At 73.2% G+C, this 42,925-nt stretch carries 29 protein-coding genes and 1 pseudogene; 19 read left to right on the plus strand and 11 right to left on the minus strand.

Annotated features, from left to right (window positions below; translation table 11 throughout):
* The first annotated feature begins 315 nt into the window (after positions 1-315).
* The 3 genes from ABZX11_RS44340 to ABZX11_RS44350 all read left to right on the plus strand — a co-directional run bounded on the left by ABZX11_RS44340 (position 316) and on the right by ABZX11_RS44350 (position 5,537).
* The gene (locus ABZX11_RS44340) at positions 316-510 is read left to right on the plus strand and encodes a hypothetical protein (RefSeq protein WP_354924703.1); all 195 of its coding nucleotides are present in this window, start codon (positions 316-318) and stop codon (positions 508-510) included.
* Positions 511-780: 270 nt separating this feature from the next.
* A complete protein-coding gene (locus ABZX11_RS44345; protein ID WP_354924705.1) occupies positions 781-2,361 on the plus strand; it encodes an RICIN domain-containing protein in 1,581 nt (526 codons plus the stop codon).
* Between the two features lie 98 nt (positions 2,362-2,459).
* Positions 2,460-5,537 carry a BTAD domain-containing putative transcriptional regulator gene (locus ABZX11_RS44350; protein ID WP_354924709.1) on the plus strand — a complete coding sequence of 1,026 codons (3,078 nt, stop codon included), beginning with the start codon at positions 2,460-2,462 and terminating at the stop codon, positions 5,535-5,537.
* A gap of 3 nt (positions 5,538-5,540) precedes the next feature.
* On the opposite strand, the pseudogene ABZX11_RS44355 reads toward ABZX11_RS44350, so the two are convergent.
* Positions 5,541-6,210, minus strand: a pseudogene (locus tag ABZX11_RS44355) (IS5 family transposase).
* A 326-nt stretch (positions 6,211-6,536) separates the two neighbouring features.
* Here ABZX11_RS44355 and ABZX11_RS44360 point away from each other — a divergent pair.
* From ABZX11_RS44360 to ABZX11_RS44375, 4 genes are read left to right on the plus strand one after another with little or no spacing between them, the layout of a single operon-like run.
* Positions 6,537-7,463: a 3-oxoacyl-[acyl-carrier-protein] synthase III C-terminal domain-containing protein gene (locus ABZX11_RS44360; protein ID WP_354924711.1), complete on the plus strand. Its 927-nt coding sequence runs from the start codon at positions 6,537-6,539 to the stop codon at positions 7,461-7,463.
* 11 nt (positions 7,464-7,474) lie between these two features.
* Complete coding sequence (gene lysA, locus ABZX11_RS44365; RefSeq protein ID WP_354924713.1) at positions 7,475-8,770, plus strand: diaminopimelate decarboxylase; 1,296 nt, start codon at positions 7,475-7,477, stop codon at positions 8,768-8,770.
* Between the two features lie 4 nt (positions 8,771-8,774).
* Complete coding sequence (locus tag ABZX11_RS44370) at positions 8,775-9,584, plus strand: hypothetical protein (RefSeq protein WP_176176689.1); 810 nt, start codon at positions 8,775-8,777, stop codon at positions 9,582-9,584.
* 57 nt (positions 9,585-9,641) lie between these two features.
* Complete coding sequence (locus ABZX11_RS44375; RefSeq protein WP_176176690.1) at positions 9,642-10,286, plus strand: response regulator transcription factor; 645 nt, start codon at positions 9,642-9,644, stop codon at positions 10,284-10,286.
* On the opposite strand, the gene ABZX11_RS44380 is transcribed toward ABZX11_RS44375, so the two are convergent.
* Positions 10,287-11,564 carry a sensor domain-containing protein gene (locus ABZX11_RS44380; RefSeq protein WP_354924716.1) on the minus strand — a complete coding sequence of 426 codons (1,278 nt, stop codon included), beginning with the start codon at positions 11,562-11,564 and terminating at the stop codon, positions 10,287-10,289.
* A gap of 154 nt (positions 11,565-11,718) precedes the next feature.
* Here ABZX11_RS44380 and ABZX11_RS44385 point away from each other — a divergent pair, with 154 nt between their 5' ends.
* The 11 genes from ABZX11_RS44385 to ABZX11_RS44435 all read left to right on the plus strand — a co-directional run bounded on the left by ABZX11_RS44385 (position 11,719) and on the right by ABZX11_RS44435 (position 32,145).
* Entirely contained in the window at positions 11,719-12,516 is a 798-nt protein-coding gene (locus tag ABZX11_RS44385; protein WP_176176691.1) for an ABC transporter ATP-binding protein, read from the plus strand.
* Positions 12,516-15,086: an FtsX-like permease family protein gene (locus ABZX11_RS44390; protein ID WP_354924718.1), complete on the plus strand. Its 2,571-nt coding sequence runs from the start codon at positions 12,516-12,518 to the stop codon at positions 15,084-15,086. Before ABZX11_RS44385 ends, ABZX11_RS44390 begins: the two co-directional genes overlap by 1 nt.
* A gap of 106 nt (positions 15,087-15,192) precedes the next feature.
* Positions 15,193-16,869, plus strand: coding sequence for an NAD(P)/FAD-dependent oxidoreductase (locus ABZX11_RS44395; protein WP_176176693.1), 1,677 nt, complete (start codon positions 15,193-15,195; stop codon positions 16,867-16,869).
* A 91-nt stretch (positions 16,870-16,960) separates the two neighbouring features.
* The gene (locus ABZX11_RS44400) at positions 16,961-17,239 is read left to right on the plus strand and encodes an acyl carrier protein (protein WP_254897293.1); all 279 of its coding nucleotides are present in this window, start codon (positions 16,961-16,963) and stop codon (positions 17,237-17,239) included.
* 3 nt (positions 17,240-17,242) lie between these two features.
* Positions 17,243-17,866: a DUF2786 domain-containing protein gene (locus ABZX11_RS44405; RefSeq protein ID WP_176176695.1), complete on the plus strand. Its 624-nt coding sequence runs from the start codon at positions 17,243-17,245 to the stop codon at positions 17,864-17,866.
* On the plus strand, positions 17,863-19,083 hold the full coding sequence (locus ABZX11_RS44410) for an acyl-CoA dehydrogenase family protein (protein WP_354924721.1): 1,221 nt from the start codon (positions 17,863-17,865) through the stop codon (positions 19,081-19,083). Before ABZX11_RS44405 ends, ABZX11_RS44410 begins: the two co-directional genes overlap by 4 nt.
* Positions 19,074-20,039 carry a pyridoxal-phosphate dependent enzyme gene (locus tag ABZX11_RS44415; RefSeq protein WP_354924723.1) on the plus strand — a complete coding sequence of 322 codons (966 nt, stop codon included), beginning with the start codon at positions 19,074-19,076 and terminating at the stop codon, positions 20,037-20,039. The genes ABZX11_RS44410 and ABZX11_RS44415 overlap by 10 nt, the downstream gene beginning before the upstream one ends.
* Positions 20,039-30,091 (plus strand): amino acid adenylation domain-containing protein, encoded by a 10,053-nt coding sequence (locus ABZX11_RS44420; protein WP_354924725.1) that lies wholly within the window; start codon positions 20,039-20,041, stop codon positions 30,089-30,091. Before ABZX11_RS44415 ends, ABZX11_RS44420 begins: the two co-directional genes overlap by 1 nt.
* A complete protein-coding gene (locus tag ABZX11_RS44425; protein ID WP_354924727.1) occupies positions 30,088-30,900 on the plus strand; it encodes an ABC transporter permease in 813 nt (270 codons plus the stop codon). Before ABZX11_RS44420 ends, ABZX11_RS44425 begins: the two co-directional genes overlap by 4 nt.
* Positions 30,901-30,976: 76 nt before the next feature.
* A complete protein-coding gene (locus tag ABZX11_RS44430; RefSeq protein WP_254897297.1) occupies positions 30,977-31,180 on the plus strand; it encodes an MbtH family protein in 204 nt (67 codons plus the stop codon).
* Positions 31,180-32,145, plus strand: coding sequence for an ATP-binding cassette domain-containing protein (locus ABZX11_RS44435; RefSeq protein ID WP_354924729.1), 966 nt, complete (start codon positions 31,180-31,182; stop codon positions 32,143-32,145). Before ABZX11_RS44430 ends, ABZX11_RS44435 begins: the two co-directional genes overlap by 1 nt.
* A 175-nt stretch (positions 32,146-32,320) precedes the next feature.
* Here ABZX11_RS44435 and ABZX11_RS44440 read toward each other — a convergent pair whose 3' ends face one another.
* The 9 genes from ABZX11_RS44440 to ABZX11_RS44480 form a co-directional block, all read right to left on the minus strand.
* Positions 32,321-33,640 (minus strand): MMPL family transporter, encoded by a 1,320-nt coding sequence (locus tag ABZX11_RS44440; protein ID WP_354924731.1) that lies wholly within the window; start codon positions 33,638-33,640, stop codon positions 32,321-32,323.
* A gap of 143 nt (positions 33,641-33,783) precedes the next feature.
* On the minus strand, positions 33,784-34,764 hold the full coding sequence (sbnA, locus tag ABZX11_RS44445) for a 2,3-diaminopropionate biosynthesis protein SbnA (RefSeq protein WP_354924733.1): 981 nt from the start codon (positions 34,762-34,764) through the stop codon (positions 33,784-33,786).
* A 13-nt stretch (positions 34,765-34,777) separates the two neighbouring features.
* Positions 34,778-35,815, minus strand: coding sequence for a 2,3-diaminopropionate biosynthesis protein SbnB (gene sbnB / locus ABZX11_RS44450; RefSeq protein ID WP_354924735.1), 1,038 nt, complete (start codon positions 35,813-35,815; stop codon positions 34,778-34,780).
* 32 nt (positions 35,816-35,847) lie between these two features.
* Positions 35,848-37,236: an ATP-grasp domain-containing protein gene (locus tag ABZX11_RS44455; protein WP_354924737.1), complete on the minus strand. Its 1,389-nt coding sequence runs from the start codon at positions 37,234-37,236 to the stop codon at positions 35,848-35,850.
* 14 nt (positions 37,237-37,250) lie between these two features.
* Positions 37,251-37,991 (minus strand): 3-oxoacyl-[acyl-carrier-protein] reductase, encoded by a 741-nt coding sequence (fabG, locus tag ABZX11_RS44460; RefSeq protein ID WP_176176703.1) that lies wholly within the window; start codon positions 37,989-37,991, stop codon positions 37,251-37,253.
* The gene (locus tag ABZX11_RS44465) at positions 37,988-39,097 is read right to left on the minus strand and encodes a beta-ketoacyl synthase N-terminal-like domain-containing protein (RefSeq protein WP_354924739.1); all 1,110 of its coding nucleotides are present in this window, start codon (positions 39,095-39,097) and stop codon (positions 37,988-37,990) included. Before ABZX11_RS44465 ends, fabG begins: the two co-directional genes overlap by 4 nt.
* Positions 39,094-40,347: a beta-ketoacyl-[acyl-carrier-protein] synthase family protein gene (locus tag ABZX11_RS44470; RefSeq protein WP_354924741.1), complete on the minus strand. Its 1,254-nt coding sequence runs from the start codon at positions 40,345-40,347 to the stop codon at positions 39,094-39,096. Before ABZX11_RS44470 ends, ABZX11_RS44465 begins: the two co-directional genes overlap by 4 nt.
* Before the next feature lie 5 nt (positions 40,348-40,352).
* Entirely contained in the window at positions 40,353-40,604 is a 252-nt protein-coding gene (locus ABZX11_RS44475) for an acyl carrier protein (protein WP_033262382.1), read from the minus strand.
* Between the two features lie 258 nt (positions 40,605-40,862).
* Positions 40,863-41,549: an AfsR/SARP family transcriptional regulator gene (locus ABZX11_RS44480; RefSeq protein ID WP_254897298.1), complete on the minus strand. Its 687-nt coding sequence runs from the start codon at positions 41,547-41,549 to the stop codon at positions 40,863-40,865.
* A gap of 1,041 nt (positions 41,550-42,590) precedes the next feature.
* On the opposite strand from ABZX11_RS44480, the gene ABZX11_RS44485 reads away from it, so the two are divergent.
* A complete protein-coding gene (locus ABZX11_RS44485; protein ID WP_176176706.1) occupies positions 42,591-42,836 on the plus strand; it encodes an ATP F0F1 synthase subunit C in 246 nt (81 codons plus the stop codon).
* Positions 42,837-42,925 lie beyond the last annotated feature (89 nt).

Below are 42,925 nucleotides of genomic sequence, written 5' to 3' on the forward strand. Positions count from 1 at the left end.
CGGGGGGGGGGGGCCGGGGGGCTTTCGGCTCGCGCCCCGGCGGGTGTGGGCCGCTATCGGGGGGGGGGGGCGCCGGGGGTGGGGGGCGCGGGGCCGGCGCGCGCCGCCCCACGGTCCTGTCCGGGCTCGCCGCGATATCCGGTTCCCCGCCGAGGCGGCCCCGGGCCCTGCTGCGCCGGCCCACCTACCTGCTGGGTCGGCTGCACCGCAGCGGCCTCGGCCGGACCGACACCGCGCCGGCTGTCCACGCGCGTCGCCGGCGGGCTCGGCCTGGACCGCAGTGAACTGCTCGAACGGCTGGAAGCCGCGGGCCGGGTGTCGCGGGAGCGCGACACCCGGGACCGCCGCCGGCACGTCCTCACCCTCACCGAGGCCGGCCGCGCCCACGGTGGCACGGTCGACGAGGTCTCGAGCGCGCTGACCGGCGACCTGCTCGCCCGGCTGAGTCCCGCTGAGCGGGAGACCCTGCGCCGGCTGCTGCTGAAGGCCCTCGGCGAGGACCCCGCCTGACGCGCCGCGGCGGCAGGATTGCCGCTCCCCGGCCCGGCCCGGCGGCATCCGCGCTGGTCGGACGGCGTGGCCGGATCCGTGGCGGATATGGGTGGTTTCTCCGGTGGATCTTGGCTAGCGTGGGTCCTGCGAATCTGCACGCTGGGGGGAGCAGTGCCGGGTTTTCGACCTGCCGTGGGTCCGGCCGGTGCGGGTGCGGGCGAGGCCGCCACCCGACCGGGGGCCGCGCCGCGCCCCTCGTCACCATTCCGCACTACAGCAGGGAAACCCATGCGAAGATCCCGCGTCCCGTTCGTCGCCGCCGTCGTCTGCGCCGGTGCCGTCCTCGTCCCCGCCTCGGCCGAGGCCCTCGCCGGCGGGCAGCCGGTCGCCGACGGGGCCGACCGGTTCGCCGTCAAGGTCAGCACCGAAGGCGCCGCCTGTTCCGGCGCCCTGATCGCTCCACAGTGGATCGTCACGGCGGCGGCCTGCCTGCCCGGCGCCACCGCGCAGCCGGCCGCGCCCGCGAAGCCGGTCACCGTCTACGCCGGGCAGCCCGACCTGCGCTCGGCCAGCGGGCAGGTCCTCCGGGTGTCCACTGTGGTCGCTCGCGCGGACCGGGACATCGCGCTGGCCAAGCTGACCCACCCGGTCGCCGACGTCACGCCGCTGAAGGTCGGGAGCCGTCCGCCCGCCGCGGAAACCGTGCGCGCGGTCGGGTTCGGCCGCACGGCCACCGAATGGGTGCCGAACCGGCTGACGACCGCGTCCTTCACCCTCGGCGCCGCCACGGCGACGACGGTCGCGGTGACCAGCCCGGCCGGCCAGGACCCCTGCCTCGGCGACGCCGGCGGGCCGCTGCTGCGGCCGGACGGCGGTGGCGGGCTCGAACTCGCCGGCGTGCTGAGCCGGTCGTGGCAGCACGGCTGCCTCGCCGTGACCGAGACGCGCCAGGGCGCGGTCGCGGCCCGCACCGACGACCTCGCGGGCTGGATCGCCGACCAGGTCGCGCCGCGGTCGCTCCGGTTCGTCAACCACAACTCGAAGCGCTGCCTGGCCGTCCAGGGCGCGAACAACGTCGACGACGCGCCGGCGTTCCAGTTCGACTGCCCCGGCGCCTACGCCGATCAGGCGTGGGACCTCGAGCCGCAGGCCACCGGCGGGCTGCTGCTGCGCAACCAGGCCACCAAGAGGTGCCTGATCGTGCACGCGGCGGGCAGCGGCAACGGGACGCCGCTGCAGCAGTACGAGTGCCTGCCGCAGTTCACCGACCAGCTGTGGGACATCGTCGGCGTCGACGGCGGCGTCCAGCTCAAGAACCGCGCGACCGGCCGCTGCGCGGTCGTGTTCGGGGCGAACAACACCAACGGGGCAGGCGCCGCGCAGTACGACTGCCTGCCGCAGTTCTCCGACCAGGTCTGGGAGACCGCTCCGGTGCCGGACCCGGTCCAGGTGGTCAACCGCGCCTCCGGCCGTTGCCTGATCGTGCACGGCGCGAACAACGCCGACGACGCACCCGTGTTCCAGTACGACTGCCTCCCGCAGTTCTCCGACCAGGCGTGGGAGATCGACCCGCAGGCAGGCGGCGGCGTGCTGGTGCGCAACCACTACACGAAGAAGTGCCTGATCGTGCACGGCGCGAACAACGTCAACGGGGCGCAGCTGCTGCAGTACGAGTGCCTGCCGCAGTTCACCGACCAGCTGTGGGACGTCGTCGCGGCCGACGGGCACGCCCAGTTGAAGAACCGCGCCACCGGCCGGTGCGCGGGCGCGGCGGGCACGGGCAACGACGTCACCGCCGCGCAGTACGACTGCACCCCGCAGTCCGGCGACCGGGTCTGGGACGTCCTCCCGTACCCCGCGGGGCACTGACCGCCCCGGGGACGCCGGCGGGGACCCCCGCCGGCGTCCCCGGCCGGTCATGAGCAGTGCTTCGGCACGGGTGCCCCGGCGCTGGCAGAATCGGCGGGGTGGACACAGGCAGGGGAGGCCTTCCGCACACCGAGACCACCACCGCCGCGGCGGGGGAGCCGTTCCCGGCGCTGCTCCGGCGGCGCCGGGCCGAGCTCGGGCTCACCCAGGCCGAGCTCGCGCGGCGGGCCGGCGTCAGCGTCCGCGCCGTGCGCTACCTCGAGCAGGGCCGGACGCGGAACCCGCGGACGGCGTCGGTCCGCCAGCTGATCGCCGCCCTCGAACCGGAGCCGGGGACGCCGGCCGGGAGCACCACCCGGGTCGGCGTCCTCGGGCCGTTGCTGGTCGAGGTCCGGGGCGAGCAGCAGCACCTCGGCGACACCCGGGGGGCCCGGCTGCTCGGCCTGCTGGCCCTGCAGCCGAACCGGCCGGTCGCGGTGGCCGACATCGTCGAGGTCCTCTGGGGCGCCCGGCCGCCCCGCTCGCACGGGGACCTCGTCGGCAGCGCGGTCCGCCGGTTGCGAGCGCTGCTGGGCCCGCAGCTGCGGCCGGCCACCACCGGACGCGGCGGCTACCGGCTCGAAGGCACGCCCGAGCAGCTCGACGTCCTGCGGTTCGAAGCCCGGCTCGGCGAAGCCAAAGCCGCGGGCGACCGCGAAAGCGCCTTCCGCGCCCTCGACGAAGCGATGGCCTGCTGGCGCGGCCCGGTGCTCGCCGGTCACCCCGCGCTGCACCAGCACCCCGCGGTGGCCGCCCTCTCCCGGCAGCGGCTGTCCGCCGCGCTCGCCTACGCCGACGCCGGGATCGCCCTCGGCCGGCACGCCGAGGTCGTCGACCGGCTGGAGGCCATGCGTGACGACGAACCACTGCACGAGGGCCTGCACGCCCGGCTGATGCTCGCGCTCGCGGGCAGCGGGCGGCAGGCCGCCGCGCTCGCGCTGTTCGACGACCTGCACACGCGGCTGGCGACCGAACTCGGCATCGAGCCCGGGCCGGAGGTCCGGGCCGCCCAGCTGCACGTCCTGCGCCAGGAGGTCCCGCCCGCCGGCCGGGTGTTCGGCAGCAGCAACTACCTCCCGCGCGACGCCGACCACTTCGTCGGCCGCGTGGCCGAGACGGTCCGGCTGACCGGAGGCACCGCGGTGTACGGCATCTGCGGGATGGCCGGCGTCGGCAAGACGGCGCTCGCGGTCCACCTCGGGCACCGGTTCGCCGACCGGTTCCCGGACGGGCAGCTGTTCGCCGACCTGCACGCACACGGCCCGGACGGCCCGCTCGCTCCCGCGGCCGCGCTCGACTCGCTGCTGCGCCAGCTCGGCGTGGACGGCGCCCGGATCCCCGAGCGGCTGGACCAGCGCGCCGCGCTCTGGCGGTCGCTGCTCGTCGGCCGCAACGCGCTGGTGGTGCTCGACGACGCCGCGGGCGCCGCCCAGGTGCGCCCGCTGCTGCCCGGCGGCACCGGCTCGCTCGTGCTGGTCACCAGCCGGACCCGGCTGACCAGCCTCGACGCCGTGACGACGCTGTCATTGGACGTCCTCGCCCCGGCCGAAGCCGCGCAGCTGCTCACCCGGGTCGCCGGCCCGGACCGCACCGGCGGCGATCCCGCGGTCGCCGAGATCGCCCGGCTGTGCGGCTACCTGCCGCTCGCGCTGCGGATCGCCGCCGCGCGCCTGCGCGACCGTCCGTTGTGGACGGTGGCGCACCTGGCCGGCCTGCTGCGCGACGAGCACCGGCGGCTGGCCGAGCTGAGCACCGGCGACCGCGGCGTCGGGGCGGCGTTCACCCTTTCCTACCGCCAGCTCGCCGAGCCGCAGCAACGGCTGTTCCGGCTGCTCGGCGGGTTCCCCGGCACCGACATCGACGCCTGGGCGGCCGCGGCGATCGCCGGGTGCGGGCCCCGGGAGGCCGAACGGCTGCTCGAGGAGCTCGTCGACGTCCACCTGCTGGTCCAGCCCGCGCTCGGGCGCTACCGGTTCCACGACCTGATCCGCGACCACGCCCGCGCGACCGGCCTGGCCGGCCCGGCCGCGCCCCGGGACGCGGCGGCGAGCCGGGTGTTCGACTACTACCTGCACGTGGCGGCGCGGGCGGCCGACGTGCTGGAGCCGACGCGGAAACGATTCCCGCCGGCCGGGTCCCCGCCGGCGCACGCGCCGGAGTTCGGCACCGAGGCGGAGGCGCTCGCCTGGCTGGAGGCCGAGCGGCCGAACCTGGCGGCGATCGCCGCGGCGGCCGGCCGGGACCGGCCCGGCCACTGCTGGCGGCTCGTGCAGACGCTGTGGCGGTTCTACTTCGTCCGCGGGCACGTGGACGACTGGCTCCGCACGCACCGGCTCGCGCTCGAGGTGGTCCGGGATCCGGTGGCGGAGGCCGAGCTGCGCAAGAACCTGGGGCTCGGCCACTGGCGCAGCGGCAACTTCGCGGAGGCGGTCGGCCAGCACCGCCGGGCACTGGCGCTCGACCGCGCGAACGACGACGTCTGGGGCCAGGCCAAAACCCACAACCACCTGGGGTTCATCCACGCCCGCGGCGGCAGCCACGACGAGGCGCTGGACCACCACCGCACGGCGACCGAGCTGTACCGCGCGGCGGGCGACCGCTGCGGCGAAGCCCGCGCGCTGGTCGGCCTGGGCGACCTGCACTACCACGCCGGCCGCCGGGCGGAGAGCGCGGCGGACTTCCGGCGCGGCTTGGACCTGGCCCACGAGGTGGGCGACCGCTGGGGCGAAGCACTGGCGGCGATCGGCCTGGGCTTCACGGCGGCGCCCCGTGACGCCCGCCGCCACCTGGAGCGAGGCCTGGAGTACGCCAGGGAGGCGGGCGACCGCTGGGGCGAGAGCATGGCGTTGACGGGCTTGGGCATGGTCCGCCACGCCGAGGGCGGGTCGGCGGCCGCGGCGAATGTGTTGCGCCAGGCGGTGACGTTGACCCAGGAGGTCGGCGACCGCTGGTGGGAGCGCATGGCGACGACCGCGCTGGGGCGGGTGCAGGCGGCGCTGGGAAGGGACGCGGAGGCCGTGGTGCTCCACGAGCGCGCGGTGCGGCTGGCGCGTGAGGCGGGTGACGAGGCGGGGGAGGCCGAGGCTTCGGCGGCGTTGGCGGAAATGCCGGTGGTGCGGTCGAAGAGGGGCGCTTAGAAGTCAGTTCAGAATGAGTTTGTGGAGGCAGATGACCGAGCAGGCCAGGGTGAGGATGGCTTGATGCCCGTCGGCCCGTCGTTCGGTGCGGATGCGCAGTCGGCGGAAATTCTTCAGCCGAGCGAAGGTGCGTTCCACCGGCCATCGGATTTGCCCAGGCCGGAGCCGTGTTCGACACCGCGGCGGGCGACGAGCGGGGTGAGGCCGCGGGCTCGGACCAGGCGGCGGTACTTGTCGTGGTCGTAGCCGCGATCAGCGTAGAGCCGCCGCGGCCGGCGACGGGGCTTGCCGACCGCACCGCGGATCGGTGGGATCGCGTCGAGCAGTGGGATTAGCTGGGCGACGTCATTGCGGTGTCCGCCGGTCAGGGTGACTGCCAGCGGGGTGCCGTGGGCGTCGGTGATCAGGTGGTGCTTCGAGCCAAGCTTGCGCCGGTCGACCGGGCTGGGCCCGGTGTGGTCCCCCCTTTGAGGGCACGCGGATGGGTCGAGTCGACCAGCGCGGTGGGCAGGCGGTTCCAGCCGATGCCGGTGCGGATGACGTACAGGATGCCTTCGAGTGCGGCGCGGTCATCGGCACGCTTGCGGCCCGGGTAGCGCAACCGCCGCGGGTGCACTGGAAGCAGCGGTTCGAGCCGCTCCCAGAGCTGGTCGGTCAGAACCTCCTCACGCATACGAGAATTCTGGAAAGCCCCGCAGCTCCTGCGAGGACGACACGCCGACTCATTCTGAACTGACTTCTTAGGCCGGGTCGGCATGCTTCGCCACTCCCGAGGCGCCCCCCCCGCAGGCGGGGGAACGCACGCGCCGGGCGGTGGCGTTGCCCGCGAGGCCGGGGACCGCTGGGAGCGCTTGGCGACCACCGCGCGGCCGGAAACGCCGGTGCCACGACCCGCAACGCGCACTCGACCCCGGGTCAGCAAGCCGTCAGTGGGACGTCAGCGGTCGCCGGGATTCTGGGTTCATCCGAGAAGCGGACCCGATGGGAGTTGACGGCGCGATGACTTCGCTGGTTGCGGTGTCCACCTACGTGCCGACCACCGTCCCGATCGAAGCGCTGCAGGACGAGCTCGGCCTCGACTCCGGGCAGGTGCGCCGGTTCCGGCGGATGTACGGGCTCGACCGGGTCTGCCGGTCCGACGAGTCCGAAGCGGACATGGTGCTCGGTGCGGCCAGCAAGCTCGCCGCCCTGCGGGGCCGGGAAGAGCGCGTCCGCTACGTCGTGCGGGCCAAGACCATGCCGGCCGCGAACCCCTACCCCGTCGATCCCATGGTCGACGTGCGGGCCGCGCTCGGGCTGACCCACGCCACCCTCTTCACCCTCACCGATCACGCCTGCGCCTCCGGCCTGCTCGCCGTCGACCTCTGCGGCACGCTGCTGGCCGCCGACGGGGATCCCGATGCGCTGGCCCTCGTCCTCACCGGCGAAAAGGCGTTCACCCACTCCGCGCAGGTCATCCCCGACACCGCGATCATGGGCGAGGCCACCGCCGCGGTGCTCGTCGGGGCCGGCGACGACCAGGACACCCTGCTCGGCTACGCCACCACCACGCTCGGCGGCCCCGGCGGCGAAGTCATCCTCGACGACGAGCAGGCCGCCGAGTTCCGGCAGATCTACCCCGGCGCGGTCGCCGAGGTCGCGCGGGAAGCCGTGGCCGCCGCCGGGCTGAGCGTCGACGACATCGATCTCGTGCTGCCGCACAACGTCAACAAGATCTCCTGGGTGCGCGCGAGTGCCGCGCTCGGCATCCCGCGCTCGAAGATCTTCCTGCAGAACGTCGGGGTCACCGGGCACTGCTTCTGCGCCGACCCCTTCCTCAACCACCGCGCCGCCGACGGCCTCGGGCTCATTCCGCCCGGTGCCCATTATCTGATGATTTCCGTCGGCCTGGGGTCGACGTTCTCCGCCATGGTCTTCCGGAAATGAGGAGCGCAGCAATGAGTGTCGAATTCGAGATCTCCGGCGTCGGGATCGCCGAGCTCGCGGAACGCTACGGCACCCCGCTCTTCGTCTACGACGGCGACGAACTGGGTGGCAGGCTGCTGGGCCTGCGCGAACGGCTGCACCCGCGGCTGGAGATCTTCTACTCGCTGAAGTCCAATCCGAACATCTCGGTGTGCGCGCTGCTGCACGCCCACGGCGCCCGGGCCGAAGTGTCCTCGATGGCCGAGCTGATCACCGCGCGCCGCGCCGGGGTCGCCGGCGAGGACATCATCTTCCTCGGACCCGGCAAGAGCGCCTCGGAACTGGCCGCCTGCCTGGACGAAGGCGTCTACACCGTCGTCTGCGAATCGTTCGGCGAACTGGCGATGCTCGACGACCTCGCGCGGGAACGCGGCATCGAAGCGCGGGTCGCGCTGCGGGTGAACCCGAGCTTCGCGGTCAAGGGTTCCGGCCTCACCATGGGCGGCAAGCCGCGCCAGTTCGGCATCGACGAAGAGCAGCTGCTGGCCGCGACCGACCTGGTGGACCGGCACCCGCACCTGCGGCTGATGGGCGTGCAGGTCTACATGGGCACCCGGATCCTCGACGAGGAGCCGATCGTCGAGAACACCCGGCGCATCTTCGAGCTGGCCGAACGGGTTTCGCGGCAGCTGGGCTTCCCGCTGGAGATGGTCGACGTCGGCGGCGGCCTCGGTGTCGCCTACTTCGACGGCGAGAAGGACCTGGACCGCGACCTGCTCGCCTCGATGCTCAACCCGGTGATCGACGAGTTCGCGCAGCGGCACCCGGCCACGCGGCTGGTCATGGAGCTCGGCCGGTACCTGGCCGCGACGGCCGGCACCTACGTCGTGCGGGTCCGCTACACCAAGACCTCGCTGGGCCAGAACTTCGCCGTCGCCGACGGTGGCACGAACCACCACATGGCCGCCGTCGGGATCGGCTCCTACGTCAAGCGCGATTTCCCGATCCGGCTGCTCAACCGCATCGACGAGCCCGCCACCGAAACCTGGCAGATCACCGGGCCGCTGTGCACGCCCAACGACGTGCTGGCCAAGAAGGCCGCGCTGCCGCCCGTGCGCCCCGGCGACCTGATCGGCGTCACGCGCTCCGGCGCCTACGGCCCGACGGCGTCCCCGGTCCTGTTCCTCAGCCACGGCTACCCGGCCGAGGTGATCGTCCACAACGGACAGCACTACCTGGTCAGCGAGCGGGACGAGCCCGCGGACCTGTTGCGGCGCCAGCACCTGCACGAGTTCGCCGCGCCGGTCGCCGTGGGCGCGGAGCGCTAGGCAGATGTACCGCGCGTCCGCGACCACCCTGTCCGCCCCGCCCGCGCCGGGCCTGCGGCCGTTGCCGCTGCGCCTGGCGCTGGCGACCCGGCGCGAGTTCGCCCCCGGCGACCGCGAGATCGACGTCCCCGCGCTGCACCGGTACTTCGCCGACCTCAGCCGCGGGCACGAGATCGGCTTCCGGCCCGGCCGGGTGACGCGGGCGCGCGGCAACCCCTTCCTCGCGATGGCCCGCGAACTGCTCGCCGGGCAGCTGTCCGGCGAGCGGATCGACCTCGCGATCGTCGCGCACGCGGCACCCGAGTTCGACCCGCGGCTGTCGGCGCCGGTGAACCTGACCGCCGTGCTCCCCGGCAACCCGCTGGTGTTTTCCGTTTCCGGGCAGGGCAGTCTGGCCCCGTTCACCGCCCTGCGGATCGCGGGCACCTACGCCCGGCGCCACGGCTACGGGCGGGTGCTGGTGCTGATCACGGACCAGGGCGTCACGCCGTACGACCTGCCCGAGCCGATCGGTGACGCGGCCACCGCGCTGCTGTTCGAGACCGGCGGCCGCCGGACGGTCCGCGTCGGCTACGAACCCGAAGCCGCACCGGAGGCGCTGGGAGCGTTCGAACCGGCGGACACCGTCGTCGTCGGCCCCGGGCTGGCCGCGCTGGGTTCCCCGCCGGGCGCGATCGTCGCGCCGGCCGGGTTCCCGTGCACCGGGCTCTGGGCGCCGCTCGCCGACGGCACGGCCACCGGTTCCGTGCTGCTGGCCGACCACGACCCGCGCCGCGGTGCGCTGGGGGTCTGCGTGGTGGCCGAGTCCGATTGACGCGGCCCTAAGATGGGCGTGGTCGGCAGCCGGGTTCGGAAAGCGGGGGACGGACGAGTGCGCGTGGTCATCGGAGAAGACCAGTTCCTGCTCCGGGACGGTCTGGTGCGGCTGCTCGAGGCGCACGAATTCGAGGTCAGCGCGGCCGTCGACAACGGGCCGGACCTGCTGGAGGCGATGCTGCGCGAACGGCCGGACATCGCCATCGTCGACATCCGGCTGCCGCCGTCGTTCACCGACGAGGGCCTGCGCGCCGCGATCGAAGCGCGGCGGCGCATCCAGGGGTTCCCGGTGCTCGTCCTTTCGCAGTACGTGGAACGGCTGTACGCCGACGAACTCCTCGCCGACGGCGAGGGTTCGGTCGGCTACCTGCTCAAGGACCGCGTGTTCCACGGCGACCAGTTCGTGGACGCCGTCCGCCAGGTCGCACTCGGAGGCACGGTGATGGACCCGGACGTGGTGACCCGGCTGCTGACGCACAACACCCGCGACGACCGCCTGGAACGGCTGACCGCGCGGGAGCGCGAAGTCCTCAAGCTGATGGCCGAAGGCCGCTCCAACAGCAACATCGCCGGCGTGCTGGTCGTCTCGGAGAAGGCCGTTTCCAAGCACATCAACAACATCCTCGCCAAGCTGAACCTGCCGCAGTCGGAAGACGCGAACCGGCGGGTGCTCGCCGTGCTCGCGTACCTGAAGCACTGATCAGGGCGCCAGGCCGCAGGGGATCTCGATCGTCACCATGGTCGGGCCGCCGAGCGGGCTGAGGATCGTGATGAAGCCGTCGAGCGGGGCGAGCCGCTTCTCGATGCCGCGCAGGCCCGAACCGCCCTCGGTGTTCGCGCCACCGCGGCCGTTGTCGCTGACGTTGATCACCAGCCGGCCGAACTCGTAGTGGACGTTGATCGAGCCGCTCTGCGCGCCCGAGTGCTTCATCGCGTTGTTCAGCAGTTCGGACACCGAGAAGTACGCGGCGGTCTCGACCGCCAGCGACGGACGGCCGGGCAGGTCGATCGTCGTCTCGATGTGCAGCGGGTTTTCGATGGCCAGGGTGCGGATCGCGTCGGCGATGCCCCGGTCGACCAGCACCGGCGGCTGGATCCCGCGGACGAGGTCGCGCAGCTGCTGCAACGCCTTCGCGGAGCTGTTCTTCGCTTCGTCCATCAGGGATCGCGCGGCTTCGGGGTGGGAGTCGAGCACGCGCATGGCGGCGTCGAGCGTCATCCCCATCGCGACGAGGTGGGTCTGCGCGCCGTCGTGCAGGTCGCGCTCGATGCGGCGCAGCTCGGTCGCCTGCGAGCCCACGGCGTCGTCCCGGCTTTCCGACAGGTGCTGCACGCGGTGGGTCAACCGGGTCACTTCGGTCGGGGACAGCAGCGTGGCCGCGAGCCGCGCGTGCAGCCGCAGCAGGTGCGGGGCGCACCACAGCGCGAGCGGGAAGTGGGCCAGGCCGAGGATGGCGGCGAACCAGGCCGTCGGCTGGTCGTCCACCGGGATCACGACGTACCAGCTGCCGAGCCACTCGGCGGCCTCGGTGCCGACCAGGAACGGCATGGTGAGCCCGCGGATCCCGTGCAGCACCAGCAGGAGCGGGGTGAGGGTCAGCAGGATGCCGAGGGAGCTGTCCACCAGCAGCCACAGCGCGTCACGCCAGTTCGCGCGGTCGCCGAGCAGGTGGTGGCAGCGGCGCAGCGGGGTGCTCCCGGCCGGCTCCGGCAGGTACGGCGACGGGATCCGCACGCCGGACCACGCCTCGGCCGACGCCCGGACCCGGTCGGTCAGCGACCGCATCAGCAGCACGGCCGGGGGCAGCATGAACAGCCCCACGCCGACGCCGATCAGCGAGCCGGCGGTGACCACGACGACGAACATCACGAGTTCGGTCACCGCGAGCACGGCCAGCGCGCCGCCGCGCAGGGTGGCCGGCCCGCCGTCGCGCAGCAGCGACCGCGTCATGGTGGCGACCGGGCTTCCGCTAGTCATGGCGCCCATTATGCGCAGGCGGAAGCCGTCTTCGCGGTAGTGCTAACCCCCGCAAACTTCCGCTCCCTAGCACCCTCGGAATCGGGCCACCGGCTTCGTACCGTGGTCCCGGTAAGGAAAACGCGAAAGCGAAGCCACGGTAGGGGAGCCGCAGATGTACCAGCAAGGCGACACGGCCGAAGTCGTGCGGCTGCTGTCCGTGCGCAAGGCGTACGGCAAGGACCGGGCCCAGGTGCTGGCCCTCGACAACGTGACGGCGGGCTTCGCCGGTGGCACGTTCACCGCCGTGATGGGACCGTCCGGTTCGGGCAAGAGCACGCTGCTGCACTGCGCGGCCGGCCTGGACAAGCCGACGTCCGGCTCGGTCGTGCTGGGCGGCACCGACCTCAGCGCGATGCGCGAGGTCGAGCTGACCCGGCTGCGGCGGGACCGGATCGGGTTCGTGTTCCAGGCCTTCAACCTGCTGCCCGCGCTGGACGTCGAGCAGAACGTGACGCTGCCGCTGCGGCTGGCGGGACGGCGGGCCGACCCGGCCTGGGTGCACCGGGTCATCGACCAGGTCGGCCTCGGCAAGCGGCGCAACCACCGGCCCAGCGAGCTCTCCGGCGGGCAGCAGCAGCGGGTGGCGATCGCCCGCGCCCTCGTCACCCACCCCGAGGTGATCTTCGCCGACGAGCCGACCGGCGCGCTCGACACGCGGTCGGCCCAGGAAGTGCTCACCCTGCTGCGGCAGGCGACGAGCGTGTCCCGGCAGACCATCGTGATGGTCACGCACGACCCGGTCGCCGCCTCCTACGCCGACCGCGTGCTCTTCCTCGCCGACGGCCGCGTCGTCGACGAGCTGCGGCAGCCGAACCCCGAAGAGGTGGCTCGCCGGATGACCGGCCTGGTCGCCCGCGCCGAGCAGCGGCCGCAGCAGGAAGGCCCCTGGCTGAGCGAGCTGACGCGCTGATGCTGACCCTCGTCCTGCGCACCCTGCGCCACCGCACCGGCGGTTTCATCGCCACCCTCGTCTCGGTGTTCGTCGGCACCGCCGTGATGCTCGCCTGCGGCGGCCTGATGGAGACCGGCATCCGGACCGTCATCCCGCCGCAGCGGCTGGCCGCCGCGCCGATCGTGGTGGCGGGCAACCAGTCCTACGACCTGCCCACGGTCGGCCACGGCGAAGACGCCTACCACGAGACCGCGACGCTGTCCGAGCGCGTCCGGCTCGACGCCGGCCTCGCGGCCGCGATCGGCGCGGTGCCCGGCGTCGCGCACGTGGTCCCCGACGTCTCCTTCCACGCCGAGGTGCTCGGCGACTCCGGCGGCCCGTCGGTGCCCGGCACGCAGGCCGGCCACAGCTGGGTTTCCGCCGAGCTGGCGCCCTACCGGCTGACCGAAGGCACCGCGCCGATCCGCGAGGGCGAGGTCGTGCTCGATTCCGCCACCGCGGCCCGGATCGGCGCGCACGCCGGCGCCGAGGCCGACATCGCCGTCCGCGGCGGCGTGCACTCCTACCAGGTCACCGGGATCGCCGACGCCGGCCGCGTGATGGCCGCCGACGCGGTGTTCTTCTCGCCCGCCGAAGCCACCGGGCTGCAGGCCGCGGCCGGGCAGGTGGACGCGTTCGGCGTCCAGCTCGCGCCCGGGGCCGACGTCGCCACCGTCGACGCGAAGGTCGCCGCCGCGGTGCACGACCAGCGCGCGGTGACGCTGACCGGCGATGCCCGCGGTTCCGCCGAGTTCGCGAAGGCGGCCGGTGACGGCGAGCTGCTGATCATCCTCGCGGCCGTGTTCGGCGGCCTCGCGGCGCAGGTCGCGATGTTCGTCGTCGCCAGCACACTGACGCTTTCGGTGCAGCAGCGCCGCCGCGAGGTGGCCATGCTGCGGGCGATCGGCGCGACCCCGCGCCAGCTGAGCCGGATGATCACCGGCGAGTCGATGATCATCGGCGCGCTGGGCACGGCACTCGCGATCGTCCCCGGCGTGCTGCTCGGGGAGTGGCTCTTCGGGCGGCTGACCGGTTTCGGCGTGATCCAGCCGGTGCTCAAGTTCGAGCAGGGCTTCTACCCGGTCGTCGCCGCGGCGATCGTCGGCCTGAGCTCGGCGTGGGGCGCGGCCTTCGTCGCCGCCCGGTACGCCGGGCGCACGCGGCCGGTCGAAGCCATGCGGGAGACGGCGATCCCCACCCGCTGGCTGACCCCGGCGCGGCTGTGGCTCGGGGTGTCCAGCCTGATCGGCGCGGTCGCGCTGGCCTACCTGACGATCACGGTCGTCGACGGCCCGCTCGCGGCGAGCACGGCGGGCCCGGCCGTCACGCTGGTGGCGACCGCGGTCGCGCTGTTCGCCCCCGGCCTGACCAAGCTGCTGGTCGGGCTGCTGCGCCGGCCGATCCGCGCGTTCGGCGGCCTGCCCGGCTACCTGGCCTCGCTCAACGCGCGGGCCCGCTGGATGCCGATGGCCGGTGCGGTCACGCCGATCATGCTGGCCACCGGGCTGGCGATCTTCATGCTGTACTTCCAGACCACCGAGGTCGCGGTCGCGGAGAAGCAGTACACCGATTCGCTGCTCGCCGACGCCGTTGTGACCTCGGCGACCGGCGACCTGCCGCCCGACCTGATCGCCAAGGTGCAGCAGACCCCCGGCGTCGCCGGCGCGACGGCGTTCGTGACCAGCAAGGGCTACAACGAAAAGCCCTCGGACGCGACCCAGGACGAAGACGGCGTGGACCTCACCGGCGTCACGGCGGACGGCGTGGCGAAGGCGTGGGGGAGCCTGGTCGCGACCGGGCAGCTCGACGCCCTGCACGGCAACACCATCGCGCTGCCCGCGGACCTCGCGCAGCGGCTCGGGGTCGGGGTGGGGGCGAAGATCGTCATGCGGCTGGGCGACGGTTCCCGGGCCACCCTGGACGTCGTCGCGACCCTGCGGACCACGGCGTCCTCGGCGTCGGCGCTGATGCCGGCCGACACCCTCGCCCCGCACACGGCGGCCGGCGCGGCCGACCGGATCCTCGTCATGGCGCAACCGGGGACGGCGGAAGGCGACCTGCTCGCGTCGCTGCGCAGCCGCACCGGGGACGTCGACGGCGTCCAGGTGGCCGGCCGGGAGGCGCTCACCAAGGCGTTCCTGGCCGAGGTCCAGGCCAACGCCTGGGTCAACTACCTGATCGTCGGGCTGCTGCTGGTGTACGCCGCGATCTCGATGGTCAACACGCTGGTGATGGCGACGGCGGACCGGCGGCGCGAGTTCGGGCTGCAGCGGCTCATCGGGTCGACGCGGGGCCAGGTGATGCGCATGATGGCCGTGGAGGCGGGGATCGTGGCCGCCATCGGCGTTTTCCTCGGCACGCTGGTCGCGGCGTCGATGCTGGTGCCCTTCAGCGCGGCGGTGTCGGACAGCCCCTTCCCGTCCGGTCCTTTGTGGATATATCTTGTGATACTCGGGCTGGCCGTCGTGCTGACGGTGGTGGCCACCTGCGCGCCGACGTGGTTCACGTTGCGCACCAGGCCGTCGCCTTCGACGCTCGCCCCTGAATAGGTGACCTCGGGCGGGCCGGGGACCCCAGAGTCGCGCTGACGAGCTCTCCCCCAGATTGTCAGCGCGCGGTCAGCCCGAGGTCACCGCTCCGGCATAGCGTCGGGGCGTGAACACCGAAGAGAACGCCGCCGGGCGCTGGGACGCCATCGTGGTCGGCTCCGGGATCGGCGGGCTCGTCTGCGCCGGCTACCTGGTGGCGAGCGGGATGCGCGTCCTGGTGCTCGAGCAGCACGACGTCGCGGGCGGCAACAGCCACGTGTTCCGCCGCCGCCGTGCCTACCAGTTCGACGTCGGGGTGCACTACCTCGGCGACTGCGGACCGGACGGCCTGCTGCCGCGGGTGCTCTCCGGCCTCGGCCTCGGCGACCGGGTGCGCTTCCACCCGATGGACCCCGACGGCTTCGACCGGATCGTCCTGCCCAGTGTCACGGTGGACGTGCCGACCGGGTGGGACCGCTACGCCGACCGCCTGCGGGCCGCGTTGCCCGCCGAGGCCGAGGGCCTCACCCGCTACGTCGACATCTGCTCGGCCGTCGCGCGGGCCTGCCGCCAGTCCGCCTCCGCGGACGGCCCGGCGGCCAGGGTGCCGGCCGTGATGCTGCGTTGGAGCCGCCGGACGCTGGCGCAGCTGTTCGACCACTGTGGACTGTCCGCGCGGGCGCGCACGGTGCTGGCCGCCCAGTCCGGCAACTACGGGTCCGCGCCGGCCGGCACCCTCGTCGTCGCGCACACGATGATGCTCGACGACTACCTGCGCGGCGCCTACTACCCCGAGGGCGGCGGCCAGGTGATCGCCGCGTCGTTCGTCGAGCTGCTGGAGTCGCACGGCGGGACGCTGCTCACCCGCACCCGGGTCGACGAGATCCTGGTCGAAGGCGGCAAGGCGGCCGGCGTCCGGCTGACCGACGGCACGGTGCACCGGGCCCCGATCGTGGTGTCCAATGCGGACTACCGCCGCACGGTCCTGGAACTGTGCGGTGGCCGGGAAAACCTGCCCGAGCCGGTGGTGGCCCGCGCGGAGACGGCGACGATGCGCCTGCCGCTCGCGGTCTGCTACGTCGCGCTCGACCGCGAGCTCCCGCTGCCCAGCGCCAACATCTGGTACTGGCCGGGCGAAGACGTCGAAGCCGCCTACGCGCGGGTGGAGGCGGGCGACCTCGACGAGCTGCCGTTCGCGTTCCTGTCCTTCGCGTCCCTGAAGGACCCGGTGCCGGGCTCGGCGTGCCCGCCGGGGCACATGAACTTCCAGATCATGACCGCCTGCCCGCCCGGCTACGCGCACTGGGGGCTCGCCGACGGCCCGGCGCACGGGGCCCGGTACCGCCGCGAACCCGGCTACCTCGGCGCGAAGAACCGGCTGACCGAACAGATGCTGGACCTCGCCGAGGCGGCGATCGGCCCGTTCCGCAAGCACCTCGTGCACGCCGAGACGTCGACGCCGCTGACCCAGGAGCGCTACACGCTCTCGACCGGGGGCAGCGCCTACGGCCTGCAGACCTGGGGCCGCGTCGGGCAACGGCCGGATATCGATTCCGGCATCGACGGTCTCTACCTGACCGGCCAGAGCATCTTGCACGGTGGCGGGATCGTGGGGGTCGCCACCGGAGGCGCGTTGTGCGCTTCGACGATCCTCGGCCGTCCGGTGCTCGCGGAGGGCGCGCTGGGAAACCCCGAACTGCTCCCGGAACGCGAGCCCGGCTGGGACCCGCTGCGCACCTCACGGGGGCTGCGGCGGCGCGAGGCCCGTGGGCTCGCCCTGCTCGACCGGGTCGTGGCGGGCTAGGGACGCCACCCGGAAAAGAAAAGAACTCGCGGCCCGGTTCGTCCTGGCCAGGGGTAATTGCTGCTGTCTTACGAAGGGAATGGTGAGTGAAGTGACGGAAACCGTGGCTGGATCGGCGGAGGTCCTGGACGACCGCGTCGTCGCGGGCATCTGCGCCGCACTCGAATCGGTGCTGGAGGCGGAGGTGGCCGACCTCGGCCCGGAGACCCGGCTCGCGGACGCCGGCCTCGACTCCACCGGCGTGCTCGAGCTGCTGATGCAGCTGGAAGAGGCGCTCGGCATCGAATTCGACGCGGAGAACCTGGAAATGAGCCACTTCGAGTCGGTCGGGTCGCTGGCCCGGTTCGTCTCGGCGGAAATGGCCGCCTGAGCGATGACCACGATCTCGCCGCCGATCACGGCGACCTGGGTGCGGTGCCACGACACCGCCCGGGCGGAAGGGATGGCCCCGGCACTGGCCGTGCTCCACGCGGCCCTGCCCGCCGGGGCGGACGCGGCCGGGGCCGGTGGCGCCGCGGTCCGGCCGGCCGGACCGGCGGACCGCGACGGCGACGTGCTCGTGGTCCGGACGGCGGAGCTGCCCGGCGGCCCCGTCGTCCTGGTGCGGGCCCCGCGGCCCGCGGGCGGGCCCGACCCGGTCCTGGCGACCGGGTCGGTGTGGCTGCGGCTGGGCCTGTCCGGCGCCCTGCTCGACACCGGGCTCGCCTACCTGGGCGGGCGGCGCAGCGGCGACACCACCCTGCTGCGCCGCCAGATGGTCCAGGGTGCCGTCGCCGAGGCGCTGACCGGGCAGCTCGAAGTACGCGCCTTCCTGACCGCGCACGAGGCGGGCCCGCCGCCGGAGGCCCTGGCCTACCTGCACCGGCGGCTCACCGAAACCGACCGCGTCCTGCTGCGCCTGCTGGGCGCGGCGGGGTACGTCCGCGGTGGCGCGGGCGAGGTCGCCGACGTCTCCGAGCTGCTCGCCGGGGCCTACACGCCGGAGGCCGTGGCGTGACGGCGACCGTGCTGGACGAGCGGCTGGTGACGCTGCGGGACGCGGCCCGGCAGTGGGGTGCGGAGTTCCGCACCGCGGGCGCCGGGCTCGACACCGACCCGGACGGCGTCGGCGAGCTCCTGGAGCTGGCCGGCGTCCGCTGCCTGGCCGCCATGCTCGTCCCGGAGGAGTTCGGGGGCGCCGGCCTGCGCCTTGGCGCCCACCGCTTCCACGGCATGACGGCGATCGAGCGGGCGGTGGTGCTCGAAGAGCTCGCCCGCGGCGACGCCGGCTTGATGCTGGCCGGCCCGGGCGCGTCGATGTCCGGCGTGCTCGTCGACGTGCTGGCCGACCGGGAGCAGAAGGAGTGGTTCTACGGCCGGCTCCTCGAGCGGCCGACCTGGACGTTCTTCGCGCTCACCGAGCCGGATCGCGGCTCCGACGCCACCGCGCTGGAGACGGCGCTGAAGATCTCGCCGGACGGCGGGCCGCACCGGCTCGACGGCCGCAAGAAGTACGTCGGCAACGCCGCCCGGGCCGCGCTGGGGGTCGTGTTCGCCCGCACCGGGCCCGGCCCGCTGGGCGTGACGGCGGTCCTGGTCGACACGGCGGACCCGGGTTTCCACGCCCGGCCGCTGGAGTCGCTGGGCCTGCGGGCCGCGCGGATCTGCGAGGTGACGCTGGACGGCGTCGAGGTGCCCGCCGAGCGCGTGCTCGGCCGGGACCGCTCGCCCGCCCGGCGGGGCATGTGGGCGTGCGTGCAGACCTTCAACCGGCTGCGGCCGGGTGTCGCCGCGATCGCGGTCGGCATCGCCGCGGCCGCGCACGACTACGTGCGCACCGAACACGGCGGGCTCGGCCGTGACGGCCGCGACCGGCTCGAGGAGCTGGGCCGGCGCATCGAGGGGGTCCGCCACCTGGTGCACCTGTCCGCCATCGAGGTCGACGCCGACGGCTCCCGCGGCCACCTCGCCTCGGCCGCCAAGGCGCAAGCGTGCCGGCTGGCCGAGGAGGCCACGCTCGCAGCCTGCGGCTTCTTCGGGCCGTCGGCCCGCTGGGACCACCCGGCGCTGGACAAGCTGGTCCGGGACGCCCGCGGCGTCGAGTTCATGGAAGGCGCCGGCAACATCCAGAAGCTCACCGTCTTCCAGGGCCTGGTCGCCGGCAAGGTCGGCCGGGGTGAGCCCTTTCCCGCGCACGCCGGGAAAACGCCGACCGGAGGTGCGTCGTGCAGGTGATCACCAGGCCGGAGGAGTTCGACGTCACGGACCTGTACGTCGACCTCGAACGCATCGTCGGCCGGCGGGTCCTGATGAAGTGCGAGGGCTTCAACTTCGCGCGGTCGAGCAAGCTCAAGCCCGCGCTGGAGATGGTGACGCTGGCCGAGCGCGCGGGCGTGCTGCGCCCGGGCTCGACCATCGTCGAGACGTCGTCGGGCAACCTCGGCGTGGCGCTGAGCCTGGTCGCGGCCAGCCGCGGCTACCGGTTCGTCTGCGTGACCGACCCGCGCAGCACGCTGCTCACCCGGCAGCTGATGCAGAACCTCGGCACCGAGGTGCTGGTCGCCGCCGACCCGGCCGCGGGACTGCGGCTGGTGCGCCGGCTGTGCGCGGAGAACGACGGTTACACCTGGCTGGACCAGTACGTCAACGCCGGCGCCTGGATGGCCCACTTCCGCTCGACCGGCCCGGACATCCTGCGCACCGTGCCGGACCTCGACGTGCTCTTCGTCGGGGTCGGCTCGGCGGGCACGCTCACCGGCTGCGCCCGCTACCTGCGCCAGGTCCGGCCGCAGGTGCGGATCGTGGCCGTCGAGTGCGTCGGCCCCGGGCCGCGGGCCGCCCGGCGCACCCGTGCGGTGCGCACCAGCGTGCGGTTCCCGGTCATCGACATGTCCCTTGTGGACGATCTGGTGCGCGTCGACGAGGCGGCCGCGATCCGGGCGTGCCGCCGGCTCGCGCTGAGCGGCTTCCTGCTCGGCGGCGGCTCCGGCATGGTGCTGGCGGGCGCGCTGGACTGGCTGGAGGACAACGACGCGGCCACGGCGGTGGTGATCTCACCCGACCTCGGTGACCGCTACCTGGACACGATCTACCAGGACCAGTGGGTCAAGGACAACTACGGCCCCGAAGCGCTGGCCGCCGGTGCCGAACACGAAACCCCGTACGCCAAAACACTCTTCGAGGTGCCCTGATGACCGCGGTCGACGCGTTCCTGCCCCTGTCCACCGCACAGACCGACGTCTGGTACGACGAGCAGCTCTCCGGCGGCGGCCTCGCCTACGCGATGGCGGACTACCTGGACATCACCGGCCCGCTGGACGCCGGGGTGTTCCGGACCGCCCTGCGCGCGCTGGCCGACGAAGCCGAGTGCTTCCGCGCCCGGTTCGTCGAGGTCGAGGGCGAACCGCGGCAGCTCATCGAGCCGCTGGACGAGCTCCCGATCCGCTACCCGGACGTCACCGGGGAAGCCGACCCGGAGGCCGCCGCGCTCGGCTGGATGCACGAGGACATGCGGAACCCGTTCTCCCTGGAGGACTTCCCGCTCTTCCGCGGCGCGCTGATCAAGGTGGGGGAGCAGCGGCACTTCTGGTACCTCACCACCCACCACCTCATCGGCGACGGCTTCAGCGCGGCGATCTGCCACCGACGGCTGGGCGAGCTCTACAACGCGCTGCTGAACGGGGAGGACCCCGGGCCCACCGCGCTGCCGCCGTTCCGGCTGCTGCTCGACGCCGACCTCGCCTACCAGGACTCCTCGCACCGGTTGCGGGACAAGGCGTTCTGGAGCAGGCACTTCGACACGACCCCCGACCTGGTCAGCCTGTCCGGCAAGGAACCGGCCCCGGCCCGCGGCTTCCTGCGGCGCACCATGGTGCTGCCGCCGGAGACGGCGAAGGCCGTGCGCGAGGCGGCTGCGGCCGCGAAGGTGACGCTGCCGACGTTCTTCATCGCCGCGATGGCGGCCTACACGCAACGGCTTTCGGGCATCAAGGACCTGCTGCTGACCGTCCCGGTCGCGGCGCGCGCGGGCGTACGCTCGCGGGCGACCCCGGGCATGGTCGCGAACTACCTGCCGCTCCGGATGCTGGTCGAGCCGCAGATGTCGATCGCGCAGCTGCTTTCCCAGGCTTCGAGCGAGCTCGCCGCGACCCTCAAGCACCAGCGCTACCACGTCAACCAGATCCGCCGGGACATCGGCGTGCGCAGCGACGAGCGCCGCCCGTTCGGCGGCCCGTTCGTCAACGTGCTGCCGCCCGAGCCCGGCCTGCGGCTCGGCGCGTGCCACACACGCGTGATGAACCTGTCGACCGGGATCACCAACGACCTTTCGCTGACCGTCCTCGACGTCACCGAGGACACCATCGAGATCCACCTCAACGGCAACCCCGACCTCTACGACGCCGAGGGCGTCCTGGCGCACCTGGACCGGCTCGCCGGTTTCGTCGGACGGCTCGCCGAAGCCGACGCTTCGGCGGTGCTGGGCTCGATCGACGTCGTGTCGGCCGACGAACTCGGTGAACTGCTGGCCGCCGGGGTCGGTGCGGCCGGGCCGGTCGGCGACGACGTCGTGGCCCGGGTGTGCGAGTTCGCGCTGGCCACGCCGGACGCGCTCGCGGTGGCCGACGGCGGGGAGTGGGTCTCCTACCGGTCCCTGGCCGGCCGGGCGAGCGCGCTGTCGCGCCGGCTGACCGGTGACGGCCTGGTCGGTGTGCTGGCCGAGCCCGGGGCCGGGTTCGTGTCGGCCGTGCTCGGCGTGCTGTGGTCGGGCGCGGCCTACGTGCCGCTGGACACCGGGATGCCGGTGGCCCGTCTGGCCGGGCTGCTCGCCGACGCGGGCGCGAACGCCGTGGTGGTGGGTCCGGGCTTCGAGGATCTGGCGGCCTCCGTGGTGGCCGCGGCCGGCGGCGGAGCCGCGATCGTCGGCCTGGACGACGCCGAGGACGTCGAATGGGCCCCGGTTCCCCGGGGTGATGCCGGGCTGGACCTCGGGTACGTCATCTTCACGTCGGGCTCGACGGGCCGCCCGAAAGGCGCGATGGTCCACCGTCGCGGGATGGTGAACCACCTGCTGGCCAAGGTGGAGGACCTCGGTCTGGCGCCGTCGGACGTGGTGGTGCAGAACGCGCCGGTGACGTTCGACGTTTCGGTGTGGCAGATGCTGGCACCCCTGCTGGTCGGCGGCCGGGTCCGGGTGGTTTCCCGCGCGGTGGCGGCCGATCCGGACGCGTTGTTCGGCCTGATCCGGGACGAGGGTGTGTCGGTGCTCGAGGTCGTGCCGTCGCTGCTTCGGGCGGCGCTGGACTCCTGGGCCCTGGGCGAGCACCCGGATGTCTCGGGGCTGCGCTGGCTGGTCGTGACGGGCGAGGCGCTGCCGCCGGACCTGACCGCCCGGTGGTCCGCGCGGTTCCCCGAGGTGCCGCTGGTGAACGCCTACGGCCCGACGGAGTGCTCGGACGACGTGACGCACGCGGTGATCCGGTCGGCCGTCGAGGTGGTCCCGATCGGCCACGCGGTGCGGAATTCCCGGTTGTACGTGCTGGGCGACGAGCTGCGCCCGGTGCCCGCGGGCGCGGTCGGCGAGCTGTTCGTCGGCGGCCTGGTGGTGGGCCGCGGTTACGTGGGTGACCCGGCGCGGACGGCCGCGGTGTTCGTCGCGGATCCCTTCGGGGAAGCCGGAACGCGGATGTACCGCACCGGCGACCGGGTCCGGATGCGCGCGGACGGTCAGCTGGAGTTCGTGGAGCGGCGGGACTTCCAGGTCAAGATCCGCGGTCACCGCATCGAGCTCGGCGAGATCGAAAGCGTGCTGCGGTCCGTGCCCGGCGTCCTGGACGCCGTCGTGCGCGTGCTCACCGACGCCGACGGCGGCAAGCGACTGGCCGGCTACCTCGTCGGTGTCGACGCCGAGACGCCGATCGACGCCGGTGACGTGCGCAGCACCGCCCAGCAGCTGCTCCCGGACTACATGGTGCCCTCGGCGCTGGTCGTGCTCGACGAACTGCCGCTCACCGAGCACGGCAAGGTCGACCGCGCGGCGCTGCCCGCCCCGGACTTCCGGGCCGAGGTCGTCGGGCGCCGCCCGCGCAACACCGTCGAGACGGTCGTCTGCGACATCCTCGCCGAGGTGCTTTCGGTGCCGCGCGTGTACATCGACGACAACTTCTTCGCCCTCGGCGGCGACAGCATCAGCGCGATCCAGGTGGCCGGGCGGGCCCGCACGGCGGGCATCGAGCTGACCCCGCGCGACATCCTCGAGCGCCGGACCCCGGCCGCGATCGCCGAGCAGGTCGCCGTCCGCGAGCCGGGTGCCGAAGCCGTGGTCGTGGCCGACGGGCCGCTGGTCGAGCTGACCGGCGACGAGCTGCGGGAGCTGGCGCCGGAGGGCGGCCGGATCGAGGACGCCTGGCCGCTTTCCGCGCTGCAGCAAGGTTTGCTGTTCCACGCCGAGTTCGACCCGGACGGCGTCGACGTCTACACCGTGCAGGCCACCGCGGACCTCGCCGGACCGCTCGACGTCGAGGCGCTGCGCCAGGCGTGCGCCGCGCTGCTGCGCCGGTACGCCACTCTGCGCGCCTACTTCCGGCACCGCCGCGGCGGCGACGCCGTGCAGCTGATCGCCGCCGAGGTCGGCCTGCCGTGGACCGAGCTCGACCTGTCCGCGCTGCCCGAAGCCGACCGCGAGGAGCGGGTGGGCCGGCTGGTGGCCGAGGACCGCGAACGCCGGTTCGACCTGGCGCACCCGCCGCTGGTCCGGTTCACCCTGATCAAGATCGCGGCCGGGCGCCACCGCTTCCTCTGGACCGCGCACCACATCGCCACCGACGGCTGGTCGGTGCCGATCCTCATCCGCGAGCTGGCCACGCTGTACACCCACGGCCCGGCGGCCGCGCTGCCGGAGGTCGCCTCGTTCCGGAACTACCTCGCCTGGCTCGGCCGCCAGGACGAGCGGGAAGCCCGGCAGGCGTGGCGCGAAGTCCTCGACGGCCTCACCGAGCCCACGAAGGTGGCGCCGGAGCTCGACGGCCACCTGACGGCGGTGCCGGAGTCCGCCGAGCTGGTGCTGTCCCGCGACGAGACCGCCGAACTCGTGGCGTGGGCCCGCGGGCACGAGCTCACGCTCAACACCGTCGTGCAGGCGTGCTGGGCGATCCTGGTCGGCAGGCTCACCGGGCGCCGGGACGTCGTGTTCGGCTCGGTCACCTCCGGGCGCCCGGCCGAGCTGCCGGGCGTGGAGACCATGGTCGGGATGTTCATCAACACGGTGCCGGTCCGGGCCGACCTCGACCCGGCGGGCACCCTGACCGAGCTGCTGGTCCACCTGCGCGACCAGCAGGCCCGGATGTCGGCCTACCAGCACGTCGGGCTGGCCGAGGTGCAGCACGACGTCCCCGCTCTCGCCGGCACCGGCGAGCTGTTCGACACCGCCATCGTCTTCGAGAACGTGCCCGCCGAGGGCGAGCAGAACGATGTCGTCCTCGGCGACGACGTCCGCGTGCTCGACGCGGTCACCGAGGACTCCCGCCACTACCCGCTCAGCCTGGTCGTGAACCCGGGCAGCGAGCTGGCCTTCCGCTTCGACTACGCGCCCGAGGCGTTCGACGCCGAGCGCGTCGCCCGGATCACCGGCGTGTTCCGGCACCTGCTCGGCACCGCGATCGCCGATCCGTCGGTGCGGCTGGGCGCGATCGACGTGGTGCCGGAGGGCGAGCTGGAGCGCGGCGCCGGTGCCACCGGGCCGGTCGGTCCCGACGTGGTGGCCCGGGTGCGCGAGTTCGCGCTGTCGGCCCCGGAAGCGCCCGCCCTCTCCGACGGCGGGGCGTGGCTTTCGTACCGAGCGCTGGCCGGCCGGGCGAGCGCGGTGTCCCGCCGCCTGGGTGACGGCGTGGTCGGGATCCTGGCCGACCCGGGAGCCGGGTTCGTGACGGCCGTGCTGGGCGTGTTGTGGGCCGGGGCGGCGTACGTGCCCCTGGACCCGACGCTGCCGGTGGCCCGGCTGGCCGGGCTGCTGGCGGATTCCGGCGCCGCGTCCGTCGTGGTGGGCCCCGGTTTCGAGGACCTGGCGGCCGAGATCGCCGGTGGCGACACCGGAATCGTGGTCCTGGACGACGCCGAAGACGAGGACTGGGCGCCGGTTCCCGCCGGCGACGCCGGTCTGGACCTGGCGTACGTGATCTTCACGTCGGGTTCGACGGGCCGTCCGAAGGGCGCGATGGTCCACCGCCGGGGGATGGTGAACCACCTGCTGGCCAAGGTGGAGGACCTCGGTCTGGCGCCGTCGGACGTGGTGGTGCAGAACGCGCCGGTGACGTTCGACGTTTCGGTGTGGCAGATGCTGGCACCGCTGCTGGTCGGTGGCCGGGTCCGGGTCGTGTCGCGGGTCGTGGCGGCGGATCCGGACGCGTTGTTCGGGCTGATCCGGGACGAGGGTGTGTCGGTGCTGGAGGTCGTGCCGTCGCTGCTGCGCGCGGCCCTGGATTCCTGGGACCTGGCCGGGCAGCAGCCGGACCTGGCGGGGTTGCGCTGGCTGGTCGTGACCGGCGAGGCGCTGCCGCCGGACCTGTGCTCGCGGTGGTTCGCCCGGTTCCCGGACGTGCCGCTGGTGAACGCCTACGGCCCCACCGAGTGCTCGGACGACGTCACGCACGCGGTGATCCGGTCCGGTCCCGACGTGGTGCCGATCGGCCGTGCGGTGCGGAATTCGCGGCTCTACGTGCTCGGTGACGAACTGCGCCCGGTGCCCCCGGGCGCCATCGGCGAGCTGTTCGTCGGCGGCCTGGTCGTCGGCCGCGGCTACGTCGGCGATCCGGCCCGGACGGCGGCGGTGTTCGTCGCGGATCCCTTCGGTGCGCCCGGAACGCGGATGTACCGCACCGGTGACCGCGTGCGGATGCGCGCGGATGGTCAGCTGGAGTTCGTGGAACGGCGGGACTTCCAGGTCAAGATCCGCGGCCACCGCATCGAGCTCGGCGAGATCGAAGCCGGCCTGGCCGCGCACGCGGGCGTCGGCGAAGCGGTCGTCACCGTGCACGGCAGCGGCAACGACCGGCGGCTCGTCGCCTACGTCACCGGCACCGCCACCGCCGACGAACTGCGCGAGCACCTGACCGCGCAGCTGCCGGCGTACATGGTCCCCGGCGCGTACCTCGTCCTCGACCGCTTCCCGCTGACCGCGCACGGCAAGATCGACCGCAAGGCGCTGCCCGCACCGGAACAGCAGGCCGGGCCCGCCGCCCGCGGGCCGCGCACCCCGGTCGAAGCCACCCTGTGCGAAATCTGGGCCGACGTCCTCGGCGTCCCCGAGGTCGGCATCGACGACGACTTCTTCGTCATCGGCGGGCACTCCCTGCTGGCCAACTCGGTCGTCAGCCGGGTCCGGTCCGCGTTGGCCGCCGAACTGTCCATTCGCGACCTGTTCGAGGCGCGGACGGTCGGCAGGCTCGCCGGGCGGCTCGTCTCCGCGGGCCAGGCGGGTGCCGGCTTCCGCAAGCTCGCCCGGCCGGAGCGGATCCCGCTGTCCCACGCGCAGACCCGGATGTGGTTCCTGAACCGCCTGGAAAGCTCCGGGTACACCATCCCGCTGGCCGTCCGGCTCGGCGGCGAACTCGACCCGGCGGCACTGGCGGCCGCGCTCGGCGACGTCGTCGAGCGGCACGAGATCCTGCGCACGGTCTTCCCGGACGTCGACGGCGTCCCGTACCAGCGGGTGCTGCCGTCCGCCCCGGACGCCCCGCTCGCCACGGCGCGGGTGACCGAGGACGAGCTCACCGCGGCCGTGGAAGCCGAGGTGGCCCGCGGGTTCGACCTCGCCGTCGACTGCCCGCTGCGCGCCACCCTGTACCGCGTCGGGGACGGCAGCGAGCACGTCCTGCTGCTCGCCCTGCACCACATCGCGGGTGACGGCTGGTCCGTCGACGTGCTGGCGCGCGACCTGGCGACCGCCTACGACGCCCGGGTGCGGGGCACCGCGCCCGGCTGGGCACCGCTGACGGCGCAGTACGCCGACTACGCGGTCTGGCAGCGCGAACTGCTCGACGACCGGGCCGCGGTGGACCGGCAGTGGGAGTACTGGCGCACCGCGCTCGACGGCCTGCCCGACGAGCTGCGGCTGCCCGCGGACCTCCCGCGCCGCGCCGCCACCGCCTTCCGCGGCGGCTCGGTCGGCTTCGAGGTGTCCCCGGCCGTCCACCAGGCACTGACCGAGCTGGCCCGCCGGTCCGGCGCCAGCGTGTTCATGGTGCTGCAGGCGGCGGTGGCCGCGCTGCTCACCAAGCACGGCGCGGGCACGGACATCCCGCTCGGCAGCCTGGTCGCGGGGCGCTCGGACGCGGTGACCGACGACCTGGTCGGGTTCTTCGTGAACACGCTGGTCCTGCGCACCGACACCGGCCGCGACCCGACGTTCGCCGAGCTGGTCGCCCGGGTGCGCGACACCGACCTCGAGGCGTACGCGCACCAGGACCTGCCGTTCGAGCTCCTGCTCGAGCTGGCCCGGCCCGCGCGCTCGCTGGCGCGGCCGCCGCTGTTCCAGGTGATGCTGTCGTACTACGAGGTCCCGGACCCGCGCTTCACGATCGGCGGCCTCGCGGTGCGGCCGGAGATCCTCCCGGCGACCGGCGCGAAGTTCAAGTTCGACCTGACGTTCCAGCTCGGCGAGCGGCCGGGCGACGGGGGACTGGAGGGCAGCATCGAGTACTGCGCCGACCTGTTCACCCCGGAGACGGCGGAGCTGCTCGCCACGCGGCTGAACCGGCTGCTGGCGGCGGTGGCCGAGGACCCGGGACGGCCGCTGAGCGGGATCGAGCTGGCCCCGGCCGAACCGGCCGTGGTCCCGGTGGAGCCGTCGGAACTGCCGGTGCTGCTCACCGGCCGCGGCCCGGCGCTGCTCGGGGACGGCGTGCGGCTCAGCCACGCCCAGCTGCGCCGCAGGGTGACCGCGGAGGCCCGGAAGCTGAAGGCCCGCGGCGCGGGTCCGGAGTGGACGGTATCGATCGCGACGGCCTCGCCGGTGGACCGGATGGTCCAGGTCCTGGCGGCACTCGAAGCGGGGGCGGCCTATCGGCTGCTCGAACCGGCCGGGGAATCCGCCGCGGAGACCGAGGTCGCCGGCCCGCAGGCTTCCGGCGGGGTTCGCGGCTCGCGGAGCGGCCCGGCGGTGGCCGAGGTGGCCCGCCCGCCGGCTTCCGGCGGGGTCGGTGGTGCACCGGTGGCCGGGGCCGGCCGCTCACCGAGCGAGGCCGATTCCTCCGCCGCCGTGCCGGTGTCTCCCGCGCATGCGGCCGCCCACCTGCCCGACGGCACCGTCCTCTCCCGGCGTGCCCTCGCCGCGTCCGTCGCCGCCCTGCGGGAGTCCATTCCGGACGGCAGCCGGGTCATCGTCCCCGAACTGTCCGATGCCGTCCCCGTCACCCTCGCCGCACTGGCGGCCGGTGGCTCCGTCCACTTCGGTGCCGGCGACGCGCCCGCACTCGCCCGGCTCCTCGAAGGCGATCTGCCCGCCGTCCTCTTCGCCACCGCCCACCAGGTCCGCGCGCTCGCCGCGGGCCACGAAACCGCGCTCGCCGGCGTCCGGCTGATCGTCACCGGCGAACCCCTCGCCGCGCCGCTCACCGAACGGCTCTCCCGCGCCGGTGCCGAAGTCCACCTCCACCACCGTGGCCGCACCGGCCACGCCGAACCCGGCACCCTGCCGCACCTCACGGGCGCGTACGTCCTCGACGAGACCCTCCACCCGGTCCCGCCGGGCGCACACGGCGAACTCTGGCTCACCGGCCCGGGCCTCGCCCGCGGTTACGCGGGAGACCCCGGCCGCACCGCCACGCGGTTCGTCGCCGACCCCTTCGTCCCGGGGGAGCGGATGTTCCGCACCGGCGAGATCGTCCGCCGCCGCCTCGACGGCACGCTCGAACCGGCGGACGGCGCCGTGCGGGCGCGCGGGTTCGCCGTCCGGCCGGTCGAGGTCGAGGCCGCACTGCTGCGGCACCCCGGCGTCGCCGCGGCCGAGGTCGTGGTCCGCGACGACCGGCTCGTCGCCTACGTCGTCGGCCGCGGGGATGGCCTGCGCGAGCACCTGGCGCGGGAACTGCCGGACTTCGCGGTGCCGTCGGCGATCGTCGAGCTCGACGCCGTCCCGCTCACCCAGGACGGCGAACTCGACCACGCGCGGCTGCCCGCCCCGGCCACGAAACCGGACGGCAGCACCCCGGCCGAGGAGGTCCTGCGCCTGGCGTTCGCCGAGACGCTCGGCCTGCCCGAGGTCGACGCCGACGCCGACTTCTTCGCACTGGGGGGCAACAGCCTGCTCTCGGTGCGGCTGGTCGCGCTGGCCCGCCACGCCGGCCTGCGGTTCACCGTCGCGGACGTCCTCACGCACGCGACGGTCGAGCGACTGGCCGCACTGGCCGGCACCGGCGACGGTGGTGACGGTGACGGTGGCGACGTGCTCGACCCGTTCGCCCCGGTGCTGCCGATCCGGCCGGACGGCGACCGCGAACCGCTGTTCTGCGTGCACGCCGGGCTCGGGCTGAGCCTGCCGTACCTCGGGCTGGTCCAGTACCTCGACCCGGGACGGCCGATGTACGGGCTGCAGTCGCCGCACATCGGCTCCGGCGGCGAGCTGCCGGTCAGCGTCGAGGACGTCGCCGAGGAGTACGCCGCCCGGATCCGCGCGATCCAGCCGTCCGGCCCGTACCACCTGCTCGGCTGGTCGTTCGGCGGGCTGCTGGCGCACGAGATCGCCGTGCAGCTGCAGGAAGCGGGCGAACGCGTCGAGACACTGTGCGTGCTCGACAGCTTCCCGGTCGGCTCGGCCGGCCAGACCCCGCCCACCCGGCAGGAACTGCTCGTCAGCTTCCTCGAGCACCTCGGTCACGACGCGGACGAAAACGCCGAGCTGTCCCCGGCGGCCGTCATCGACGTCCTGCGCCGCGGCGGTTCGCGGCTGGCCGGGATCGGCGAGGAACGCATGTCCCGCGTGCTCGACGTGATGAGCAACAACGGCGAGCTCGCGGTCCGGTACGAGCCCGCCCGCTTTTCGGGCCGCCTGCGGCTGTTCCTGGCCGCCGAGGGGCTGTCCGAGGCCGACCTCGCCGAGCGGCCCGGCCGCTGGGCACCGCACGTCGACGGCGCGATCGAGACGCACCGCATCGGCTGCGGGCACGAATTCATGATGCACCCGCAAGCCCAGGCCGCCATCGGCCGGATCGTCGCCGCCGCTCTGGACGGCTCTTCCGAGGAGGACGAATGACTGTGCTCACCCCGGCGCGCACCGGGCGGGTTTCCGACGCCGTGGTGGAGGTGCTGGCGCTCGCCGGGCGCCGGCTGACCCACCTGCGCAACGTGCCCGCCCGCCTGCTCGCGGTCACGCTCAACCCGCTGATCACCATGCTGGCGATCGGGTACGTGTTCAAGGACGCGGTGATCGTGCCGGGCAGCGGCAGCTACCCGGAGTTCCTGTTCCCGGCCGCGCTGATGCAGGTCGGCCTGGCCGGCATCGCGCCCACCGCGATCGCCGTCGCCACCGACCTCAACGGCGGCCTGACCGACCGGTTCCGCTCGCTGCCGATCGTCCGGCCCGCCGTGCTGATCGGGCACTCACTCGGCGACTTCGTGGTCGGCCTGATCGCACTGGCCATCACGGTCGCCTCCGGGCTGCTCGTCGGCGGCCGGGTGCACACCGGGTTCCTGCCGCTGCTGGGCGGGCTCGCCCTGCTCGTCGTGTTCCTCTACGCGATGATCTGGGTCGGCATCCTGCTCGGGCTGTCCCTGCGCAACCCCGAGGCGATCGACGGCATTGGCGCGGTGGCGACGCTCGGCCTTTCCTTCCTCTCCAACGCCTTCATGTCGACCGACCGCCTGCCGGCGTGGCTGCGGCCGGTGGCGGAGTGGAACCCGGTCAGCTCGGTGACCACGGCGGTCCGCCGCATGTGGGGCACGCCGGTCGACGAGACGGGCTTCCCGGCCCAGCACCCCGGCGTGGTCGTGGCGATCACCCTGGTCCTCACGCTGGCGCTGACCGGCTTCCTGAGCTTCCGCAAGTACCGCACCATCGCGTAGTCAGGTGGCGGTCAGCGCGCCGTCAGCCCCGCCGAACACCATGACACAAGCCGCCCGAGACACACGGAGATGTGAAGTGACGAGTCCATTCGACGACGAGAACGGCCGGTTCCTCGTCCTGGTCAACGCCGAGGAAGAACGCAGCATCTGGCCGGTGTTCGCCGCGGTCCCACCGGGGTGGGACATCGCGCTGGGGGACAGTTCCCGCGCGGAGGCGATCGCCCACGTCGAGGCCACCTGGCCGGACCTGCGCCCGAAGAGCCTGCGGGACGCCGTCTGATGGCGAGCGACGCGCTCGACCGCGCAGCGGCCATCGAAGTCACCGGGCTGCGCAAGGGTTTCGGTGACCACCAGGCCCTGTCCGGCATCGACCTGCGGGTGCCCGCGGGCTCGGTGCTGGGCCTGCTCGGCCCCAACGGCGCGGGCAAGACCACCACGGTCCGCGTCCTCGCGACCCTGCTGCGCCCGGACGGCGGCACCGCCAGGGTCGCCGGCTTCGACGTGGCCACGCAGGCGAAGGAGGTGCAGCGCCGGATCGGCCTCGTCGGCCAGTACGCCGCGGTCGACGAGCTGCTCACCGGCCGCCAGAACCTCCAGCTGCTCGGCACGCTGCTGCACCTCGGACGGCGCGGCGCCCGCAAGCGGGCCACCGAGCTGCTGGAGAGGTTCGACCTGACCGACGCGGCCGACCGCGCGGTCGGCACGTACTCGGGCGGCATGCGGCGGCGGCTCGACCTGGCGACCTGCCTGATCGGCCGCCCGTCGGTGCTGTTCCTCGACGAGCCGACGACCGGCCTCGACCCGGCGAGCCGCAGCACGCTGTGGGGGATCGTGCGCGGCCTGGTCGACGAGGGCGTGACGGTCCTGCTCACGACGCAGTACCTCGAGGAGGCGGACTACCTCGCCGACCACATCGTGGTGATCGACCACGGCCGCGTGATCGCGGAGGGCACGGCGGACGAGCTCAAGCGCAAGATCGGCGCGGAGCGGCTCGAGGTGGCGGTGGCCGAGCAGAAGTGGCTCGAACCCGCGGTGTCGGCGCTGACCCTTGTTTCGAGTTCGCCGGTGTCGGTGGACGAGCGCAAGCGGAGCATCGCGGTCGAGCTGCCGGACACGGCGGGGGGAGTGGCGGCCGCGGCCGCGGCCCTGCGCGACGCCGGCGTGGAGTACACGGACTTCGCGTTGCGGCGCCCGACGCTCGACGAAGTGTTCCTCGACTTGACCGGGCGCCCTTCGGGCCCCTGACCGGCTTTCGGTCCGTCCGGCACCCCGGCGGATCCGGACGATCGGAAGTGGTGCCGCTGCCGGAACTTCCGGCGGCGGCATCGCGCGCGTGAGCCCCGGGCCGGAACCGGCGTGATGGGGCCCGGAACTCGCGTGCTCGAAGACGCAACTCGCGTGATCGAAGGCGGGACTCGGGTCAGCGGGTGTTCTTCGGGCCTCGGACCCGCCACCAGTTCGTCCGGCCTCCCAGCACCGCCAGCCGCGGCAGCAGGAGGAACCGGACCACCAGGGTGTCGGCGACCAGGATCACCGCGGTCGCCAGTGCGAACTCGCGGACGTCGCCGCTCTCCGTCATGCCCCAGACCAGCCACATCACCACCGTCACCAGCAGCGCGCCGCCGGAGGCCGACCAGGCCCGGCGGCACGCGTGTGCCACCGTGTTGCGGCGGGACATCCCCGCCAGGGTCTCACTGCGCAGCCGGTGCAGCAGGTAGACCTGCAGGTGGTTCGCCGGCACCAGCAGCACGACCACCAGGACCATCGGCGCCCAGCCGGGCAGCGGGTCGACGAACACCGCCAGCATCCCCAGCCCCGCGAGAACTGCGAAACCGTTCAGCAGGAACGTCGCCAGCGCCACCACCGGCCGCCGGTAGGCGACGAGCGTGGCCAGTGCGAGGACCACCAGCATCGTCGTCACCCCGCCGGCGTCCAGGTCGGCGGCCAGTGGCCGGCAGGCCGCGCAGCCGGGGGAGAACACGCGCACCGCCCCGTAGACCGCGGCCGCGCCGAGCGAACCGACTCCCACCGCGATCGCCGTGGGCCGGACGAACCGGGGCAGGTCGCTGACCTTCAGCCGCGCGGCCGGCTGCGGCGGCAGCTCCCGCGGCGTGGTGAGCACCCGGTCGTTGAGGGCGGGCAGCAGGCTCAGCGCGGCGACGGTCGCCGTCAGCACCGCCACCAGGACCGCGGTGGCCAGCGGTAGCACGTCCGCCGCGCCGGCGAGCGCCACCGCGGTCAGCGCCGCGGCCACGCCGCTGCCGGAGACCAGGGCGGCGTTGCCCGCCGTGCTCGCGACGATCCGCGCGGCCCGCGCCGAGTCGTTCCCGCTCGCCAGTGCTTCCCGGCGGCGGCAGAAGGTGAACAGCATGTGCTGCACCGCAACGGTGATCACGACCAGCAGCGCCGCGTTCCCGGTGCGCGGCGCCATCGTGACGGATTCCGAGACCGTGTCGAGCAGCGCCGCCGACGCCGCCGTGACCACGCTGGTGAACAGCGCGGACACGAGCAGCAGCAGCCGGGAGAACGGCACCGTCAGCAGCACCGCGACCGGCGCGGCGACCACCGGCCACCAGTTCGCCGCCACGTCGGGGTCGGACAGCGAGCCCTCGCCGAGCCGGTGGCCGCCGCTGAGCCCCGGCAGCTGGGCCAACGCCACGAAGACCAGCCAGAGGCCGATCACCACGCCGGCGTGGCCGGCGGACCAGCAGGAGGCGCGGACGGCCAGTGAAGGCTTCACGATCGTCCCCTTCGACCCGATGGGCATGGCGGCGTTCGCGGTCGGTGCCATCCGCGCATGTGTTCGAGTCTAGTGAGCCGTGACCGTTCGTTCACGGGGTGTGAGTCCCGGATCCGCGGTGGTGCTAGGCCGTGTGTGGGGGATCACAGAGCGCGAACCCCGGCGGCGGGGACGTCGTCCTCGAGCAGGTCTTCGCCGTAGAGGTCCGCCACCCACTGGTCGTGGTAGACGGTGTCGAGGTAGCGGTCGCCGAGATCGGGCGCGATCGCCACCGCCGTGCCGGCGTCGTCGTGCCCGGAAAGCCAGCTCAGGGCGCCGCTCACCACGGTCCCGGTGGAACCGCCGAAGCAGAACCCTTCGCGGGTGAGCGCCCGGCAGGTGCGCACGGTGTCGGCTTCTTCGACGTGGACGACGTCGTCCACGTACCCGGTGTCCAGCATCGGCGGCCGGATCCCGGTGCCCAGCCCGGGGATCATCCGGCGGGCCGGTGGCGTGCCGAAGGTGACCGAGCCGACCGTGTCGATCGCGACCACCCGGGTGCCCGGCCGGTGCTCGCGCAGGTACCGGGCGCAGCCCATGAGCGTGCCGGTGGTGCCCGCCCCGATGAAGACGACGTCCGCGTCGGGGAAGGCCGCGGCGATCTGCGGGCCGGTCGTTTCGTAGTGGGCGCGCCAGTTCCCGGCGTTTTCGTACTGGTTGAGCCAGACGTGGCCGTGCTCGGCGCACAGCCGCTTCACCAGCTCGATGCGCGCGCCCAGCAGGCCGTGCTCCGGGTGCGGCTCGGTGACGATGCGGACCTCCGCGCCGAGCGTTTCCATCAGCTGCCGGGCGCCGAGCGTGCACCGGGAATCGGTGACGCACACGAACCGATAGCCGGAGCTGGCGGCGACGAGGCTCAGCGCCACGCCGAGGTTGCCGGACGAGCTCTCCACGAGCGTCGAGCCGGGCCGCAGTTCGCCGCGGCGCTCGGCCGCGGCGACCATCGAGCGGGCCGCCTTGATCTTGATCGAGCCGGCGAAGTTGAAGCCTTCGCACTTGAGGAAGAGCGGGTGGCCGGCGAACCGGCGGAGGTCGACGAACAGGTCGTCGGTGTTGAAGTCCTGCGGGGCGGTGATGATCGGCACGCCGGGCTCCTCCTCAGCGCTTGCCGTACCGGTCGAGTTCGAAGAAGAACTCGGCCACGGTCCGCAGGTCGCCGGACGTCTGCAGCTGGTCGTAGACGTGCTTGCCGACGGCGAGGTCGAGCACCCCGAGCCCGAACGGCGAGAAGACCAGCGGCCGGTCCTTCGGCAGCGCCGCGTTCCCGGTCATCACGTCGTACAGCGTCCCGGACAGGAAGTCCCGGTCGCCGGTCCGCTGCTCGGCCAGGTGCACCGAAGTGTTCGCCTTCAGGCAGTGCTCGACGTCGTCGACGACGTTGGTCGACGCCAGGATCACCTCGGGCGAAAGGTCGCGCAGCGAGACGTGCAGGACCAGCGGGTTGTGGTCGAACCACGCCGGGTCGTGGACGTGCGGCTCCCCGGCGACGGTCGCGAACACGACCAGGTCGCTCGCGCGGATCAGGTCCTCCGCGGACTCGTGCACGGTGACCGACGGCTGCCCGGCCGCGCTCAGGTAGCCGCGGAACCCTTCGGCGTGCGCGGTGCTCAGGTCGAACACGCCGACGTCGTCGAAGCTCCAGCCCCCGGCGGCCAGGTAGGTGTGGATGTACCGGGCGATCAGGCCGGTGCCGACGATGCCGAGCCGGGCGGGCCGGGCGCGGTCCCGGGTCAGCCAGTCGGCGGCGAGCGCGGCCGACGCGGCGGTGCGGGTGGCGCTGATGATGGAGCTTTCCAGGCAGGCCAGGGGATAGCCGGTCCGCCGGTCGTTGAGGACGAGGATCGCCGACGCGCGCGGCAGCCCGCTCGCGACGTTCTCCGGGAAGCTCGAGATCCACTTGAGCCCGTCGACCGCGATGTCGCCGCCGACCGAGGCCGGCAGCGCGATGATCCGCGAGGACGGCCGGTCGGGGAAGCGCAGGAAGTACGACGGCGGGTTGACCGTGTCACCCGCCCCGTGCAGGCGGTAGGCCGACTCGATCAGGTCGATGACGAGCTTTTCCTGGCCACCGAGGACATCGTGGACCTGCGCCCCGGAGATCACGGCGAACTCCGGGACGGACGTGCTGGTGCTCATGCTGGCTGTCTCCTGAGGCGGTGGGGCCGCGGTCATTCCGCGGCGAGGGTGGCGATGCGGCCGGTGATCCGGCGGTCGAGCTCGTCGAGCGTGGCCACCGACGGGCCGATGAGCACGCCGTAGAGGCGGCCGGCGAACGGTTCGCCCGCGGCGGCGACGCCGGCGCCCGCGTTGACCGTGGCGAAGTTGTTGACCAGCAGGCCGCTCCCGGACCCGGCGAACAGCAGGTCGCCGAGCGTCTCGCGCAGCCGCGCGAAGGGCAGGGGAGCGGCCAGGCGCACCGGGTAGTGCCGCGCCATCGCGACGGCGCCCTCGGGCACGAACCGCTCCTGCAGCGGTACCTGGTAGGTCGACATGTTGTTGCGGGCGTTGATCTCCAGCACCGGGAAGATGCCGCCGTCCGGTTCGACCAGCGCGTCGACGCCGACGACGCCGTAGTAGCCGTCCCGCGCCAGCCGGGCGCCGAGCGCGTCCGCCGCGTCCCGGATCACCCGGTGCTGGCCCTCGTCGAGCCGGGCGGGCATCCGGTGTCCCTTGTGGACACCGTGCTCGGTGATGGCCTCCTTGACGAAGTCGAACCGCACCGAGCCGTCCCGGCCCACCGTGAACTGGTAGTTCAGGTCGGCGCGCTTCTCGACCCAGGTCTCGGTGACCAGCGCGATCCGGTCGCGGCCCGCCTTCTGCGCCGACCGTTCGACCATCCGCTGCAGGCGCAGCAGCCGCTGCTCGCTGTTCACGACGGCGATGCCCTTCCCGGACACGCCGAACGCCTCCTTCACCACGACCGTGCCGCCGTCGACGAGCACCTTCGCGGCCTCGGGGACCGCCTCGGCCAGCTGCGCGGGCGTGTCGCAGACCCAGCCCGCCGGCTGCCGCAGGCCGAGCTCGTCGGCCAGCTGCCTGCTGTAGACCTTGCTGTTGACGGCCTTGCAGAGCGCGGCGGGCGGGGTGGCGAGCGGAACGCCGGTGCGGGCCGCCAGTTCCTCCTCGACGGCGGACGCGCCGTGCGGCAGCAGGTGCGCGCCGTCGGTGGCCAGCTCGGCGAGCGCCGCGACGAGCGCGGGATCGGCGAGCGCGTCCTGGGTGACGTTGCGCGCCGGGTCCGGTGCCGCGACGACGTGCACCTCCGGCAGCTCGAAACCGAGGTCGAGCAGGTAGCGGTGGTAGTCCGGGTCGGGCGCGTGCTTCAGCACGACGTGGTCGCCCTTGCCGCCCAGCAGCAGCGCGAACTCGTCCATGCTGTTGACCACCGCGGTGCTGCCCGCGGCGGACACCCGCGGCAGGCCGAGCTCGTCGGCCGCCCACAGCTCCTCAACCTCGAAGTTGCCGAGGAAGACGAACGGGTGCTCGGCCGAGCCGAGCGCGGCCGTCTTCAGCCGGGCGATGAAGTTCGTGCTGCCGGTGTTCCCATCGGAGTCCACTGTGGACCTCCCCCTCAGACGACCAGGCCGCCGTCGATCTCGAATACGCTTCCGGTGATGTAGGCGGCGCGGTCCGACGCCAGGTAGGCCACCAGGTCGGCGACCTCCCCGGCGGTGCCGAACCGGCCCAGCGGGATGGCCGCGCGCAGCTTCTCGCGGGCCTTGTCCGTCATCTGCGCGGTCATGTCGGTCTCGATCAGGCCCGGCGCGACCGCGTTGACCCGGATGCCGAACCGGCCGACCTCCTTGGCCAGCGCCTTGGCGAAGCCGATGACGCCGCTCTTGGACGCCGAGTAGTTCACCTGCGTCGGGTTGCCGTGCACCCCCGACACCGAAGACAGCGTGACGACGCTGCCGCGGCGCTGCTTGAGCATCAGGAACACGGCGGGCTGGCAGACGTTGTAGACGCCGTCGAGGTTGGTCCGCAGCACGTCCGTCCAGCGGTCCTCGGTCATCGTGACGAACGCGCCGTCGCGCGTGATGCCCGCCGACGTCACCACGGTGTCCGGGACACCGAGGTCGACGGCCGTGCGGGCCACCCACTCCCCGGCCGCTTCCCGGTCGGTGACGTCGACCCGCGTCGCGACCGCGCGCCGCCCGAGCTCGTGCACCTCCTTGGCGAGCACGTCGGCGGACTGCTCGTCCGAGCGGTAGCAGAAGGCGATGTCGTGGCCGCTTTCGGCGAGGCTCAGCACGACCGCGCGGCCGATGCCGCGCGAGCCGCCGCTGACCAGGGCGACCTTGGGCTCGCTCATGCGGCGGGCTCCCCGAGCCGCAGCAGCGTGCACGCCACCGAACCGTCGTCGTCGCAGGTGGTGACGACCGTGTGGTCGGCACCGGCCCTCCCGGCGGACTCGGCGACGCTGAGGACGGCGGCGAGCTGGAACATCGCGCTCGCCGACGCCGTGTCCCCGAGCAGGTCCGCCGACGGCACCCGGTCGACGGCCGCGTCGCCGAACAGCCCCCGCAGCGCCACCGCCTCGACCGGCTGCCCGCCGGCGTCGGTGAAGCCGCTACCGGTCGCCGCCCACACCTGCTCGGGCGCGACCCCGGCGGAGGCGAGCAGTGCCCGCACCGCGACGGTGACCGTCCCGGCGAGGTCGCCGTCGAGGCACACCCGGGACTCGAACCCCTCCAGGGTGCCCAGCACCCGGCGGCCGGGCGGCCGCAGCTCCGCGGGTTCGAGCAGGAACATCGCGCAGCCCTCGCCGATGACGACCGGGTCGCCACCGCCGCGGCGGTGGTGCTCGACCCAGGCGCGGGCGGGGGAGTACTCCTCGGCGGCGCCGCAGAGCACCCGGGTGGCCCGGCCGGTCCGCAGCAGCCGCCGCGCGTAGTTCAGCGCGTGCGGGCCGGTGGTCCGGCCCGCGGCGATCGTCGCGTTCGGGCCCTTGAGCCCGTGCCAGATCGCGGCCTGCCCGGCGGCGCAGTTCATCACGCAGCCGGGCACCGCGGCCGGCTCGACGTGGTCGGGCTTGTCGCCGGTCAGCGACGCGCGGGTCAGGTCCATCATGCTCTGCACGCTGCCGGTCGTGGTGCCGAGCACGAACCCGATGTCGTCGCGCTCGTCGCCCGGCTCGACGCCGATGTCGGCGAGCAGGTGCTTCGCCGCGGCGACGGCCAGCCCGCTGACCCGGTTCATCGCCCGGGTGCCCTTCGAGCCGAGGAACTCCCGGGGCTCGAAGCCGGGAACGGTGGCCGCCGACTCGCCGGGCCCGCGGGTCCAGCGCTGCGCGTCCAGTGTGGACACCGGCGACGTCCGGGTGCGGACGCCGTCGGCGAAGGAGCTGCGGTCGTGGCCGAACGGCGAGATCGCCGTCCAGGCCGAGATCACCGGCGCGGCCGGGGTCGCGGTACTCATGCCACCGCCTCCCGCGGTCCGTCGTAGCGGCCGATCAGCACGACCGAGTTGTTGCCGCCGAAGGCCCAGCCGTTGTTCTGCACGATCCGCAGGTCCGCCTCGACCGCCACGTTGGGCACGCAGTCGACGGCGCACTCGGGGTCGGTCTCGACGTGGTTGATGGTCGGCGGGATGAACCCCTCGGTGATGGCGACCGAGCAGCCGATCGCGGCCAGCGCACTGGCCGCGCCCATGGAGTGGCCGAGCATCGACTTCATCGACACCACGCGGGGCGTGTCGTCGCCGAACAGCTCGCGGATCGCCGCGGCCTCGGTCTTGTCGTTGGCGTGGGTCCCGGTGCCGTGCGCGGAGATCAGGTCGACCTCGGCGGGCTTGACACCCGCGTTGGCCAGCGCCAGCTCCATGCAGCGGGCGATGCCGCCCTGGTGCGGGGCCACCGGGTGGTGGGCGTCGCAGGACAGGCCGTAGCCGAGCACCTCGCCGTAGATCCGGGCGCCGCGCGCGGTGGCCGACTCCAGGCTCTCCAGCATCAGGATGCCGGCGCCCTCGCCGGTCAGGATGCCCTGCCGGTTCTTGTCGAACGGGCGGCAGCAGTCCGGCGCGATGCTGCGCAGCCGGTAGAAGGAGGTGAACGTCTTGCGGCAGACGGCGTCCGCGCCACCGCACAACGCGAAGTCGGCTTCCCCGAGCCGGATCGCGTCGAACGAGTGGCCGATCGCGTAGTTGCCGGCCGAACAGGCCGTCGCGATGCTGCCGACCTCCACATTGGACAGCCGCAGCTCGTGGGCGATCGAGGTGGCGAGCCGGCCGGCCGACGTGCGCCGGGCCAGCCGCGGGCTCATCGCCTCCGGCCCGCCCGCGATCTCCAGCGAGACCATGCTGTCGAGCTCGTGCGACTCGCCGTCGGTCGTGCCGACCGACAGCAGGCAGCGCGCCTCGCGGAGCACGTCGAGGTCGATGCCGGAGTCCGCCACCGCCAGCCGGGCGGCGGCGGTGGAGAACCGGCTGGCCCGGCCGAGCGAATCGACATCGACGTTGCGGATCCAGCGCTCGGGCTCGAACCCGATGACCTCGCAGCCGTTCGTGTGCTCGAACCCGGTCGTGTCGAAGACGCTGATCGGCCGGACGTTGCTGCGCCCGGCGCGCAGCGCCGCCGTGAACTCGTCGATGCCGGTGCCCAGGCTGGAAACCACCCCGCAGCCGGTGATCACCACCCGGCGCCCGGGTGCGGTGGAAGACTGTTCGCTCATCGCTCTTACCAGCCCGCGGATTCCGCGACGACGTCGTAGGCGCTGTTCAGGTCGGTCATCCGGCGGAACTGCGCCTGGTCGATCGTGACGCCGAACTTCTTCTCCAGCGCCGCGAGCACGTCCATCAGCGTGAGGGAGTCGGCTTCGTGGTCCTCGATGAAGTTGCTCGTCTCGGAAAGTTCGCTGTCCTCGAGTTCGAGGTGCTCGCGGACGATCGCGCGGATCTGTTCCCTGCGCTCGGACACTGCCGCTGTCATGACTGCTCCCGTGGGCGTTTTCGGACGAACTTCGGCCTCGCCGGGAAACTAGCCAGCGCAGATGACCGCGCGGTGACCGACCGCTGACGAAGGCCGGCGTCGGTGAAGTGTCAGCCGTCCGTCATCCGGATGGGCCATGATCATGGCCGGTCGATCACGGAAGGAGAGTGGATGAGCCCGGACCGTGTCCGTGACAGGGAAACGACAGCGGGGACGGCGAACATCGCGCCGTCCCCGCTGCGAAGGAGAACCGGTTGTTCAGTCGAGCATGCAGTCCTGGACCAGGATGGCCTGGTACAGCTGCCGCAGCGCGCGGCCGGGTGACAGGCCGAGCTCACTGCCGAGCCACTTGCTGGTGTGGTGGAACACCGAGAGCGCCTCGCTCTGCTGGCCGGTGCGGTAGAGGGCGAGCATCAGCAGTTCGCTGAGCCGCTCGCGGCCCGGGTTCTCGGTGGCCAGCTGGCGCAGCTCGTGCACGATGTCGTGGTGCTGCCCCACCGCCAGCCGCGCGGCGATGAGGTCCTCCTGCACGGCCAGCCGCCGCTCGTTCAGGTGCGTGGCCGCGGCCCGGCACCGTGCCCCCTCCTGCACGTCCATCAGGGCCGGCCCCCGCCACTGCAGCAGTGCTTCCCGGAGGAGCCCGGTGGCTTCCTGCGGAGCGGAGGCGACCAGGGACGTCCCGCGCCGCGCGAGTTCGAGGAACCGGTGCGAGTCGATCGATTCCGCGGCCACTTCCAGCTGGTAGCCGCTGTAGGTGGTCCGGACGACCTCCTCCCCGCTCGCGTCGGTGATCGGCTTGAACAACCGCCGGAGCCGGGCGATGTTGGCCTGCAGGGCGTTGCGGGAGTTGGCGAGCGACCGCGGACCCCACAGCTCGTCCGCGAGCTGCTCGTACGACACCGGGCGGCCCGGTGACAGTGCCATCATCGCCAGCAGCGTCCGCACTTTCTTTGCGCGTATCGAATAAATTCTCCCGTTCGATCTTATTTCCATGGCGCCTAGTAGTTCGATTTCCACTTTGATCGACCCCCAGATTCGGGCAGCCCGCGACGCATCGGCCGGACCATCCGAAGATGTATTTTGCGCAAGATAGTGGCAGAGGGCAGGTGGCTTAGGTACCTCCGTTCGGACCAGTGAAACGCTGAACTCGTCAGTAGTATCACCTGGTGGACGGTTTGACTCGCGATGTATTCGGACATCGCTGGCATGGTGGTGTTAGCACCACCATTAATGGTGGTGTCAGCACTCCGGCCGCCGCTCTCGATCTTCGCTGGTAGGGTCCCCGCGGGTGGTGCTGGCCACCCTGCCGGTTGCACGGGCGGCGAGGGGGCCATTACGCCGGAAACCCCGCCTGGCCCGGCGGTCGAGGGTGCTCCTGGTCGCTCTTGCGGCGGGCTCGGGCGCCTTGTCCGGCGGGGTGGCGGGGGCCGGTCCGGCGAGGAAAACGCAAAGATCATTCGGGTTTTCGCCGGGCTAATAAAATCGGCGGTTTCGGGGGCCGTCCGGGTTTGTCCGGGATCTGTGCCCGCGGCGGCTAAGTTTCGAAACAAGGCCCGCGCGAGTCGGGTCCGTGCCAACCGGGTTGCCACCCGCGTGCTCCTTCTTCCGGGGCCGGATGCCCGGCCCGCCATTCGCCGCCCGGCCCGGTGATGTCGTGAGCACGCTGCGTGCACAGGTGGGCGGCCTGCCTTCGGAGGTGTGAGCGGCCCCGGGGCGGCCACAATGGACAGGGCGGACCGGACGGACCGGGCGGCGGACCGCCCGTCCGATTGCCCGGCGGCGGGTCCGGAATTCCCGTGATATCCTGGTTGTGATCGGACCACTCGATTACCGACAATCCCGCCCGGCCGGCGAAATCCGCCCCGAAGCGAACGATCTTCTCCGGTTTCCGGCGTCTTCGCTCAGCCCTGTTCCATGTCCGGTGTGACGCACGAGCCCGCAATTCCACGCGAGCGTGCGCGTGGACCGATGTGAAGGGGAATGTCCATGAGTGACACTGTTCTGGCCCAGGTGGTCGACATCAACCCCGGCCTCGCGGCGATCGGCTACGGCCTCGGGGCGATCGGCCCCGGAATCGGCGTCGGCCTGATCTTCGCGGCGGTCATCAACGGAACCGCGCGCCAGCCGGAAGCGCGCGGGAAACTGCAGACGATGGGGTATTCGACGTTCGTGCTGAGCGAAGTCCTCGCGTTGATCGGGGTCGTCGTGTATTTCATCGCGTCCAACAGGTGAATCGGCGGCCCGCGCCCGGGGGGGGGGCGGGGGCGGGGGCCCCCCCGCCGAGGGGGAGCCCCGCCCCGCGGGGCCCGGCGCCGCGGCGG

The organism is Amycolatopsis sp. NPDC004169 (assembly GCF_040610315.1).
Taxonomy (GTDB): domain Bacteria; phylum Actinomycetota; class Actinomycetes; order Mycobacteriales; family Pseudonocardiaceae; genus Amycolatopsis.

Coding starts and splice junctions, on each gene's coding strand:
- ABZX11_RS44345 (WP_354924705.1), top strand. CDS start 781: ATGCGAAGATCCCGCGTCCCGTTCGTCGCCGCCGTCGTCTGCGCCGGT.
- ABZX11_RS44360 (WP_354924711.1), top strand. CDS start 6,537: ATGACTTCGCTGGTTGCGGTGTCCACCTACGTGCCGACCACCGTCCCG.
- lysA (WP_354924713.1), top strand. CDS start 7,475: ATGAGTGTCGAATTCGAGATCTCCGGCGTCGGGATCGCCGAGCTCGCG.
- ABZX11_RS44370 (WP_176176689.1), top strand. CDS start 8,775: ATGTACCGCGCGTCCGCGACCACCCTGTCCGCCCCGCCCGCGCCGGGC.
- ABZX11_RS44380 (WP_354924716.1), bottom strand. CDS start 11,564: ATGACTAGCGGAAGCCCGGTCGCCACCATGACGCGGTCGCTGCTGCGC.
- ABZX11_RS44385 (WP_176176691.1), top strand. CDS start 11,719: ATGTACCAGCAAGGCGACACGGCCGAAGTCGTGCGGCTGCTGTCCGTG.
- ABZX11_RS44390 (WP_354924718.1), top strand. CDS start 12,516: ATGCTGACCCTCGTCCTGCGCACCCTGCGCCACCGCACCGGCGGTTTC.
- ABZX11_RS44405 (WP_176176695.1), top strand. CDS start 17,243: ATGACCACGATCTCGCCGCCGATCACGGCGACCTGGGTGCGGTGCCAC.
- ABZX11_RS44420 (WP_354924725.1), top strand. CDS start 20,039: ATGACCGCGGTCGACGCGTTCCTGCCCCTGTCCACCGCACAGACCGAC.
- ABZX11_RS44425 (WP_354924727.1), top strand. CDS start 30,088: ATGACTGTGCTCACCCCGGCGCGCACCGGGCGGGTTTCCGACGCCGTG.
- ABZX11_RS44435 (WP_354924729.1), top strand. CDS start 31,180: ATGGCGAGCGACGCGCTCGACCGCGCAGCGGCCATCGAAGTCACCGGG.
- sbnB (WP_354924735.1), bottom strand. CDS start 35,815: ATGAGCACCAGCACGTCCGTCCCGGAGTTCGCCGTGATCTCCGGGGCG.
- fabG (WP_176176703.1), bottom strand. CDS start 37,991: ATGAGCGAGCCCAAGGTCGCCCTGGTCAGCGGCGGCTCGCGCGGCATC.
- ABZX11_RS44465 (WP_354924739.1), bottom strand. CDS start 39,097: ATGAGTACCGCGACCCCGGCCGCGCCGGTGATCTCGGCCTGGACGGCG.
- ABZX11_RS44470 (WP_354924741.1), bottom strand. CDS start 40,347: ATGAGCGAACAGTCTTCCACCGCACCCGGGCGCCGGGTGGTGATCACC.
- ABZX11_RS44475 (WP_033262382.1), bottom strand. CDS start 40,604: ATGACAGCGGCAGTGTCCGAGCGCAGGGAACAGATCCGCGCGATCGTC.
- ABZX11_RS44485 (WP_176176706.1), top strand. CDS start 42,591: ATGAGTGACACTGTTCTGGCCCAGGTGGTCGACATCAACCCCGGCCTC.